The organism is Burkholderia sp. D-99 (genome assembly GCF_011605345.1).
Classification (GTDB): Bacteria; Pseudomonadota; Gammaproteobacteria; order Burkholderiales; family Burkholderiaceae; genus Burkholderia.
On the sequence record NZ_JAAOXM010000003.1, the window covers coordinates 229,669 to 285,962 of the forward strand.

Consider the following 56,294-nt stretch of genomic DNA (forward strand, 5'->3'; position numbering starts at 1 on the left):
GCGTCGTCGGCAAGGTGTGCCGCGAGGTGACGTGCGACGATCCGACGGTGGCGTTGCTCGGATTCGTCGAAAGCCTGGACACCGAATATGCGGAAGCCGAAGTGGTCGTGAATCCTTGCCGCGTCGGGACCGGCCTGAAGATCAAGACGATCGAGGCGCTCGCGTGGGGCAAGGCGCACGTCGCGTGGCCCTCGGCTGCGGACGGCCTGCGCGAACTCGGCGATGTGCCGGCCGTGATCGCGACCGACGTCGTGACGTTCTCCAATGCGATTGCCGACATTCTTCGCTCGCACGAGCGGCGTCTGGCCATGCAGGCGTCGTCGCATGCATTTATTTACGAACACTTCCGTGCCGAGCGCGTGTATGGCGACCTGTGCGCCGCCATCGAAGCGCGTCGGCCCGTTGGCATCCGGGAGGTGCAGAATGGATAACAGAATCGCGATCATTGTTACGCCGGAGGCCGGCATTCATGCGGGAGCGGAGCAACTGGCCGCATGGCGCGCGCATGCGAGCCATGTCGTCGTGTTCGCGCATGCGGGTGCGCAGGCTGCGCTGGACGCGGCTGCGGCCGCGGACTGCGACGGCATTGCGGTCGACACCGCCGCGGGCTTTTACGCCGCGCTGAATCGCGCGTTGTATCCGTTGATCGAAGCGGACACCGACGTGCTGTTCGTCGGGCCGGCCTACCGCTTCGATGCGCAGGCGCTGGAAGCGCTGTGCGCGGGCGTCGCCGCCGATCCGTTGTACGGCTTTGCGCTGCCGCGTACGAACGTGGGCGGGTCCGCGTCCGTGCCGCGCACGCCGGGCGAACCGGCCCTCGAGCATCCGGAAGCATTCGAGCGTTTTCTCGCAGCGCTGCCCGAGCGTCTCGGTGGTGGCATCGTCCAGGCTGCGCCGGTGCTCGTGCGCGCCAATGTGCTGTACAACTTCGGTCGCCTTGACGGCTCGACCTTCGATCTGTCCGATGCGCTGGCCGCGCTCTTCATCCGCGCCAATCGCCGCGGCTATAGCGCGGTCGTCTGCAATCGTGCGATGTTCCTTGCGCGCGAGTCGGGCGATTTTGCGGTCGCCACCGCGGCGCCCGTCATCGATCGAGCATCCGATTTCTACCGTGCGCTCGAGCGTCAGAGCGAATTTCCGGAGCAGCGGCTTCAGAAGATGCTGTGGCATGCGCTCAGACCGAAAGCTGTACGCCGTGTGCTGTTCGATATCCGCAACCTGGCGCCGGGCTATAACGGCACCGCGCAGCATATCCTGTCGCTGATGCGGCCGATCTGCGCGCTGGCGGCCGAGTATCACATCGAGCCGTGTTTCTGGGTGCTCCCACAGTCGGCCGACTTCCACGGATTGCGGGACATGCCGGACTGCACGCTGGTTTTCGAACTCGGCGAACACGACCTGTTCGATGCAAGCGTGCGCCTGTCGCAGCCGTGGAGCTTCAGCGAACTGCGCGACCAGGCCTGGCGATCGATGGTCAACCTGTATCTGATCATGGACGCGATCGCGTGGGACTGCCACTACATCCGGATGCCGCACATCGACGGTGTATGGCGTACCGCTGCCGATCACTCGGACGGCTTCATTTATATCAGCCGCTATACGCGCCGTGCGTTCGAGGAGCGCTTCCCCGCCGCGCGCGACGTGCCGTCCGTGGTGTCGTATTGCTCGCTCGATCCGGCCGAATATTTCAAGGAGGCCCCCGGCGATGCGCCGGCCGTGGCGGAGCCCTATGTTCTCGTGGTCGGTAACCAGTACTACCACAAGGGCCTGGCCGAAGCGGTCCGCGTGCTGGCTGCCGGTTTTCCCGAGACGCGCATCAAGGTGCTCGGCGAGACCGGCGAGCAGTTTCCGAACGTCGAACAACTGCCGTCCGGGAGGCTGTCGCACGAAGATGTCGACCGCCTGTTCCGCGATTGCGCGTGCCTCGTGTTCCCGTCCTACTACGAAGGCTTTGGCTTGCCGGTGCTCCACGCGCTGGCGTACGGCAAACAGATCATTGCCCGCGACAGTGCGTTGATCGAGGAAATCCGCGAGCGCGTGAGCCCGGTCGACGGCATCGTGCCGTTCAACCGCAGGACCGAACTGCTGCGTGCGGTTCGCACCGTGCTTGATGATGCGGGCGCGCTCAGCGCGACGCGCACGCAGGTGCGACGGCCGCGGGAGATTCTCGGCTGGACCGAGGCCGCTCGCGAAGTCCTGGCGCTTGCCGCCGAGCGTATCGATGCGGCGAGCGTCGAGCGCAGTCTCGGGCGACTGGAGTTTTTCTACCGTGCAGGCCAGTTCGACGTTGAACGGGCCGGCTGGACGAACGCCGACCAGAACAAGGTCATATTCGAGGTGGAGCTGGAGGAATGAAGTTACTGACCCTTTTCGTGCGCTACGGCGACGCGGATTATCAGGGCGCATTCAAGCGTTTGTGTCAGATGTACCAGCGTGTCGGCGGCCTCGACTACGATGCGCTGCTGATCGACACCGCGCTGCCGCCTGGCGTGCATGCGAGGCTGGGTTCGCAGGCGGTGCTGATCGGCGGCGACAACACGCGCCGTGAGTTCAGCGGCTGGGATACGGCGCTCGCCTATCTCGGGCCCACCCTCGATCGCTACGATCTCGTTCATGTCGTGACGTCGGCGTTCGAGAACGAATACAACGGCTTCTATCCGTACATCAATTACGGGATGTTCGAGTTCGCGGCGAAGAATCGCCACGTCGTCCTCGCGCATGTCGACGCCTATCCGGCGCCCGCGCGCCTGCTGGGCCGCAGTTTCCAGACCTGGGGCTGTTCGAAGTTCCTGATTGCGGTGCCCGAGCGCATCCGTGCGTTGGGGACGTTCGCGGGCCAGTTCCCGTCGGACCTGTTTTTCACGTCGTCGCGAACGGCGCCGTTCCGGCAGGATGCGCCGTTGTCGGAGAACTACCGCCAGTACCTGGTCGACTGGTTGACCGGCGAAGGGTTGCCGCATGGCCAATGGCACTCGGTGTTCGAACTGTCCGACGAGAATCTGCAGCGTTTTCGTGCGAAGGCAATGTCGATCATCGACGAACACAGCCTGTCGATGCGACTGCGCGAAAGCGGGGCGCAGATCGTCGACTACACGTGGCTGCATTCCCGCGGGCTCAGTCGCGACGGGACGAAGATTCCGGACGAATGTACCCAGGTCGTCGAGCGGAACCTGTATCTGTTCGGCAATCCGATCGTCGAACCCGGCATCGACCTGACGAATCATCGCGGAACCAACGGATTCCAGCGGATGTTTCATCTCCCGGGGGATCAGCCGTTCGGCCGGACCAGCGTGATCGATGCGCTGTGGTTGGGCAACGCCGTGTTGCGCCAGTACCTGGATCCTGCCCGGCCGCTGCACTGTGCGGCCATTCATCTGAATCAGGGCGTCGCGATCGACGACGAGCAGCGCGCGTGGCTCGCGAAACCCGATGACGACCTGCCGCAGGACAGTGTGTTGCCGCTGACGCGCGGGCTGCATGCGGCATACCTCGCCCGTGACGATCTGCGCGAAGCGTTCGATCTGAACGACGCTGACGGACGACGCAATCTGATTCGCTGGTGGAGCAACGACGGCAGGTTGAACCCGGACTACCGGGACTTCATTGCGTCTTCCGTCTACCTGCAACCGGACGAGTCGGTCGAGCAGGACATGCCGATTCCGCTGACGCGTGGCCTGTGCGCGCTTTGCGACGCACGTGATGACTTGCGCAGTGAGATTGACCTGTCGACCCGGGAAGGGCGTCGCATGCTTGTCGCATGGTGGATCGGCGAAGGGCGGCGCGATGCGCGTTATCGCGGATTCATGCCGGTGAAAATCTATGCCGAATCCGCACCCGATGTCGTGCAGGATGCGTCGCTGCCGATTACGCGTGGTCTGCTGACCCTGCACGTCGCCCGCGAGGATCTGGCGCGCATCGATTTGTCCACGCCGCCGGGCCGCGAGGCACTCATTTCATGGTGGATGAACGATGGCCGCCTCGACCACGCACTCAACAATTTCATGTCGGCATCCGCCTATGTGGAGCCGTCCGATGCGGTCGAGCAGGATACTCCGCTGCCCGTCACGCGCGGGCTGCTGGCGTTCGCGCGCGCGCGCTCCGACCTTGCCGGTCTCGATCTGGCGACGCCGGCAGGGCGGACCCGCCTGATTTCATGGTGGATGCACGAGGGTCGCAAGCGGCCCGCAATCGCAAAGCTGATTCCCGCCGACCTCTTCGACGAGGTCGATCGGGCCGTGCCACAGGACACGAGCCTGCCGATCACGCGCGGAATGCGCGCCTTCCATCATTCGCGCGATGACCTGTTGCAATCGATGGATCTCGGCACGGTGGCCGGCCGGCGCGCGCTGGTTGGCTGGTGGATCACCGAAGCGCTGCAGGATCCGGCGCTGAGCGGCTTCATGAATCGCGACGTCTGCGTCGCACCGGCACCCGACGTCGTTCAGGATACCTGCCTGCCGATCACGCAGGGGTTGCGTGCGCTGCATGTGGCCCGTGCCGATCTCGCGGCGATCGCCGACCTCGGCACGCCGGAGGGCCGTGCGGCGTTCGTCGAATGGTGGATCGCGTTCGGCATGCACGACCGGCGATTCGCGCCGCTCGTTCCGGCGAGCGCCTATGTCGAGATCGATCCGACTGTCGAACAGGATGCGCCGATGCCGATCACCCGGCTCATGCGCCAGCTGTGCGCGCGCGACGGCGACATCGACGTTGCGCAGTCGGCAGGACGCCGCGCACTCACGCTGTGGTGGGCGCGCGCGTTCATCGGCGGCCGCCTGCAGTTGCCGTTCGCGTTGACGCGCGAAATGCTCGGCATTGGCGACGACGCCGATCCGGCCGCGTGGCGCGATGTGCATCCGCTTGCCCAGGCCTTGCACGAGGCGCGCGACGATTTGCGCGCTGCGTTCGACATCGAGACGTCGGAGGCACGTGCGGGGCTCAACCAGTGGCTGATGGATTTCGGACGCTTCGAGATCGGCCTGCCGCCGCCGGCGCAGGATGCGCCCGTCATCCACGGCAGCCGGCAGATCCCGTGGGAAGGCGCGTGGCGCAATGGCGGTGTCAACATCGTCGGCTTCGGGCGTGGCGAACTCGGTATCGGCGAGGATGTCCGGATGGCGTCGCGTGCACTCGCGGAGGTCGATTGCGATCAATGCGTGCCGCGCGTGCCGCTCCCGATCGGCGCCCGCCAGGGCGATCGGACGCTCGAATACTTCGAGGTGGACCAGCCGCTGTACCGGACGAACCTGATTTTCCTGCCGCACTACGAGACGATCCGGCTGCTGGGTGCCACCGGCAACGCGATACTCGGCGGGCGCTATAACATCGGCTGCTGGCAATGGGAATTGCCGCGCTATCCGGCCGGTCTGGAAGCGGCGCTCGACGTCGTGGACGAGGTATGGTCCAGCACGAAATTCACGGCCGACGCGATGCGAGGTGCGACCGACAAGCCGGTCTACGTGATGCCGATGGCCGTGTCGTTGCCGCCGTTGACGCGCTCGTACGCACGCGACATGTTCGGCGTGCCGCAACGCGCGTTCGCATTCCTGCATATCCTCGACGGCAACTCGAGCGTCTATCGCAAGAATCCGCTGGCGGTCGTGCGCGCGTTCCTGCGGGCATTTCCGGGCAATGTGTCCGGGGTGCATCTCGTGCTCAAGACCATGAACATGGGGAGGTCGTCGCCTCAGTGGGACGCGGTGCTCGAGCTCGTGCGCAACGATCCGCGTGTCACGATCATTTCGGAAGCGTTCGAGCGGGAGCGCGTGATCGGTCTGCAGTCGGTATGCGATTGCTTCGTGTCGCTGCACCGCGCGGAAGGCTTCGGGCGCAACATCGCGGAAGCGATGCTGCTCGGCAAGCCGGTCATCGCTTCGGATTTTTCGGGCAATCGTGATTTCACGACCGATGCGACTGCCTTTCCGGTGGGCGGTGAGGTGGTGCCCGTGCTTCCCGGCGAGTACAGTTTCGGCGACGGGCAGTTCTGGTGGGACGCTGACGTCGACGCCGCCGCGGAGTGCATGCTGCGTTGCGTCGAAGATGCCGCGGAGCGCGATCGCCGTGCCGCCAATGGCAAGGCCTACATCATCGAACATTATGCGCCGGCGGCTGTCGGGCGCAACTACGTCGGGCGTTTGCGGACGCTCGGCCTGCTGGAATAAGGAATCGTCATGCGTCTTTTCATCGCGGCCCCCGACATTTTCCCCGGCGATGCGGTAGGCAATCACTGTTTCGGCGTCGCGCGCGTCGCGCGCCGGCTCGGCTACGACGTCAGCCTGCATGCGCAGCACTACGCAGGCGATGTCGCGCCGATGGAAGCCCTGTTCGATACGATCACCGACGACGACACGCTGTGGGTCAGTTACTCGATCCACGATCCGCTGTTCGAGCGCGTGCTGGCGCTGCCGGGGAAGAAGCTCTGCTATTTCCACGGCGTGACGTCGCCCGAGCTGTTGCGCGAATTCGAGCCGGTGACGGCCGATCTTTGCGCGAAGTCGATCGAGCAGTTCCCGCTTCTCGCCCGATTCGGCTCGCTGCTCGCGAATTCGCGTTTCACCGCCGGTTCGCTCGCGCCGCATGTCGCGCCCGAAGACGTGCGGATCCTGCCGCCGGTCGCGGCCGACATGGCGGTGTTTCGTCATGTCTCGCCACCGCGTGCCGAGCGTGCGGCCGGCGCGCCGTTCGTGCTGCTGGTTGTCGGTCGCGTCGTGCCGCACAAACGGATCGAGGATGCGATCGATATCGTCGCCGGCGTTCGCCAGCGCGGTGTCGATGCGCGGCTGCAGGTGATCGGTACGGCACCCAATGGCCAGTACGCGGGCTTCCTGGTCGAACGCGCGCAGGCGCTTGGCGTGGCACCGTTCGTGGAGTTCGCGGGGATGGTCGACGACGAGAACCTGTTCGACCGCTTCGATCGCGCCGATGCGTTGCTGTCCGTGAGCAGGCATGAAGGTTTTTGTGTCCCCGTCCTGGAAGCGATGCATCTCGGCCTTCCGTCGTTCGTGCGCGACGGAACGGCGGCGAGCGAGGTGGGGGCGGGTGCTGCCTTCATCTTCGATTCACCGTCGGCGGCGATCGATGCAATCGCCGCGGTGGCGTCCGACCCGGCGCGTGCCATGCAAGCGGCGGCGTCAGGCAGGCGCCGCGCCGCTGCGCTGCTGGACGAGACCAGCGACGAGGTTTTCCGTGCCATTCTGGGTTCGGCACGCTAATATTGCCGGCTATTTTCGTTGGATATCAAAGTGTTGGATCCTCGCGTACTAATTACGACCTACCATCAGGCATTCCTCGTGCGTGGCGGTGGCGAGTACGAGATCTTCTCCGTTGCGGATAGCCTGAAGCAGCGCGGGATGATCGTCGATATCTACGGGCCCTATGCGCGCTCGATCGACGATTACGACGTCGTGCTGCATTTCTCGGTGCATGGAGGCGGTCTCGAATTGCTGGAGGCGGTCAAGGCTCGCGGCAAGCCGGTCGCGCTGTGGCCGAACCTGTGGGTGCGCGATTCCGCCGAGACGCCGGAGGCGCTCGTCAACCGTCACGTCAGCCTTGCCGACGCGGTCATCTTCAAGTCGGCCGCCGAACAACAGCACTTCGCGCAACGTTTCGGTTTGCCCGCCGACAAGGCGTGCCGGATCACCGTGGGCGCCGATGCGGCGTATCGACGCCCTGCGCCGCAGGGGCTCTTCAAGAGCCTCTATGGCGTCGATCGCTACGCGATCTGGTTCGGCGTGATCGAGCCGAACAAGAACCAGCTTGCCGCCGTGCGCGTGCTGCGCGAGAAGGGTATTCCGCTCGTGCTCGTCGGTCGCAGCCGCGACGAGGCGTACTACCAGGCATGCCGCGCGGCCGGCCGCGACAACGTGCTGTTCATCAAGGGGCTGCCGCAGAAGTCGGAAATTGTGCGTGCCGCGCTGCAAGAGTCGCTGTTCTACGTCGAGCTGTCGCATGAGCCGCCTGGCCTGTCGGCGATCGAGGCGGGCCTCGCCGGTTGCCGGTTGTTGTTGAGCGGCTCCGACTGGTCGCGCGAACATTTCGGCGACGCGGCGATCTATGCGGATCCGGCCGACGAGGCCGATATCGCGCGGGGCGTCGACGCGGTGCTCGCGATGCCGTCCGAGAATCCGTCGCTGGTCGACGAACTCACGCGATTCTGCCTGCCGGACGCAATCGATCCGCTGATCGACATCCTGCGAGGCATCGCGAAATGATGCTCTACCTAGTCAGGCATGGCCGCTCGCGCGCGAACGAAGCCGGTCTCGTGACCGGGACGCCGGCGGACGTGCTGAGTGACGAGGGACTGGTACAAGGCGCACGCATGGCGGCATGGCTGGCAGAGACCGGTATCGTCGCGGACCGCCATGTCGTCAGTCAGTGGAATCGTGCGCGCCAGACGGCCGACCTGCTGCTTCCGCATGCGCGATGGGAAGTCGATGCGCGTGTGGGCGAAACCGACGCCGGCGATGTGGCCGACTGGACGCTTGCGCGTTTTCTCGCTGCCGAGCCGCACTTTCACGATCATCCCGCCAATCGCTATCCGGGCGGCGAATCGCATCTGGAGTTGAACGAGCGCGTGCTGGGCTGGTTGCGCGCGCAACTCGAGCAGCGCTGCGAGCGCATGATGGTCGTCGCGCACTCCGGGCCGATCTCGTGCGTGCTGCAGCAGGTGACCGGAATCGGCATGGCGCGCTTCCCCGCGTTCCTGCCCGGTCATGCGAGCCTTTCGGTCGTCGATGTGCGGCTGCACGACGGAGAGCCGACGGGCCGCCTGCTCGGCTTTTCGCTCGGACCTGCATCGAATTTGCCGGCCGCCATGCGTGGCGCGGGCGGGCGGCAAGCATCATGACGAAAATCCTGGCTTTGCAGCGAGAGTCGCACGTAGCGTTCGGCGTTCCGTCGCTGTCGGTGGCGGCGCGCATCACCGAAGTGCTCGAATTCATGGAGGCGCGCGGCGAGCTGTCATTCACGGCGATTTCGGAAAACGACGAATGTGCGCGGGCAGGCGTCGACTGGTGCGACGTGCTGATCCTGAGCAAGCACAGTTCGCGGCAGGCCGTCGAACTGGTCAAGCGTGCACGCGAACGTGGCGTGCGCGTCGTCTATGATGTCGACGACTGGATCTTCTCGTTTCCGCGCTACAGCGGCGGTCAGGGCAACAACACGAAGCTCGGCCTGATCCATGAACTGATCGGCCTGTCCGATGCTGTGACGGTCGCGAACACCACGCTCCTGCGCAAGATCCAGCCGATCGTGCCGCACGCGATACTCGTTCCGAACGGCATGTGGGTCGAGAAATACGTGACGCCCGCCTGTGCTGCCGGCGAGGAAGCGTCGCCGCCGCGCATCGTGTTCACCAATGCCGATTTCCTGAAACTGCAGGCCGCGAAGGACATGCTGCTGACGGCGCTGCAGGTGTTCTTCCTGCGTCACCCGGAGTACGTGCTCGACTTCTACGGCGACCCGTTCCCGGAGATGTTCTCGTTGCCGTTCCTGCATTTCACGAACCGGATGCCGTACGCGGACTATATGCACGCGCTCGTCTCCGGGCGCTACCAGTTTGCGATTACGCCGCTCGGCAGCAGCGAGGACGCGGAGGCGGCCGAGTTCAACGCGTGCAAGAACCCGTTCAAGTATCTGAATTACGGTGCGGCGCAGGTGCCGGGGATCTACTCGCGCGCACCGATCTACGTCGACAGCGTGTCGGACGGCATGACCGGCCTGCTCGTCAGCAACGACTTCGACGGGTGGGTCGACGCATTCGAACGGCTCGCCGGCGATCGCGCGTTGCGTACCGGCATCCGGATGGCGGCATTCGAAGACGTGATGCGCAACCACCACGTGAGCGCGAGCGCCGATGTGTTATCCGAAGTGATTTCGGGCAGCCGGCGGTAACGGCTCCATTTCGAGCGATGGCGGACGACGCATGATTGCAGTGACGGGAGCGAACGGATTCGTCGGCCATGCCGTGCTGAGGCGGCTGGCCGAATACGGTTATGGCGCGGCGGGAATCGTCAGGCGTGCGCAGCCGGAACCGATAGCGCGGGAATGGGTATTCGACGCCGCCGATTTCGCCGGTATCGAGGCCGCGTGGCCGGACTGGCTGCATTGCGAGGCCGTGATTCATCTGGCCGCGCGCGTACACGTGATGGACGACCTCGACGCGGACCCGCTGGCGGCCTATCGTCGGACGAATGTCGACGGCGCATTGCGTGTCGCGAAAGCCGCCCGGCGCGCGGGCGCGCGGCGTTTCGTCTATGCCAGCAGCATCAAGGCGGTCGGCGAGAGCAGCAGCGGGCGGGCGCCGCTGGGCGAGGGCGACGAACCGCACCCGGACGACCCATACGGACGCTCGAAGCTCGAGGCGGAGCAGGCGCTGCGCGAGTTCGGCGCTCGCAGCGGCATGGAAATCGTGATCGTGCGGCCGCCGCTGGTCTATGGGCCCGGCGTGCGTGCGAATTTCCTGCGGCTGATGGACGTCGTGTCGAAGGGGGTGCCGCTACCGCTCGGCGCAGTCGACGCACGTCGCAGCCTGGTCTTTGTCGACAATCTTGCCGACGCGCTCGTACGGTGTGCCGTCGATGCGGCGGCAGCGGGCGAGACCTTTCATGTTGCCGACGATCGCGATCCCGGCGTCGCGGAACTGGCCCGGTTGATGGCGGCCGCGCTTCATGTCCGTGCGCGTCTGATTCCGGTGCCCGCAGCGTGGCTGCGCGCGGCCGGGCGGCTGACGGGGCGTTCCGCGCAAATCGATCGGCTCGCGGGCGAGTTGCGGCTCGACACGCGGCACATCCGGGAGGTGCTCGGCTGGCACCCGCCGTTCACGCTCGAGGACGGGTTGCGCGAGACGGCCCGGTGGTATCGCGCCACACACTGAGCCTATGCAGATCGACACCTTTCTCTCCAATGCGGCGACGCATGCGATCGTCGGTACGGTCGTCTCGGCCTGCCTGAGTGCGGGCATCCTGTGGATCCTGCTGCGCTCGGGGCTGGCATGGTCGCTCGCGACCGACGTGCCGAACGATCGCTCGCTTCACACGCGCCCGACACCGCGGGTGGGCGGCTGGGGCATCGTGCCGGTCGTGTGCGTACTGGTGGGGTTCTTCTCGCCGTCGCTGCGGGTCGTCGTGCTCGCAGCGGCCGCGCTGGCGCTGCTGTCGCAGATCGACGATCGGCGTGGGCTGCCGGCCCGCGTGCGATTCGCCGGCCACGTCGCCGCAGTCGCCGCGTTTCTGTTGGCTTATCCGGCCGGACTGCCGTGGTGGATGCTCGTCGGGATCGGCTTCCTGATGGTCTGGCTGGTCAATCTCTACAATTTCATGGATGGCGCGGACGGGCTCGCGGGCGGCATGGCGGTGTTCGGCTTTGGCGGCTATGCGCTCGTCGCGCTGGCCGGGCCGCATCCGTCGGCCGATCTCGCATGGTGCGCTGCCGTGGTCGCTGGCGCCGCCGCCGGTTTCCTCGTGCTCAATTTCCATCCGGCCCGGATTTTTCTTGGCGATGCCGGATCGATTTCGCTCGGTTTTCTAGCGGGCGCATTCGGTTTCTATGGATGGCGCAGCGGTGTCTGGCCGATCTGGTTGCCCGCTCAATTGTTCGCGCCGTTCATCGCGGATGCATCGGTTACATTGCTGAAACGTTTGTTGCGCGGCGAAAAGTTCTGGCAGGCGCATCGTGAGCATTACTATCAGCGGATGGTGCGCTCCGGGATCGGACATGCACGCACGGCATGCTGCTGGTATGCGGTGATGGGAGCAGGCATAATCGCCGCTACGTGGGCGCTTTGCCTGCCTGCACATCTGCAATGGGTTGCCGTACTGGCGTGGTATGGCGTGCTGGCGATGCTGGGGTACGTCGTTGATGTGCGCTGGCGCAAATTTCAAACAACCGTTTCAAAGTAAATCGAGGTGTGACGCCGATGTTTCGCCGTAAAGCGTCATGGCTGTCGTTCAGTGCATTCCTGTTCGACCTGCTGGCTGTCGTGGCCTCGTGGCTGGTCGCCTACCTGGTCCGTTTCAACGGCGTCGTTCCGGACGATTTCCTGCACGGTGCACTCAGTGCCCTGGGCTGGGTGCTGCCCGTCTACGCGTTGATGTTTCACGCTTTCGGCCTGTATCGCGGCCTCTGGGTGTTCGCGAGCCTTCCCGACCTGATGCGCATTTCGAAGGCGGTCGTGGTCGGCAGCCTCGTCGTCATGGTCGGGGCCGTGATGTTCCAGCCGCACCCGATCATTCCGCGTTCGGTGCTGCTGCTCTCGCCGATCCTGCTGTTCCTCATCATGGGCGGTGCCCGCGCGCTCTACCGTGCGACGAAGGAGTTCTACCTTTACGGCGGCCTCGTCGGGCAGGGCAAGCCGGTGCTGGTGCTTGGAGCCGGCACCGCCGGCGCCAGTCTGGCGCGCGAACTGTCGCGCTCGGGCGAGTGGCGGCTCGTCGGCCTGCTGGATGACGACACCACGAAGCAGGGGCGCGAGATCTATGGCTACAAGGTTCTCGGCTCGATCAACGATCTCGCACACTGGACCGATTCGATGAAGGTCGAGTACGCGATCATCGCGATTCCGTCGGCCTCCGTCGAAATGCAGCGTCGCGTTGCGACGCTGTGCGTGCGCGCCGGCGTGAAGGCAATGGTGCTGCCGTCGCTGACCGCGCTGATGCCGGGGCAGGGCTTCCTGTCGCAGGTGCGGAACATCGATCTCGAGGATCTGCTCGGCCGGGATGCCGTCACGATCGACACGCCGCACGTCGAGGCGCTATTGCGCGGCCGCGTCGTGATGGTGACGGGTGCGGGTGGCTCGATCGGCTCCGAGCTGTGCCGGCAGATCCTGCGTTTCGCGCCGGCGCAACTGGTTGCATTCGACCTGTCCGAATACGCGATGTACCGGCTGACCGAGGAACTGCGCGAGCGCTTCCCCGACCTGCCGGTCCTGCCGCTCATCGGCGATGCGAAGGATTCGCTGCTGCTCGACCAGGTGATGTCGCGCCATGCGCCGTACATCGTGTTCCATGCGGCCGCCTACAAGCACGTGCCGCTGATGGAGGAGCACAACGCATGGCAGGCGCTGCGCAACAACGTGCTCGGCACGTACCGCGTGGCCCGTGCGGCGATCCGCCACGACGTGCGTCACTTCGTGCTGATCTCGACCGACAAGGCCGTCAATCCGACCAACGTGATGGGCGCGAGCAAGCGCCTTGCGGAAATGGCCTGCCAGGCGTTGCAGCAGACGAGCGGGCGCACCCAATTCGAAACCGTGCGTTTCGGCAACGTGCTAGGCAGCGCGGGCAGCGTGATTCCGAAGTTCCAGCAGCAGATCGCGAAGGGCGGCCCGGTGACGGTCACGCACCCGGAGATCACACGCTTCTTCATGACGATCCCGGAAGCATCGCAACTCGTGCTGCAGGCGTCGAGCATGGGGCACGGCGGCGAGATCTTCATTCTCGACATGGGCGAGCCGGTGAAGATCGTCGATCTCGCATGCGACCTGATCCGACTGTACGGCTTCTCGGAGGAGCAGATCCGGATCGAGTTCACCGGGCTGCGGCCCGGCGAGAAGCTCTACGAGGAGCTGCTCGCGGACGACGAGGCGACGACGCGTACCCCGCACCCGAAGCTGCGGATCGCACGTGCGCGGGAGGTGCCGGACAATTTCCTCGACGAGCTGCTGCCGTGGCTGATGCAGCATCGCGTACTACCCGATGACGAAGTGCGGCGCGACCTGCGGCGCTGGGTGCCTGAATATCAGACGACCGTTACCCCGACGCTGCAGAGCGTGCCGTCGGTGCGTGTCGTATCGAACGGGTGACCCGGCCGGGCAAGGGGCCGAACCGCACGACAACGGCAATTAAAAAGCGCCCCGCAGGGCGCTTTTTTCTGTCCGGAAGCCGGCGGGCCGTTCAGTGGCTGCGCCGCTCTTTCCTCACGACCATCCACCTCGGCGCCCTGAACCGCACGATGCTGATGTACAGCCACACGTAGGTCAGCGCGAACAGCACGACGAACACGAACAGGTGCACCGTGTGCCGCCAGAACAGCGTCGCGGGTATTACCGCGACGAGGCACAGCAACCACAGGTACGGTGACGTCAGCGAATTGCGGCGCGTGAGGTCGTGCGCGTGCTTCGTGCCGACGGCCCAGCGCATCAGCCGCTTGTACACGAGCATGTGCAGGTGCACGCCGTCCGGGATGCCGGGCGACATGCCGCGGATGAATTTCTTCCGGTAGATCGAGAAGCAGGTTTCGAAGATCGGATACATGAACAGCAGCACCGGGTACCACGCGGATACCTCGCGGTTGCGCATCACGAGCATGATCGCGAGTTCCGCGAGCATGAAGCCGATGAAATACGCGCCGCCGTCGCCGAGGAAGATCAGCCCGGCCGGGAAATTCCACAGGAAGAAGCCGAGCACGGCGCCCATCATGATGATCGACGCGGACATGACGACCGGGTCGCCGACCTGGAATGCCACGTATGCGAGCGACGCGAACATCATGAAACTGACCATCGACGCGAGCCCGTTGAAGCCGTCGATGATGTTGACCGCGTTCGCGAGCGCCGCGACCGCGAGCACGGTGATGAACGCCGAAATGGCCGCGTAGTGGAGCAGGAAATCGAGCGGCGGCACGCTGATGCGCGTGACCGCGATGTTCATCAGCCAGAACGCGAGCGCGGCCGCGCCCATCGTGCAGAGCAGCCGCGCGCGCGGCGACACGCGCTTGGTCAGGTCCTCGACGAGGCCGGACAGGAACGCCGGCATTCCGCAGGCGGTGATGCCCAGGATGCTGCCGGCGATCGTCGGATAGCGCTCGAGCAAGATCAGGGCGGATGCGACGACGCCCGCGAGGATCCCGATGCCCCCGACCCGCGGCACGGGCCGCACGTGGAATTTCTGCACGCCGGCCAGGTCACTGTCGACCGAGAATTTCTCGTGAAGGTGCGCGTAGCGCACGATGAACAGCGTGACGAGCAGGGAGACGATGAAGCCGGACGCGAAGCTGAGCATGGGATCGCTCGAAAAATGGACAGCGGATTATACAAAACCGCGCGGGTTCCCCTCCTGCCATCGCCAGTGGTCGGCACACATTTCTTCGATGCCGAGCGTCGCGCGCCAGCCGATGATGTCGGCCGCGGCCTGCGGGTTCGCGTAGCACTCGGCGATGTCGCCCGGGCGGCGCGCGACGAGCTCGTACGGCACCGGGCGGCCCGATGCCTTCTCGAACGCGCGCACGACTTCCAGCACGCTGTAGCCCTGGCCCGTGCCGAGGTTCACGACGAAGCTCGCGTCGCGCTTCGCCAGCGCGTCGAGCGCGGCGATGTGCCCCTTCGCGAGATCGACGACGTGGATGTAGTCGCGCACGCCGGTGCCGTCCGGCGTCGGGTAGTCGGAGCCGAACACGCGCAGCCTTTCCAGCTTGCCGACCGCGACCTGCGCGACATACGGCATCAGGTTGTTCGGGATGCCGGCCGGATCCTCGCCGATCAGTCCGCTCGCATGCGCGCCGACCGGGTTGAAGTAGCGCAGCGTCGCGATGCGCCACGACGGGTCGGATACCTCGAGATCGCGCAGGATCTGCTCGGCGATCAGCTTCGACTGGCCGTACGGGTTCGTCGCGGACAGCGGGAACGATTCGTCGATCGGCGAGCGCTCGGGCACGCCGTACACGGTCGCGGACGAGCTGAACACGAACTGCTTCACGTTGCGCTCGCGCATGACCTTGAGCACGGCGAGCAGGCCGCCGATGTTGTTCTGGTAGTACTCGAGGGGCTTCGCGACCGATTCGCCGACGGCCTTGAGCGCCGCGAAATGGATCGTGCCGGTGATCGGATGCGCGTCGAACACCTTGGCGAGTGCGGCTTCGTCGCACACGTCGACCTGATGAAACGCGGGCGTCTTGCCCGTGATCCGCTCGATGCGGCGCACGGATTCTGCCTTGCTGTTGATGAGGTTGTCGACGATCACGACATCGTAGCCGTTGCCGAGCAACTCGACGGCCGTATGCGAGCCGATATAGCCCGCGCCGCCAGTAACGAGGATGGTGCCTTTAGCGGTCATTGCAGATGCGCTCCTTCAGAGTGTGAATCCGGTCAACGAATGGATGGTCTTCCTGTAGCACTCGACGACCTGCTGCTCGTCGAACTCCGCCGCGACCTTGTGCCGGCCGCGTGCGCCCATCGCCGCCCGGCCTTCCGGTCCGAGCGCGATCATGCGAATCATTTGCTCCGCGAGGCTCGCACCGTCGCGCACGCGGCACAGGAAACCCGTTTCGCCGTCGGCGACGACGTCGCGGCAGCCCGGCACGTCGGTCGCGACGATCGGGCGGCCCATCGCCGACGCTTCCATCAGCGTGCGCGGCACGCCTTCGCGGTACGACGGCAGTACGACGCAGTCGGCCGCCGCGATATGCGGGCGCACGTCGTGCGCTTCGCCGAGATACTCGACGACGCCTTCGCCGACCCACGCATCGACATCCGCGCGGCCGATCGCGCTCGGATTGTCGACGCCGAGCGGCCCGAGCAGCTGGAAGCGCGCGTTCGGGAAGCGTTCGCGCACGATGCGCGCGGCCTCCACGTACTCGCGCACGCCCTTGTCCCACAGCAGGCGGCCGATCAGGATGAAGACGGGGGCGTCGCCGGCAGGCAGCGGCACGGGCGCGAACTGTTCGAGGTCGACGCCTTCGCCGTGCAGCAGCCGTGCGCGGTCGGGATGCGCGAGCAACTGCTCGTCGGTGAAGGTGGCGAGATCGTCGCGGTTCAGGAACCAGACTTCACGCGGGAAGCGGAACGCGAACCGGTACAGGCGCTTCGCGACGCTTGCCGCGCGGCTCTTCTGGATGAAGACGTAGCCGAGCCCTGTCGTCACCGCGATCGACGGCACGCGCGCTAGCCACGCGGCGACCGAACCGTAGATGTTCGGCTTGATCGTGTAGTGGAACACGAGATCGGGCTGCAGCGCGCGGTAGTGACGCACCAGCGCGGCAAGCGTGCCGAGATCCTCGCGCGGGCTCGTGCCTTTCGACGCGACGGAGAGCGCCACGTAGCGGCAGCCCATCTGCTCGAGCAAGGGTACCGTGCGGTCGTGCGGCGCAATCACGACGACCTCGGCGCCGCGCGCGACGAGCGCGCGGATCAGCCCGTGGCGATACGTGTAGATCGCCCAGGCCGTGTTGCAGACGAGCGCGATGCGCAGCGGGGAGGTGGCGGACATGAAAAAAGAAAAAAATAAAGCGTCGAAATGGCCGAAAGCGCCGGATCCGCGTCAGGCGGACGGCCGGGCGGCGAACAGTGTCTGCTTGATCCGCTGCAACGTACGGTACGGCGTCACGAAATGCAGCAGGTTCTTGGCGAGGCCGGCCCAGTCGTACGGGTTCAGCGCGTTGAAGTGGCTCAGCAGCAGCGTGAGCGTCGACACCAGCTGACGCCGGCGCTTGGTCGCACTGATCCCGCCCTCGTTCAGTTCGTAATAGAGACCGAGTTCCGGCAGGTTCGCGCAATCGTAACGTTGCATTAACCGTAAAAAAAGATCGAGATCCTCGGCCGCACGGTATTTGGCGCGATAGTTCCCCACTTCGCGCACGGCGTCGATGCGCAGCATGACCGACGGGTGCACGAGCGGCGAGCGCAGAAAGCGCGTGCGGCGCAGCGTGCGCGGATCGGCGGGCGGCGTCAGCATGAAGCGGGGTTCGCCGGCGCGCGACACGACCTGCGTCCACATGCCGACGCAGGCCACGCGCGGGTGGGCGCCGAGATACGCGCGCTCCTTCGCGAGGCGCTGCGGCGCGGCGAGATCGCCCGCGTCGATGCGCGCCGCAAAGCGGAAGCCGCGCGCGGCGAGCGCGTCGATGCCGGCCGCGAGCGCGCGCTCGATGCCGCCGTTCTGCGGCATGCGCAGCACGTCGATCGTGAGGCCGGGCAGGTCGGGCGCGACAATCGGCGGCGTGCTGCCGTCATCGACGATCAGCACGTGCACGGGCGTGTCCTCGCGAAACGAGGCGAGGGTCCGAACGACGTCGTCGTGCCCGTTGTAGGCCGGCATCAGCACGGCCACGTCGTCGAGCGGGGGCGGGCAATCAGGGGACGTCATGGTCGCAGCTTGAAACGGATGTAATAAAAATTGACGGCGGTGGCGGCCAGATAGCCGGCCGCCAGCCCGACGAGCGCGCCGTACAGGCCGAGGCGCGGGATCGCGAACAGGTTGACGAGCGCGGCGATCGCAAGCGCGAGCAGCCATTTCGCCAGCAATACGAATTTTGCTTGATATTTGAGAACGATAAGATTGCCTATCGCCTCGATGCCGGCCGGCACCGACAGCCAGACCGCCCAGCGGAAGATGTCGACCGAGGCCTCGTAGCCGTGGCCGAACACCTTGCCGACGATCAGCGGGGCGGCGGCGTCGAGCACGAGCGCGCCGGCCGTCATCAGGCCGGCCGTCATCGCGATCAGCCGGACGATGTTGCGGCGCAGCCGCGCGACGTCCTGCACGCGGTAGACGAAGGCGGGCGCGATCGTCTGCGCGAGCATCAGCGCGAGTGTGATCCAGTTCTCGTTGAGCTGCTGCGCGGCCGAGTAACGGCCGAGATCGGCGAACGACACGTGACGCTCGAGCATCAGGCGGTCGAGCTTCAGGAACAGGTACATGCAGATGAGGCCGAGCCAGAACACGGTGCCGGCCGTCGCAAAGTGCCTGAACAGCGGTTTGTCGAACGTCCAGCCGAGTGCGCCGCCGTTACGATGCCGGTAGTACAGCAGCAGCGCGAAGCCGATGGCGGCGGCCTCGAGCGCCCACAGCCACGCGAAGCGGGCGGGGCCCGCGGCCGCGCGGACCAGCAGCCAGACGAGCAGCGCCTTCGCCAGCGCGGTGACCATGCTGGCGACGAGCTGCGGCTTGCTGTAGGTCATGCTCTGCAGCCACGCGTTGATGACGCCGACGAACGGCTCGCGGAACACCATCGTGACCGCCAGGCCCGCGAGCATCGCGCCGACCAGCGGATCGAAGGCGCCCGCGGCGATCGCGATCCAGGTCGCGACGAGCGCGGCGGCGGAGACGGCGATGCGCAGCGCGAACGCGCTGCCGAGTACCGCGCCGAGCTGGGCGGGCGGGCGCTGGACGATGGTCGGGACGAGAATTTCCGCGCCGCACACCCAGGTGAGCGGCGCCAGTACCAGGAGGAGCGTATTCGCATACTGCCATTTGCCGAACACATCTGGCCCGAAATAACGGGCCAGCAGGCCGCTGATCGCGATCGCGACGCCGATCTGCGTGAGCCGTTCGAGCCCCAGCCAGACCAGATTCGCGACGGCCTTCGCGACGTCCGGGTTGCCGAAGCGCTTCAGCATGCGCTGTGGCGGCGCGCGCGCAGGGCGGCCGGCAGGGCGCCCGGAGGCTGCAGGTTGGCGGCGGCGGGACGGCTAGGCATTAAAATGGGCGGCATGCGCGTCATCAAAACCCGCGATTATAAGTGGGATCGGGGTCGCTCCCGCCGTTGCGCGCCAGCGGTTGCGCTCCGCGCCGGGCCAGCATGTATCATGCGCGGCACCGGCGAGCGGCGGCCAGGCAAGCCAGACAATTTTCCATGCACGCAACTGAGAGAAGAGAATCGATGATCTCCCAATCCATCTTCAAGGCATATGACATCCGTGGCGTGGTCGGCAAGACGCTCGACGTCGACACGGCGCGCGGGATCGGCCGGGCATTCGGCAGCGAAGTGCGTGCGCAGGGCGGCGATGCGGTCGTCGTCGCGCGCGACGGCCGCCTGTCCGGGCCGGAGCTCGTCGGCGCGCTTGCCGACGGCCTGCGTGCGGCGGGCGTCGACGTCGTCGACGTCGGCATGGTGCCGACGCCGGTCGGCTATTTCGCGGCGAACGTCCCGCTCGCGCTGAAGGGCGGCGAGCGCCGCGTCGATTCGTGCATCGTCGTCACGGGCAGCCACAACCCGCCCGACTACAACGGCTTCAAGATGGTGCTGCGCGGCGGCGCGATCTACGGCGAGCAGATCCAGGCGCTGTACCGCCGCATCGTCGACGAGCGTTTCGAGACGGGCAACGGCTCGTACGAACAGTTCGACGTGGCCGACCAATACATCGCGCGCATCGTCGGCGACATCAAGCCGGCCCGCCCGATGAAGCTCGTCGTCGACGCCGGCAACGGCGTGGCCGGCCCGCTCGCGACGCGCCTGTTCAAGGCGCTCGGCTGCGAACTCGTCGAGCGCTTCACCGACATCGACGGCACGTTCCCGAACCACCACCCCGATCCCGCCCACCCGGAAAACCTGCAGGACGTGATCCAGGCGCTGAAGGACACCGACGCCGAAATCGGTTTCGCGTTCGACGGCGACGGCGACCGCCTCGGCGTCGTCACGAAGGACGGCCAGATCATCTATCCGGACCGCCAGCTGATGCTGTTCGCGGAAGAAGTGCTGTCGCGCAACCCGGGCGCGCAGATCATCTACGACGTGAAGTGCACGCGTCACCTCGCGCAGTGGATCAAGTCGAAGGGCGGCGAACCGCTGATGTGGAAGACGGGCCACTCGCTCGTGAAGGCGAAGCTGCGCGAGACGGGTGCGCCGCTCGCCGGTGAAATGAGCGGCCACGTGTTCTTCAAGGATCGCTGGTACGGCTTCGACGACGGTCTCTACACGGGCGCGCGCCTGCTCGAGATCCTCACGAAGACGGCCGACCCGAGCGCGCTGCTGAACGGGCTGCCGGACGCGATGAGCACGCCCGAACTGCAGCTCTGGCTCGACGAAGGCGAGAACTTCCGCCTGATCGACAAGCTGCAGAAAGAAGCGAAGTTCGACGGCGCCGAGGAAGTCGTGACGATCGACGGCCTGCGTGTCGAGTACCCGGACGGCTTCGGCCTCGCGCGTTCGTCGAACACGACGCCGGTCGTCGTGATGCGTTTCGAAGCCGAGACGCAGGAAGGGCTCGAGCGCATCCAGGAGGACTTCCGCCGCGTGCTGACGGCCGCGAAGCCGGACGTCAAGCTGCCGTTCTGAGTGTCGGCGGCCGGCGGGCCGCCAACGGCGCGAGGGTGGGTCCAATCGTCGCGCCATCCCCGAAAAGCGGCGCACGCCAAAGGCGTGCGGCCGCTTTTTGTCTGTCTGGCCCCCCGGGCGCGATAAAATCCCCCCTTTATGCTTGTCGCCGGCTGCCTGCCGGCGTTTTTTCAGCGTGCAAAAGATCCTGATCGTGCGCGTGTCGTCGCTGGGCGACGTCGTGCACAACATGCCGGTGATCGCCGATATCCGGCGCCGCCACCCCGATGCGCAGATCGACTGGCTCGTCGAGGAAAGCTTCGTCGACCTCGTGAAGCTCGTCGACGGCGTGCGCGACGTGCTGCCGTTCTCGCTGCGCCGCTGGCGCAAGAAGCCGTTCTCGGGCGCCACGTGGCGCGAGATCCGCGCCTTCCGCCAGCGCCTCGCGGCCGAGCAGTACGACCTCGTGATCGACTGCCAGGGCCTGATCAAGACGGCCTGGGTCGCGAGCTGGGCGCGCGGCCCGCTCGTCGGGCTCGGCAACCGTACCGACGGCGCCGGCTACGAATGGCCCGTGCGTTTCTTCTACCGCAAGCGCGTGCCGATCGCACCGCGCACGCACGTCGTCGAGCGCTCGCGGCAACTCGTCGCGGCCGCGCTGGGCGACCCGGCGCCGACGCCGGCCGATCCGGTCGACTTCGGCCTCGACACGCGTGCGGCGGCGCTCGCGGTGGCCGCGCTCGGCCTGAACCTGCCGGTGCCGTACGTGGTGTTCGTCCATGCGACGTCGCGCGCCGACAAGCAGTGGCCGGACGCCGCGTGGATCGAGCTCGGCCAGTCGCTCGTGCGGCGCGGCGCGTCGCTCGTGCTGCCGTGGGGCAACGACGCGGAGCGCGCGACCAGCGAGCGGCTCGCGAAGGAGTTCGGCGCGGCGGCGATCGTGCCGCCGCGGCTGTCGCTGCCAGCCGTGGTTGGCCTGATCGACGGCGCGGCCGCCACCGTCGGGGTTGATACAGGTCTGGTTCACATCGCGGCGGCGCTGAAGCGTCCGACGGTCGAACTGTACAATTTCGCGACGGCCTGGCGGACCGGCGGCTACTGGTCGCCGAACGTCATCAATCTCGGCACGGCGGGGCAGCCCCCGTCGATCGCGCAGGTGAAGTCGGCGCTCGCGGGCTTCGGCCTCCTGTAACGCTGTCACACGCACGAACCCGCGCGAACCCACGCGAACCGATCATGAGCGAATCCCAGATCATCGAAGTCCCGTCCGCCGACTGGAGCGGACACAACCTGTCGGCGCCGCGCGAGCAACTGCTGGCCGCCGTCGAGGAAGGCAAGGTGCTGTATTTCCCGCACCTGCGCTTCGCGATCGAAGGCGGCGAGGAAGCGCTGCTCGATCCGGCGCTCGCCGACCCGAAACGCAAGAACATCAGCCTCGCGCCGAACGGCGGCGCGCTCGCCGGCGTGCTCGGCGACAGCGTCACGCAGTCGGCGGTGCGCGCGCTCGTCGCGCGCTTCCAGCAACAGGCCGGCACGCTCGTCGACGGCCTGTTTCCCGAATACCGCGGCAAGCTGCGCGTCGCGCCGACGAGCCTGCGGCTGATGCAGGTCGAGACGCGCCAGACGTCATGGCGCAAGGACGACAGCCGGCTGCACGTCGACGCGTTCCCGTCGCGGCCCAACTACGGCGAGCGCATCCTGCGCGTGTTCACGAACGTGAACCCGGCCGGCGTGCCGCGCGTGTGGCGCGTCGGCGAGCCGTTCGAGGACGTCGCGAAGCGCTTCCTGCCGTCGATCAAGCCGCAACTGCCGGGCGCTGCGTGGCTGCTGAACCTGCTGCACGTGACGAAGTCGCCGCGCAGCGCGTACGACCACCTGATGCTGAACCTGCACGACAGCATGAAGGCCGATCTCGACTACCAGAAGACGAGCCCGCAGGAGACGATGCCGTTTCCGCCGGGCTGCGTGTGGATATGTTTCTCGGATCAGACTTCGCACGCTGTGATGTCCGGCCAGTTCATGCTCGAGCAGACCTTCTTCCTGCCGGTCGACGCGATGGTTCGCCGCGAATGCGCGCCGCTCGGCATTCTCGAACGCCTGCAGGGCAGGGCGCTGGTTTGAGCGCACACCTGCTTCGATTCAATACGAGGGCTGCCGCATGCTGAGGGCGATCTATCGCGCGCTGTGGTGGCTCGTCGCTCCTGTCGCTGTCATCCGGCTCTACGTGCGTTCGCGCAAGGAGCGCGGCTACCGCGAGCACATCGGCGAACGTTTCGGCTACGTGACGGGCCGCTCGCGTGACGAACGCGCGCCGCTGATCTGGGTGCATGCGGTATCGGTCGGCGAGACGCGCGCGGCGCAGCCGCTAATCGATGCGCTGATGCGCGTGCGCCCCGATGCACGCATCCTGCTCACGCACATGACGCCGAGCGGCCGTGCGACCGGCGAACAGATCTTCGGTGATCGCGTGCTGCGCTGCTACCTGCCGTACGACATGCCCGGTGCGGTGCGGCGTTTCCTGCACGCATGGCGGCCGACGCTCGGCCTCGTGATGGAAACCGAGGTGTGGCCCACGCTGATCGACGAATGCCGCCGCGCGGACGTACCGCTGGTGCTGACCAATGCGCGCATGTCCGCGCGTTCGTTCCGGCGCGCGGGGAAGTTCGGCGCGGCGACGCACGACGTGTTCGGCGGCTTCTCGCGTGTGCTCGCGCAGAGCCCGGCCGATGCGGAGCGGCTGACGTCGCTCGGCGCGCGCAACGTGACCGTGCTCGGCAACCTGAAGTTCGACATGACGACGCCGCCGGAACTCGCGGCACGCGGCCATGCGTGGCGCGACGCGATCGGCGCGCGGCCCGTGTGGGTCGCCGCGAGCACGCGCGAGAACGAGGAGGCGCTGGTGCTGCAGGCGTTCGCCGCGATGCGTACGCCCGGCGCGCTGCTGGTGCTCGTGCCGCGTCATCCGCAGCGCTTCGCCGAGGTCGAGGCGCTCGTCGAGCGCAACGGGCTCAAGTGCGTGCGACGCTCCGCATGGGCGGCCGACGCGGCGGCGCTCGCGGCCGGCCGGCCGGCCGCCGAACCGCTGCCGGACGACGTGACGGTGCTGCTCGGCGATTCGATGGGCGAGCTCGGTGCGTATTACGCGGCCGCCGACGTCGCGTTCATCGGCGGCAGCCTGCTGCCGCTCGGCGGCCAGAACCTGATCGAAGCGTGCGCGGTCGGCGTGCCGGTGCTGATCGGGAAGCACGTATTCAACTTCACGCAGGCGACCGCCGACGCGGTCGCGGCCGGCGCCGCGCTGCAGGTCGAGGATCCGCTCGATCTCGCGCACGTGCTCGACGCGCTGTTTGCCGACAAGGCGCGGCGCATCGCGATGGGGGCGGCCGGCGCGGCCTTCGCGGCGCGTCACCGCGGCGCGACCGCGCGCACGGTCGATGTGCTCGCGGCACTGTTGCCGCCCGCCGAACGCGGCACACGCGCGCTGCAGGACGCGCAGGACACGTCCGACGACTAGACGAAGGCGGTGCAATGCCGCCGGGCGCATGCGTGGCGGCACCGTGTGGCGCCGCCGCGCCGCTCAGACCGTCAGCAAGCCCTTCTTCTCGATGAATGCGATCACGTCCGCGACGCCTTCGAGCGCCTTCAGGTTCGTCATCACGTAAGGCCGCTCGCCGCGCATTTTCTTCGTGTCGGACGCCATCACGTCGAGGTTCGCGCCGACCAGCGGCGCGAGATCGGTCTTGTTGATCACGAGCAGGTCGGACTTCGTGATGCCGGGGCCGCCCTTGCGCGGAATCTTCTCGCCGCCCGCGACGTCGATCACGTAGATCGTCAGGTCCGACAGCTCGGGGCTGAAGGTTGCCGCGAGATTGTCGCCGCCCGATTCGATGAACACGATGTCGGCGTCGGGAAAGCGCGACAGCATCCGGTCGACGGCCTCGAGGTTGATCGACGCATCCTCGCGGATCGCCGTGTGCGGGCAGCCGCCCGTCTCGACGCCCATGATGCGCTCCTCGGGCAGCGCGCCCGCGACCGTCAGCAGCCGCTGGTCTTCCTTCGTATAGATGTCGTTGGTGATCGCGACGAGGTCGTAGCGCTCGCGCATCGCCTTGCACAGCATTTCGAGCAGCGTGGTCTTGCCGGAGCCGACGGGGCCGCCGATGCCGACGCGCAGCGGCGGCAGTTTCTTCGTGCGGCGGGCGGAGGAGGGAGCGGGTGCGTTCATGGCGTGTGTCGTGTTCAGGAGCGGAACAACCGCGAATACTGGGTTTCGTGCCGCGCGGACAGGATGCCGAGCTGCGGCGCGAACGTGTTGACGGCGTCGGGCGGCGTCGCGAGCGCGCGGCGTACGGCCGCGTCGACCGCGCCGCGCAGCGCGACGATGATGCGTTGCCCGGCGAGCTGGCCGAGCGGCACGGCCTTCAGCGCGGCGGACGTCTGGTTCTCGACCCAGCTGAATGCGTACGCGGCAAGTACGGCGTCGGCGCTCGCGTCGTGCGCGGCGGCTGCGTATGCGAACGCGGTCGGTAGCGCGATCGGCGAAATCGACGCGAGCGTCGCGCGGCGTGCGGCATCGCCCCATTCGAGCGACGCGCACAATTGCGCGAGCGACCAGCCCATCTGTTCGGTCTCGCGGCGCAGTTCCGCCGATTCGCGGCTCGCGATGAACCACGCGTTTTCGGAGACGAGCGCCGCCGCGTCGTGCGCATGCCAGCGCGCGAGCTGGTGTGCGAGGAACGGCAGCTCGCCGTGCGCGAGCACGTCGGTCAGGCCGCTCGCAATCCAGTCGCGCGCGGTATCCGCGTCGTGGATCAGGTTTGCGTCGAGCGCCGCTTCAAGCCCCTGCGAATAGCTGAACGCGCCGATCGGCAGTGCCGGCGACGCGAGGTGCAGCAGCGTGACGAGTTCAGTGGTGGTCATGGCCGTGGCCGTGCGTGCATCCGGGACCATGCTGATGATCGTGATCGTGATCGTGCGAATGCGAGTGGCCGTGATGCTCGCCGAACACCTGCTGCGCAAGCGCGTAGTCCTCGGCGAACGTCGCGTCGTGCCCGTGCTTGTGGCCGCCGCCGTACGCGCCGGCTTCCGGCTGGAACGGCGCGAGGGTCTCCTCGACCTGCGTGCCGAGCCGGCGCAGCATGTCGGCGAGTACCGGGTCGGCTTCGAGCTTCAAGTAACCGTCGCCGATCTCGACCGGCGTGTGACGGTTGCCGAGGTGGTAGGCGGCGCGCATCAGCGTGAGCGGGTCGGCCGCGCGCACGCGCAGCACGGTTTCGGCCGCCGCGGCGATGCGCACGAGCGCGCCGTCGTCGGCGACGAGCACGTCACCGTCGCGCAGGATCGTGCCGCGCGGCAGCAGGACGGCGACGTCCTCGCCGGTGTCGAGCGTCGCCGCGAGGCGGCTCTTGCAGCGGGCGTCATAGGCGAGCGTGAGCGTCGGCGCGCGCGCGACGAGCGACGCGGCGAGTTTCACGTTCGGGGCAATGCGTTTGTCGAGGGTGCGCATGAAACGGGGAACCGGAAATCAGAACAGGAAATAGCGCTGCGCCATCGGCAGCACCGTCGCCGGCTCGCAGGTGAGCAACTGGCCGTCGGCGATCACGTCGTAGGTTTCGGGATCGACGCTGATCGACGGGCGCCACGCGTTGTGGATCATGTCGGCCTTCGTCACGTTGCGGCAGTTGCGCACGGGCACGATCCGCTTCGCGAGGCCGTAGCGTTCCGCGATGCCCGCATCGGCCGCCATCTGCGACACGAAGGTCAGCGACGTGCGGGCGAGTGCACCGCCGCGCGTCGCGAACATCTCGCGATAGTGGACCGGCTGCGGCGTCGGGATCGACGCATTCGGGTCACCCATCTGCGCCATCGCGATCATCCCGCCCTTCAGGATCATCGACGGCTTGATCCCGAAGAACGCGGGCTCCCACAGCACGAGGTCGGCCCACTTGCCGGGTTCGATCGAGCCGACTTCGTGCGCGATGCCGTGCGTGAGCGCCGGGTTGATCGTGTACTTCGCGACGTAGCGCTTCGCGCGGAAATTATCGTTGCGTGTGGTGTCTTCCGGCAGCGCGCCGCGCTGCACCTTCATCTTGTGCGCGGTCTGCCACGTGCGGATGATCACTTCGCCGACGCGGCCCATCGCCTGCGAATCGGACGACAGCATCGACAGCGCGCCGAGATCGTGCAGGATGTCCTCGGCCGCGATCGTCTCGCGGCGGATCCGCGATTCGGCGAACGCGAGATCCTCGGCGATCGACGGGTCGAGGTGATGGCACACCATCAGCATGTCGAGATGCTCGTCGAGCGTGTTGATCGTGTACGGGCGTGTCGGGTTGGTCGACGACGGCAGCACGTTCGCTTCGCCGCACACCTTCAGGATGTCGGGCGCATGGCCGCCACCCGCGCCTTCGGTGTGGTACGTGTGGATCGTGCGGCCCTTGAACGCGGCGACCGTCGATTCGACGAAGCCGCCTTCGTTCAGTGTGTCGGTATGGATCGCGACCTGCGTGTCGGTGTCGTCGGCGACCGACAGGCAGTTGTCGATCGCGGCGGGCGTCGTGCCCCAGTCCTCGTGCAGCTTCAGCCCGATTGCGCCGGCCGCGATCTGCTCGACGAGCGGTTCCGGCAAGCTCGCGTTGCCCTTGCCGAGGAAGCCGAGGTTGATCGGCCAGCCGTCGGCGGCCTGCAGCATCCGCTCCATGTGCCACGGGCCGGGCGTGCAGGTCGTCGCGTTGGTGCCGGTGGCCGGCCCCGTGCCGCCGCCGAGCATCGTCGTGACGCCCGACGCGAGCGCCTCGTCGATCTGCTGCGGGCTGATGAAGTGGATGTGCGTGTCGATGCCGCCGGCCGTCACGATCAACCCTTCGCCGGCGATCACTTCGGTCGCCGCGCCGATCGCGATCGTCACGCCCGGCTGGATGTCGGGATTGCCGGCCTTGCCGATCGCGGCGATGCGGCCGTGCTTGATCGCGATGTCGGCTTTCACGATGCCCCAGTGATCGAGGATCACCGCGTTCGTGATGATCGTGTCGGGCACGTCGGCGGCCACGCGCTGCGACTGGCCCATGCCGTCGCGGATCACCTTCCCGCCGCCGAATTTCACTTCCTCGCCGTAGGTCGTGTAATCGCGTTCGATCTCGATCAGCAGTTCGGTATCGGCGAGCCGGACGCGGTCGCCCGTCGTCGGCCCGAACATTTCCGCGTACGCGCGGCGGCTCAAGCGTAGTGTCATGTCGTGCTGTTCCTGAAGAGCGGGGCGCGGCTTACAGCGGCCCCATCACCTTGCCCTGAAAACCGTAGACGGCGCGATCGCCCGCGAGTGCGACCAGCTCGACGGTACGCGTCTGGCCCGGCTCGAAGCGCACGGCGGTGCCGGCCGCGATGTTCAGGCGAAAGCCGCGTGCGGTCGCGCGATCGAACGACAGCGCGTCGTTGACTTCGAAGAAGTGATAGTGCGAGCCGACCTGCACCGGGCGGTCGCCGGTGTTCGCGACGACGAGCGTGAGCGTTTCGCGGCCCACGTTCAGTTCGTGGTCGCCGTCGTCGGTGAGGATTTCGCCGGGGATCATGCGGGGCCTCACGGAATCGGGTGATGGACGGTCACGAGCTTCGTGCCGTCGGGGAAGGTCGCCTCGACCTGGATGTCGGGGATCATCTCCGGCACGCCGTCCATCACGTCGTCGCGCGTGAGCAGCGTCGTGCCGTAGTGCATCACCTCGGCGACCGTCTTGCCGTCGCGCGCGGCTTCCATCAGCGCGGCGGTGATGAAGGCGACCGCCTCCGGATAGTTGAGCTTCAGGCCGCGTGCGCGACGGCGCTCGGCCAGCAGCGCCGCCGTGAAGATCAGCAGCTTGTCCTTCTCTCGGGGAGTCAGTTTCATGAAGGCAAACGTTCAGGAAAACGTAATTTTTATGGGTGCGCATGCAACCAGGCAGACGCGCGGGTCATCGTAGCACCGCGCTGTTTTGCGTGCGTTGCGTATCGGTTATGTAAGGAGCAAGGCGCGTGCCATGCCTGTCGCATGGTGCGCGATGCGCGTTCGTGGTGCGTCGTGCATGGGTAACGTGCAGCGCCTGATGCGGCGTTGCGCTGAAACGGTGCGCGACGCGAACGCGCTCAGGTTTGCCAGAGGCGCAGCGGCCGAGCGTCGACGCCGTGCACGATCGGCCGCAGATGCAGCCAGCAGTCGGTGAAGTGGCGTTGCAGCGCTTCCATCGATGTCGACAGCGCGCGGACCAGCACGACGCCCGGTGTCACGCAGGTCGCGCCCGCGCGCAGCGTGGTATCGAACGGCATCCGGGCTGCGAGCGATTCGGCCAGCGCGGCGTCGCACGCGGCGCCGACGGCCCACAGCGTGCCGTATGCGGGAAAACCGGCGAGGCCCTGCAGTGCGCCGCGCAGCGGATCGCGTGCGTCGAGCAGCGCGCGTTCGGTCCACAGCGGCCGGCCGTCGGCATCGACGAGCGCCGAGGTCGACGCGATGCGTCCTGCCGACCAGGTTTCGCCGGCCGCCTGCCGGCCGAGCTGCGTCGCGTCCCAGCCGATCGCGCTCGCGCCCGTGCCGAGCGTCACCGTGAAATCGAGCGACGCATGCGCTGCGTCGAAGAACAGGTTGTTCTGCGGCAGCCAGTCGAGCTTCGCGTCACGGCCGACCGTGATGCCGATGCGCTGCGTCGCGTCAAGGCCGTTCGACTTGTACCACTTGGTCGCGCCGGGCGTCGTCAAAACCGCATGCGTGCTGTCGCCGAGCGCGATGTCGATGTCGAGCCGGTCGCCGCCCGCGACGCCGCCCGGCGGATGGACGATCACCGCATGGCAGATCGCGTCGCCTTCCGGGTACAGCGGCCGCTGTACACGCAGCGGGCCGTCGTGCAGCCGGTGCGCGAGCGTCGTGCGCGCGCCGTGCCGCTCGAAGCCGAGTTCGAGGCGGCCGCGCCACGACTTGGCGACGGCGGGGCGGGACAGCGGGGCGTGCGAATCGGGGGCGGACATCGGCAGCGAACGGGAAACGAAGGAAACGGGCGCGAAGAACGTGGATGCTACCGGAACAATAATGCAGATGCCGCGTTCGTTGAAAGCGCCGCGTGCGGGCGCGTCGCGAACCGGCCGCCGGTACCCGTTGCCGTGCCTGCCGCCGTGCCGCGCGTCACACCGCGATCAGCTCGCGCACGCCGTTCGCTTCCATGTCCCGCGCGTCGCCGCCCGCGACGATCTCGCCGCGGCTCATCACCCAGTAGCTGTCCGCGATCGATTGCGCGAAGTCGTAATACTGTTCGACGAGCAGCACGGTCATCCTCGAGTCGTCGACGAGCTGGCGCAGCGTGCGGCCGATGTCCTGGATGATCGACGGCTGGATGCCTTCGGTCGGCTCGTCGAGGATCAGCAACTGCGGCTCGCTCATCAGCGCGCGGCCGATCGCGAGCTGCTGCTGCTGGCCGCCCGACAGGTCGCCGCCGCGCCGCGCGCGCATGTCCTTCAGCACCGGGAACAGGTGGTAGATGCGGTCGGGCACCTTCGACGGCGCTTTCCGGCTTGCCGCGCCGACCAGCAGGTTTTCCTCGACGGTCAGCCGCGGAAAGATGTCGCGGCCCTGCGGCACGTACGCGAGCCCGGCGGCGACGCGCGCATACGGCGGCAGTGCACCGAGCGCCCTGCCACGCCACGACACGCTGCCGCTTTTCGCGGCGACGACACCCATCAGGCAGCGCAGCAACGTGCTCTTGCCGACGCCGTTGCGGCCCAGCAGCACGGTGAGCTTGCCGTCGTCGGCGGCGAGGCTCACGTTGCGCAGGATATGGCTGCCGCCGTAGTACTGGTTCAGTGCATCGATCTTCAGCATCGCATCATCGTCCGAGGTAAGACTCGATCACCGCGTCGTCGCGCTTGACCTGGTCGAGCGTGCCCTGCGCGAGCACCGCGCCTTCGGCCATCACCGTCACGCGGCCCGTGTCGCCCGCGAGTGCCGCGACGAATTCCATGTCGTGCTCGACGACCATCATCGAGCAGGTGCCGCGCAGCGTGTTCAGCAGTTCGGCGAGTTCCATCGTCTCGTGATCGGTCATCCCGGCCGCCGGCTCGTCGAGCAGCAAGAGGGCAGGGCGCTGCATCAGCAGCATGCCGATCTCGAGCCGCTGCTTCTGCCCGTGCGACAGCTCGCCCGCCGCGCGATACGCGTCGCTTTCGAGGCCGATCAGCGCGAGCGTCTCCTCGATCTTCGCCTGCGCGGTGCGGTCGAGCCGCGCGCGCAGCGACGCGAGCCAGCCCTTGTCGGTCTGCATCGCGAGCTCGAGGTTCTCCCACACCGGATGCTGTTCGAACACGGTCGGCTTCTGGAACTTGCGACCGATCCCCGCGCGCGCGATTTCCGGCTCGTTCATGCGCGCGAGGTCGATGGTCTGGCCGAGAAACACCTTGCCCGCATCGGGGCGCGTCTTGCCGGTGATCACGTCCATCATCGTCGTCTTGCCCGCACCGTTCGGGCCAATCACGCAGCGCAGCTCGCCCGCGTCGATCGCGAGCGACAGCTTCTTCAGTGCGCGGAAACCGTCGAAGCTCACCTCGATATCCTCGAGGTAGAGGATCGTTCCGTGCGACGTGTCGATGCCGGGCGGCACCACGCGCCCCATCGACGCGGTGCCGCTGACGGCCAGCAGTTCGTCCTCGGGCGGTGGCGTGAATTGATAGAGGGCCGTTCCGTTCATGCGCGTTTTCCTTTTGCGAGCACGGCTTCGACGAGGCCCATGATCCCGCGCGGCAGCAGCAGCGGCACGAGCACGAAGATCAGGCCGAGGAAGAACAGCCAGTATTCGGCGAAGTAAGCGGTAAAGAAGCTCTTCGCGCCGTTCACCGCGAACGCGCCAATGATCGGCCCGATCAGCGTGCCGCGCCCGCCTACCGCGACCCAGATCGCCATCTCGATCGAGTTGCCGGGCGACATCTCGCCGGGGTTGATGATGCCGACCTGCGGCACGTACAACGCACCCGCGATGCCGCACAGCACGGCGGACACGGTCCACACGAACAGCTTGTACGCGAGCGGGCTGTAGCCGAGGAACATCAGCCGCGTCTCGCCGTCGCGCACCGCGGTGACGACGCGCCCGAGCTTGCTCGTGACGATCGCGCGCGCGGCGATGAACGCGAGCACGAGTGTCGCGAACGTGAGCAGCAACAGCACCGTGCGCGTGCCGGGCGACGTGACCGCGAAGCCCGCGATGCGCTTGAAGTCGGTGAAGCCGTTGTTGCCGCCGAAGCCGGTTTCGTTGCGATAGAACAGCAGCATCGCGGCGAACGTCAGCGCCTGCGTGATGATCGACAGGTACACGCCTTTCACGCGCGAGCGGAACGTGAAGAAGCCGAACACCCAGGCGAGCACGGCCGGCACGAGCACGACGAGCGCGAGCGCCCACGCGAGGTGCTGCGTGCCGCTCCAGTACCACGGCAACTGGTGCCAGTCGAGAAACACCATGAAATCGGGCAGGTCGCTGCCGTACTTGCCGTCACGGCCGATCTCGCGCATCAGGTACATGCCGATCGCATAGCCGCCGAGCGCGAAGAAGAGGCCGTGGCCGAGGCTCAGGATGCCGCAGTAGCCCCACACGAGATCGAGCGCGAGCGCGGCGATCGCGTAGCACATCAGCTTGCCGGCGAGCGTCATCGCGTAGGCGGACAGATGGAGCGCGCTCGACTCGGGCACGACGAGCGAGGCGAGCGGCACGCAGATGCCGATCGCGATGCACAGCGCGATCAGCGCGAGCCACGCGCGTCGCGACAGCAGCGCGGGGCGGGGCGGCAGGCCGAGCGCGAAACCGTCTGCCGCGCTTGCGGCGGCAGCCGGCTGCGGCGCATCGGCGACCGGGTTGGACAGCGAATGGGTGAATGAAGTCACGTCAAGCCTCCGCACTGCGGCCCTTCGGGGCGAACATGCCCTGCGGACGTTTCTGGATGAACAGCACGATCATCACGAGCACCGCGATCTTCGCGAGCACGGCGCCCCAGAACGGCTCGATCGCCTTGCTCGCGAGGCCGAGCCCGAAGCCGCCGAGCACGGTGCCGGCGATCTGCCCGACACCGCCGAGCACGACCGCCATGAACGAATCGATGATGTAGTTCTGGCCGAGGTCGGGGCCCACGTTGCCGATCTGCGACAGCGCGCAGCCGCCGAGGCCCGCGATGCCCGCGCCGAACGCGAATGCGTACGCGTCGACACGCGCGGTCTTCACGCCGACGCACGCGGCCATCCGGCGGTTCTGCGTGACCGCGCGCACGAACAGGCCGAGCCGTGTCTTCGTCAGCACGGCCCACGCAACGAATACCACCGCGAGCGCGAACGCGAGGATCGCGAGCCGGTTGTACGGCAGGATCAGGTTCTGCATCACGCTCACGCCGCCGCTCATCCACGACGGGTTCACGACCTGCACGTTCTGCGCGCCGAACAGCATGCGCGTCGCCTGGATCAGGATCAGGCTCACGCCGAAGGTGGCGAGCAGCGTCTCCAGCGGGCGGCCGTACAGGTGCCGCAGCACGAGCCGTTCGAGCACGATGCCGACGAGCGCGGCCGTCACGAACGACACCGGCACGGCGGCGAGCGGATACCAGTCGAACGCGCCGGGCGCGTAGCGCTGGATCAGCGTCTGCACGACATAGGTTGCGTACGCACCGATCATCAGGAATTCGCCGTGCGCCATGTTGATCACGCCGATCAGCCCGTACGTGATCGCGAGGCCGAGTGCGGCGAGCAGCAGCACGCTGCCGAGCGACAGGCCGGCGAACAGCGTGCCGACGATCTCGCCGCGGCGCTGCAGCGAATGCAGTGCGTCGAGCCCCTGCTGCGCGGCGTCACGCACGCGCGCATCGGGCTCCGTGTAGCTGCCGTCCGCGTTCTTCGCGACGAGCGGGCGCAACTGTTCGATCATGTCGAGATCGTGGCGCGCGGCCACCACCTGCACGGCTTCGAGACGCTTCGCCGGGTCGGCGTCGTGCAGCGCGGCAATCGCCCACAATGCATCGAGGCGGCGCTTCAGCGCGGGATCGGTTTCCTTTGCACGGGCGCGGTCGATCATCGGCTTGAGCGCCGGGTCGGGCGATTTCAGCAACGCATCGATCGCGTCGCGTCGCGCGGTGACATCGGGCGACGCGAGCGCGAGCCCCGACAGCGCGCCCGTGATCTTCGTGCGCAGCAGGTTGTTCAGCATCACGGGCTGCGCGTCGCCGGCCGGCGTCGCGGCCTGCGTGAGCGCGTCGTGCGTGGTGTCGCCGGTCTGGATCAGCAGGCGGCCGTCGCCGGTCGCGAGCGCGTCACCGGTCGACAGCGCATTGAGCAGCGCGACGGCGCGTGGATCGGGATCGGCGGCGAGCCGTTCGATTGCGGCCGTCTTCGCGTCGAAGTCGTCGCCGGCGAGCGCGGCGGTATCGGTGGCCGTCAGCGCGAACGCGGCGCGCGGCAGCCCGCCCGCGAGGGCGGCGCACGCGACGATCGCGACGGCGGCTCGGCGAAAGCGTGTAGGCATCGGGAAATCCTGTCGGGCGTGAGGAAGCGGATGCAGGCGGCGATGTGCGGGCGCTTGCGGTGCGTCACGGCAAGCGCGCCCGGACCATCGGTACCTGCGGGAGAGCGGAGCATCGCGCCGGAGCGCGACGCCCCGCGTCGCGTCAGGCGAGCGCCGCGCGCTGCCGGCGCAGGAACGCCGGGATCGACGTGACGATGTCCGGCTTGCCCTGGTTGCCCGCGATGAACGGGCTCCACGGTTGCGCGCGCACTGCGGTCTTGGTCTTCCACACGACGTTGAACTGCCCGTCGCCGCGAATCTCGCCGATCATCACCGGCTTGTGCAGGTGATGGTTGCCGTCCATGGCGAGCGTGAAGCCCGACGGCGCGGCCACCGTCTGGCCGATCATCGCGACGCGTACCTTGTCGACGTCGGTGCTCTTCGCCTTTTCGACGGCCTGCTTCCACATGTGGATGCCGACGTAGGTCGCCTCCATCGGGTCGTTGGTTACGCGCTTCGCGCCGCCCGGCAGGTTGTTCGCCTTCACCCACGCGGCGAACTGGTCCTTGAACTTCGTGTTGGTCGGGTTCTTCACCGACATGAAGTAATTCCACGCCGCGAGGTGGCCGACGAGCGGCTTGGTGTCGATCCCGCGCAGTTCTTCCTCGCCGACCGAGAACGCGACGACCGGCACGTCGGTCGCCTTGATCCCCTGGTTGCCGAGCTCCTTGTAGAACGGCACGTTCGAGTCGCCGTTGATCGTCGAGATCACGGTCGTCTTGCCGCCTTGCGAGAAGTTCTTGATGTTCGCGACGATGGTCTGGTAATCGCTGTGGCCGAACGGCGTGTAGACCTCCTGAATGTCGGCGTCCTTCACGCCCTTCGATTTCAGGAACGCACGCAGGATCTTGTTGGTCGTGCGCGGATACACGTAGTCGGTACCGAGCAGGAAGAAGCGCTTCGCGCCGCCGCCTTCCGCGCCCATCAGGTACTCGACGGCCGGGATCGCCTGCTGATTCGGCGCTGCGCCCGTATAGAACACGTTGCGCGACATTTCCTCGCCTTCGTACTGAACCGGGTAGTAGAGCAGCCCGTTCAGCTCTTCGAACACCGGCAGCACCGACTTGCGCGACACCGATGTCCAGCAGCCGAACACGCAGGCGACCTTGTCCTGCGTGAGCAGCTGGCGCGCCTTCTCGGCGAACAGCGGCCAGTTCGACGCGGGATCGACCACCACGGGCTCGAGCTTGCGACCCATCACGCCGCCGCTCTTGTTGATGTCGGCGATCGTCATCAGCGCGGTGTCCTTCAGCGACGTCTCCGAGATCGCCATCGTGCCCGACAGCGAATGCAGGATGCCGACCTTGATCGGGCCGGTGCCCGCATCGGCCGCGTGCGCGAACGGGCTCTTGCCCGCGAGCGCGAGTGCGCCGGCCATCGAACCGAACTTCAACAGACTGCGACGTTTCATCGGGTTCCCCTTGACGTGTTGGATATGCGTGCAAGGGGTAACGCAAGGCATGTGCCAGTCGTGCGGATGCACGTCCGGCGTGCCTGCGCGGGGCGGTGCGTGGCGTCGGGACGGTGCGCATGACGCGTCGTGCAGCATGTGCGGTCCGTCGCGGTGCAGGTTCGCGGGCGCAAATGGTGCACGGTCGGGGTTCCCTGTTCCGGTGCCTGCACGCGGTGCGGGAACGGCCGTGCGCCATGACTTCGCACCACGCGCGCACGGCGCGGACGCAGCGCGGTGCCGCCGCAGATCAGACGACGCTGAAACAAACCGGAGCGGGAAAGAGAAACGGGCGCGCCATGCGCGCCCGTTCGGCGGATCGGTATGACCGGCGGCAAGGTGCCGGCCGGTGCGGCGGCGCGTGATGCGCCACCGGCAGGATCAGTAGCGCGGCACGGACGGATCGACGTCGCGCGACCACGCGTCGATCCCGCCTTGCAGGTTGTACAGCTTCGTGAAGCCGCGCGATTCGAGGAACATCGCGACCTGCGCGCTGCGCATCCCGTGATGGCATACGCAGACGATTTCCGCTTCGTCGTCGAGCTCTTCGCTGCGCGCGGGAATCTGCTGCATCGGAATCGACACGCTGCCGGCAATGTGCGCGGTCGCGATTTCCCACGGTTCGCGCACGTCGAGCACGACCGGCGCGGGGCGCGCCTTGTCGCCGAGCCATGCCGCGAGCATCGCGGCGGTCAGGATCTGCATGGAGGCTCCGCCGCTCAGAACTTGAAGCGCGACGGCTCGATCGCGTTGACGAGGTGGTCGATGTACGTTTCGAACACGTCGGCGACGCGGTACTGCTTGTCGTCGATGCGCGTGATGATCTGCGCCTTCATCACCGGACGGCCGCCGACGAATGCCGCGAGGCGGCCGCCGACCTTCAGCTGTTCGAGCATTTCCTGCGGCACGACGGGCAGGCCGCCCGCGACGCAGATCACGTCATACGGCGCCTTGCCGGCCCAGCCGCGCGAACCGTCGCCGAGGACGACTTCCGCGTTGGTCACGCCGTCGTTGCGCAGGTTGTCTTCCGCGAATTTCGCGTTGGTCGGATCGATCTCGACGGCCGTCACGTGCTGTGCACGGTGCGCGAACAGTGCGGCGAGGTAGCCCGAGCCGGCGCCGATGATGAGCACGTTCTCGTGCTTCTTGACCGTCAGCTCCTGCAGCACGCGCGCTTCGACGCGCGGGAACAGCATCTTGCTGTTCCCGCCGGGCAGCGGCAGTTCGAGGTCGGCGAACGCGAGATCGCGGTATGCGGCCGGAACGTAGTTTTCACGCTTGACGATCGACAGCAGGCCCAGGACGTCGAGATCCAGCACGTCCCACGGCCGGATCTGTTGTTCGATCATGTTGAAACGCGCGTTTTCGATATTCATGGTGTGGTCACGCAGCCTGGTCGGCCATCAGCGGGGATAGAGAAACTTCGTGATTGTACCAAACGGGGCGGCCGCGAAGCCTTCAGGCAGCCTGCAACAGACCTTTACCCCTTGCTCTTCTTGATCTGCGCCTCGAATGCAAGGTCGAGCTTGCTCGCCTTGCGCGGCTTTTGGGGGCCGAATTCGTCGACGAACTTGACGAACTCGTCGAGCGGCAGCGGCTCGCAGCGCTTCTCGGCGGTGCCGCCCGAGCGGTCGACGAGATAGAACAGGCCGCCCGCCATCGCGACGGCCGCGAATTGGGGGTTGCCGGAGCGGGTCTTCAGGCGTTCGACCGCGTGGGTCGCTTTGGTGGTGCGCATCGTGCGGATTCTGGCGGGGCGTAAGCCCCACACTGTATCAAACCGGCCGCCCGCGTGCGGCCGGGGCCCGTCCGGCCCTACACCGTGCGCGAATAGCGCTGCTGCTGCGTCTGGCCGAGATACGCGTCGAATGCCATCGCGATGTTGCGCACGACCATCCGGCCGGCCGGATGGATCGTCAGGCGGTCGCTCGCGATCGTCAGCAGCCCGTCGCGCTCGAACGGGCGCAGCGCGTCGAGCTCGCGCGCGAAATGATCGGCGAAGCGGATGCCGTGCGCGGCCTCGACATGCGAGAACGGCAGGTCGAGGTTGCACATCAGTTGCGTGATCACGTCGCGGCGCAGCCGGTCGTCGGGCGTGAGCCGCACGCCGCGCGCGATCGGCAGGCGGCCCGCGTCGAGCGCGGCGCCGTAGGCGGGCAGGTCCTTCGCGTTCTGCGCGTAGACGTCGCCGACCTTGCCGATCGACGACACGCCGAAGCCGACGAGGTCGGTATCCGCGCGCGTGCTGTAGCCCTGGAAATTGCGCTGCAGCGTGCCGTTGCGCTGCGCGCGCACGAGCTCGTCGGACGGCCGCGCGAAGTGGTCCATGCCGATGTACACGTAGCCGGCGGACGTCAGCATGTCGATCGCGAGGCCGAGCAGCGCGATGCGCGTTTCCGGCGGCGGCAGCGTCGCATCGTCGATCTGCCGCTGCATCTTGAACAGGTGCGGCATGTGCGCGTAGCCGAACACCGACAGCCGGTCGGGCGCGAGTTCGATGATCGTTTCCAGCGTGCGCGCGAAGACGGAAACGGTCTGGTGCGGCAGCCCGTAGATCAGGTCGACGCTCACCGAATGAAACCCCGTCGTGCGCGCGGCGGAGAGCAGGTCGGCCGTCATCGCAAGCGGCTGGATGCGGTTGATCGCCTGCTGCACGACCGGATCGAAGTCCTGCACGCCAAGGCTCAGCCGGTTGAAGCCGATCGTGCGCAGGTGGACGAGCGTGGCGGGCGTGACCGTGCGCGGGTCGATCTCGATCGAGAATTCGGCGTCGGCATCCGGCGCGAGCGCGAAGTGCTCGCGGGTGGCCGCCATCAGCTCGGCCGTTTCGTCGTCGGACAGGAAGGTGGGCGTGCCGCCACCCCAGTGCAGCTGCGTGACCGGGCGCGCGGGATCGAACAAGGCGGCCTGCAGCGTCATCTCGCGCTTGAGCTGGTCGAGATACGGGCGTGCCCGGCGGTGGTTGTTGGTCGCGATCTTGTTGCAGCCGCAGTAGAAGCACGCGGTGTTGCAGAACGGGATGTGGAAGTACAGCGACAGCTCGCTCGACGAGGCGCCCGGGTCGCTCGCCGCGCGCACGTAGTTGGCCGGGTCGAAATCGTCGCGGAACTGCAGCGCGGTGGGGTACGACGTATAGCGCGGCCCGTTCGCGCCGTATTTCGCGAGCAAATCGGGACGGAACACTGTGTCGGCAGAACCGGAACGCATGATGATCTCGCGCTTTTTAGATGCTTTCGAGTATATAAACGCGCGATTGAGCTGCATTGTGTAATAACGTCGCAGCCGGCGATGGCACAATGCGGGGTGCGGCTGCCGGCACCGCGTCCGGTTGCCGCACCGTTTTTTGTTGTTCGTTCGAGAGAGCCGAGTGTCCGTCGAAATGCCTGTCCGCCCGGCGCCTGCCGATGTCCCGCCGCCGCATGCGTGTCGCGAAGGCTGCGGCGCGTGCTGCATCGCGCCGTCGATTTCCAGCCCGATTCCGGGCATGCCCGACGGCAAGCCGGCCGGCGTGCGCTGCGTGCAGCTCGGCGACGATCTTCGATGCAGGATCTTCGGCCGGCCCGAGCGCCCCGCGTGCTGTTCCGGGTTGCAGCCGTCCGCGGAGATGTGCGGCGCATCGCGCGACGACGCGCTCGCGTGGCTCACGCGCCTGGAAGTCGCGACGCAGCCGTCGCCGCGGCGCGGCGCACGGCGATAGCGGGCTGCCCGCGGCGCTCGATGCGCAGACCGCGCATGGAACCCGCCGCACGCGTGAACGCACTAACCCCGATCGATTGCCCGGCATGGGCCGGCGCCGCCGTGCCCGATACAGGAGATTGTTCAGCATGACCGCAACCCGCGCGCCCGGCCGGCGCAGTTTTCTCGCCGCATGCGTCGGCGCCGTCGGCGTGATCGTGTCGCTCGCCGCGTGCGCGTCGACGTTCCCGTTCATCCCCGATCACTACACGTTCTCGCGCGGCGACGTGCAGAAAGCCGTCGCGCGCAAGTTCCCGTACCAGAAGACGGTCGCGCAGGTCGTCGACGTGTCGCTCGCGAACCCGGCCGTCAACCTGCTGCCCGACCAGAACCGCGTCGCCGTGCAGCTCGACGCGCATTTCACGAGCCCGTTCCTGCGCGCGCCCGTCAGCGGCAAGTTCACCGTGTCGGGCCAGCTTGCTTACGACGCGCCGAGCCGCTCGGTCGTGCTGAAGTCGCCGGCGGTCGACAGCCTCGCGCTCGACGGCGACGCGCAGATGTATGCGCAACAGGTCGGCGCGGCCGCGGGCCTGCTCGCGACGCAGTTGCTGACCAACTATCCGATCTACACGTTCAAGCCCGAACAACTGCAATTTGCCGGGGTGAACTACGAACCCGGTACAATTACGATTCTTACAAACGGCATACGCGTGGCGATCGTCGAAAAATGACGACGTACCGCGCTCGGCCGGAGGGGGGCCGCGCGTGGAAGAGTGGCCCATTCATTCGACCATTTCGGAGTTGGGCCACGGATGGACTGGATCCTGATCTGCAAGGCTTTGATCCTCGGCGTCGTCGAGGGGCTGACGGAATTCCTGCCGGTGTCGAGTACCGGGCACCTGATCGTCGCGGGCAGCTTCCTGAATTTCAACGATTCGCATGCGAAGACCTTCGACGTCGTGATCCAGTTCGGTGCGATCCTCGCGGTCTGCTGGGAATACCGGCAGCGGATCGCGTCCATCGTGTCCGGGCTGCCGAGCCGGCCTGAAGCGCGGCGCTTCACGTTGAACGTCGTGATCGCGACCATTCCTGCGGTTGCGCTCGGCCTCCTGTTCGAGAAGAAGATCAAGGCCGTGCTGTTCTCGCCGGTGCCCGTCGCGTTCGCGCTCGTCGTGGGCGGTGCGATCATCCTGTGGGCCGAGGCGCGGCAGCGCGAGCGCCGCGAGCCGCCGCGCGTGGTGTCGGTCGATGCGCTGACGCCGCTCGACGCGCTGAAGGTCGGGATCGCGCAGTGCTTCGCGCTGGTGCCCGGCATGTCGCGCTCGGGCTCGACGATCATCGGCGGGATGCTGTTCGGTCTCGACCGGCGCGTGGCCACCGAATTCTCGTTCTTCCTCGCGATTCCGATCATCTTCGGCGCGACGCTCTATGAAACCGTCAAGGACTGGCAGGCGTTCACCGTCGATTCGCTCGGCCTGTTCGCGCTCGGCCTCGTCGCGGCGTTCGTCAGTGCGTTCGTGTGCGTGCGCTGGCTGCTGCGCTACGTCGCGACGCACGATTTCACGGTGTTCGCGTGGTACCGGATCGCGTTCGGGCTGTTCGTGCTGCTGGTCGGGTACAGCGGCTGGCTGAACTGGGCGTGATGCCGATACGGCGGCCGATGCGCCACCGATAAAAAAGGCCCGATCGGCAGATGCCGGTCGGGCCTTTTTCCATTCGGGGCAGGGGGAGTCGTTCAGCCTGCGCGCTTGCGGAACACCAGGTCCCATACGCCGTGGCCGAGCCGCAGCCCGCGCCGTTCGAACTTTGTCACCGGGCGGTAGTCGGGGCGCGGCGCGTAGTCGGCGGCCGTGTTTTCGAGCGTCGGTTCCGCGCCGAGCACTTCCAGCATCTGTTCCGCGTAGTTCTGCCAGTCGGTCGCGCAGTGAATGTATGCGCCGGGCTTCAGGCGCGATGCGAGATGCGCGACGAGCGGCGGCTGGATCAGCCGGCGCTTGTGGTGGCGCGCCTTGTGCCACGGGTCGGGGAAGAAGATGTGCACGCCGTCGAGACTTTCCGGCGCGAGCATGTGTTCGAGCACCTCGACCGCGTCGTGCTGGATGATGCGGATGTTCGGCAGATCCTGCTCGCCGATCAGTTTCAGCAGCGCGCCGACGCCCGGCTCGTGCACTTCGACGCCGAGGAAGTCGTCGCCGGGGCGGTGCGCGGCGATTTCCGCGGTCGACGCGCCCATCCCGAAGCCGATCTCGAGGATGCGCGGCGCGCTGCGGCCGAACACCGCGTTCCAGTCGGGCAGCTCCGGCGCATACGGCACCACGAAGCGCGGGCCGAATTCGTCGAGCGCACGGCGCTGGCCGGTCGACACGCGGCCGGCACGTGTCACGAAGCTGCGGATACGGCGGTGGTGCAGCGGATTGACTGCGTCGGCGCCTTCGGTGGCTTCGTCGGGAATGGCGTCGTCGTGCGGCGGCAGGCCGGCTTCGTTCGGATCGTCGTGCATCATCGGTACAGAGAAAGGCTCGGTTGCGGGCGAGGGCCCGTTGCGCGCAGCAGTGCGCCGGGTGAACCGACACATGGTACAAAAAAGCCGCCTTCGACGAGGCGGCTTTTGCGCAGGCTGCGATGCAGCCGGAAAGTGGAGCGGGCGATGGGAATCGAAGGCTCCTCTACGCGCATCCGCAACACTTTGATTTAAAAGGAACACGGAGCGGGCAGCACCGCCCCATGTCGGATACTTCTGTAGGAGCGGATTGTAACAGAGTGACGTCGCGTGTCCAACGTTCGCGCGCGCCACCTAGACCAGGAGCAGTGAAGCGGCCTGCGTGCTTAAGGGTTCACAAGCTCAGCTACGTCGTAACCTTCTCGCGTCAAGCGGAACATCTCTCTTTTCGGGCTTACGGCCCTAATCAGATTGCTGTGCTCAAGCTCCTCTAAAGCTCCTTCCCAAATGGCTCGAAGTCGTGGATCACTGCCTTCGAGATATTGTTTGTTGTTCGTCCCCATAGTCACTCCACCCAAGTGGCGAAGAAACATAATCTGGCCGTATGGGTCACTTGCTGCGTCTTTAAGCAAGGTTGCGGCTTCCTTTGATAAAGCAGGGGTATTGCTGAGATTGCTCTGAACGATGGCCGATGTATTGCCGGTTTTTGAGGCTTCGGAATATTGATCCTCGTTCATTTTTAACTGAATCTGGCGATAGAATTTGTTCCTGAAATCCGAGGCATCGCTGTATGACTCAAACAATCCCCTCGTCTTGCAAGACTCTTTGAATTCTTTCAGTTTTTTATACTGTTCTGGGTCTACACTGTCCGGCATGACGGGCGCCGAGGAAAAGTAGAGCATCGCAGGCTTTCCGGCTTGAATATGCTCCTCAATTTCCTCAATTGTTCCGCTCATATACTGCTCTGTCGGAGTTCCGGCGCGGGTCCAGAATACTCCAATCAAGATATCGCTCCCGTTGAGAATCTGCTTATTGATTACAGATTGGGGGGTGCCTCCCATTTCCGGGGAAGAGTGAGTCTCCCAGCCAACAGGGAGTAGCACGATTTTCATTTTCTCCGAATGAACTGTGTTCCATTCATTGAGAATTTCTCGAATGATATTTCTTTCAGCGGCGACATCGCCGGGAGAGGCAATCATCACTTTATAGACGGTGGCTTGGTAGCTCATGCGTGGCGCAATCTAAGGTGTTGATCTCTAAAAGTCAGGATCGTGAAGAGGAACATGATCATGCGCAATTCCTCCTCGCGGTCCGAACACTCTTGGTTGTGGGCACGGTCGGTTCCCGTCTCTGAAGTGTATCTCGGGACGAGTCGTTGGGTATGAGGGCATTCACGCACGATCGATTTCCAGCTTGCTGTCGCCAAGGGTTCGGCAACGTGACAGAAATTATCGTGCTTTAATGCCTCAAATGCCGTATGCCGCCCTGTAAGGATTTGCGATCCGCGACACCGATTGAAGGACGCGATACCTTAGGCTGGTCGCGGATTCCCTAGGACCTCCTACCGTTTCGCGTGCCCGACTTGTGCGCTCGTCGGCGTTTCGCAGGCGGACAGGGTTGACACAAGTTCGTGTGTCGGCGATTCAGACAGAGGGAGTGGAATGAATCCGGGATATAACTTTTCTCTAGTTACTCCCTTTGTTTTGTATTCGTTGTTTAAGCCCTTCCCGTGGGAGAGCCAATACTCTCCCTAGGCTTCTCACAAATGAGAAACCTAGTTGGAGGCATCGGCGCTCCCATATTCTTCCCTATGGGCAATCCCGCGCTTTGGTCATGACGCATTATGTCAGGAGGGGTTGATCCAAAGCTGAGCCAACCAAACCGCTCCCCATCGTCCCGGCTGCGTCTTCCTCTTGTGAGGCAACTCTACCGGTGAGCATTACGACGATCCCATCTATGCTCCGCTGCATATCTCTCTCGCAGCTTTACGACCTTGCCCGACCGTTCTATCGCCGAAAAGCAAGGAAGCGCAAACCCGGTCTCTTGGGGTTGCGACGAGCAATTTAGCATAAACCGGTATGAATTTCACCATATGAGTAAAAATATTCGATGTCCGCGGGGCTTTGATGTTTTTTCTCACGATTTTTTCAACGATTTCGCTACATCTTTCTTTCGTCGGTGCTGGGAATTGAGAATCGTTTCTGTTCTTTCATGTTGCATGGAAGGAGCAATCTGGGCTGGCGAAAGGCAGTGGTTATCGAACGCTTAACGCCGCGATCTATGCGTTTTTTTGCTTGCTCAGCAAGGCAAGACCAGCCTGATAGACTCCCTCCTGAACTACACGACGGGGTGGAGAAAATGTGGGGACTAGAAACAAAAGACTGGGTGATAGTTGGGGCCACGATTGCCGGGCCGATCCTCGCTGTGCAAGCGCAGAAGTGGGTCGAACGAGCCCGGGCAACTGCGCAACGTCGAGATTGGATCTTCACAACTCTGATGGGAACGCGGCAAGCGCGGGTTTCGTTCGATCACGTGCGCGCATTAAACATGATCGACCTCGCTTATTACGGCACCCGAATCCCCTTCATCGGTTGGGTTTGGCGCAATGGGCGCGAGAAAGCCGTCCTCACGGCATGGCATGACTACCATGCGCATCTATCGCTTCCGGGGCAGGCGGGGCGTCCTCAGACCGAGCCGGAGCAGCGAGACTGGAACGGCCGTAGCGACGAATTGTTCACGAACCTTTTGGACAAGCTCGCGGTGGCAAACAATTTTCGGTTCGAACGGGCTCAGCTTAAGGGTGGTAGCTACTCCCCAGAAGCGCACGGCACGGCCGAGCTACAGCAGCAAGCAATTCGGCATTTGGCAATCGAAGTGCTTGCTGGCAACAAACCTCTCTCGATGGACGTAAAGACTTGGCCAGTTGACGCTGCTGCGGCCGAGCAACAGCTCACCACACAGGCGGAGTTAGTCCAGAACCAAAGGGAAATCATGGGCGACTTTAAGCAGATACTGGATAGGCTTACCGAGCATGCTATTGGTCCAGGCGCGGTAGCGAGAGCGGGCAACGAACCATCCCCCGTCGAGAGAGCGTAGCTGAACACGGTTGCCAGTCATCTTTGTATTTGCCTCCTCTTTGTCGAAAATCAATTTGCGCGGTTTTATAAAAATGAAAGAACATCCACTTACTTCAGATGAGCTTGGTGAAAAGGGGGAAAGTCGCTTCAAGGAGATGTGCGCGGATGCAAAGTTAATCTGCAACAAATCTGATCGCGATCGAGCCGGTTGGGATTTTTTGGTTGAATTTCCCTTTGCGAGCCAGGCGCCACTTTCATTGGATAACAGAATTGCGCCGCCATCCTGCCATATCCAGGTTAAAACAGTATACGGCTCGACCAGTAGGGTATCGACGTGTTGCAGACTGTGCGGCATCTGGGTGAGCGTGGCATCAGGGTCGTCGTGCTCCAACTCGGCACGACCGATCTGACCTCGACGGCTGGGAAGCTGTTGCTGTCGATGTTGGCCGCAGTCGCAGAAATGGAGCGAGACCTTCTTGTCGAGAGAACACAAGCGGGGCTTGCTCGGGCGAAGTCGGAGGGGAAAAAGCTCGGCAGACCGTCTAAAACGACTCCAGAGCAGCGTGCCGAAATTATGCGTAGGTTGGGCGCGGGCGAGTCGGTCAGCGCGCTGGCGAGGTTCTATTCGATCTCGCGAGCCAACGTCAATAGCATCAGAGCGAATGTGGCTGGATAGATCATGTGCGAAAAATCGGCGAAGGAGCAGCGTGAGTGGCTGAATGTCTCTTGCAACGGGGTGTTGTGCTTGTATTTTAAGGGGATCTAATGTCGTTTACCGATCAGCAAATCGTTGCCGCATATGCAGCGGCTCGGCGTGTGCATGATGGTCTTCAAATTCGAGCTAGAGCCTTAGACGATCTAGTGCGCATAGGCGTAAAGAAAAGCAATGCGGGATTTTGCATTGATAATTGCCGGAAGATGTTGCGTGGTAAGCGTTATAAAAGAACTCTCACCGAGGCAATAGCGGAAACTTTTCTGACATCAATTCACCGGGACGATGGTTCTGTAGGGTTGAAAACGGCCCTTTCCGCGTTGGAGGCTCATTTCCTTTATCTGGAGACTAAGCGGGTGTCTCCTGCTCATCAAGAAAGAAACCTACACGCCCGTTTTTCTGCGTTGCTTGCCGCCGATGACTCGATCAACGTGGATGAGGATGAGGAACACTTGGAAGCGATCCGGGGACGAACTGACATCGGTGCGACGACGAAGGAGCAACTCGTTAAGTCTCGTCGTGGTCAAGGACTTTTCAAAGCCAACGTCCGGCTTAATGAAAGGCGATGCCGCGTAACCAAGATAGAAGATCCGGCGCATCTTCGGGCCAGCCATATCAAACCTTGGAGAGACAGCAGTGACGAAGAGAAGCTTAACGGCTGCAACGGACTACTGCTTGCGCCGCATGTCGATCACCTTTTCGACAAAGGGGCGATCTCGTTTGCCGACAACGGCGACCTACTGGTGTCCCCTTTGCTGGACTCATCTGTCCTTATCGCTTGGGGCATTCCGGCAGTCTTAAACGTGGGGCCGTTCAATCCCGAGCAAGCGAAATTTCTTCTCTATCACCGAGAGAAGTATCACTTCGCTTGAACTTTTCACACGGGACATAAGCCCCGGTTTTGGGAGCGCGCCGCCGTCGCCGTTGCCGTCTATCGCGTGTTCAGTTGGCTTTTGCTGGCGATCCTAACCATCTTCCCGTCCCGATCGAACAGGATGGCGATGTTCGAAGACGTGCCGCCGAGCACCGATGCTTGCGAATACACCCATTGTTGAAGCGTGGAGCCATTCGGCATTGTGTTCGTTGCCGTCGGTGTGCCTAGCTTCTCTTGGGCTTGCTGAATCGTCGTCACGCCCGGAACGAATTGGTCCGCGTCATGAAGGTCGAACTTGTTCCCCGTCGTCATGCAGGCGGTCAGGCTCAAAGCCAGAGCGCACGCCGCGAATGTCTTTCTCATTGGTCAGCTCTCTTTCTCGTGGTGGGCAGCAACAAACGCAACAAGACGCGCCCTGAGTCTGTTGCTCTACGGCAGCGTTACGTTTCAGTAAGTCGAGGCGCAAACCTTGTAGACGGCGCGCTGCAACTGATCGGGCGTGGCGTCGGGCTGACGTTTGTAGACCAGATCGAGTGCGCCCATATAGAGTCCGCGGAAGTCCCGCTTCCAGTTGGGCGGAATCGCTTTTAGGTTTGACTCGAACTTTGCTTGCTCAGTCGAATAGGACACTCCGTCGTCCCTGTCTCGGGCCATCTCCAGCGCCATGCGGCTGATCTGAAAACAGATGCCCTCGCTGCCAGCCCAGGCGTGGCCGGTCGCTAGCGGTCCACACATCAGAGTCAGCAGCAGTGACGCGGCGATGTGCCTCGCGGACCAGTGGTTCGCTTGTGGTTTCGTCATTTATAGGGTGGCCACTATTGGGGTGGCCATTTTTAGGGTGTGTCGCGATTATACGTGCCCGCCAACAATGCCGTGCATGACGGCAAACACATCACTCAGGAATCGCTTCGGGGCGAGGGTTCGAGAACTGCGGAAAGCTACGACCGGGTTGAGCCAAGAGGCTTTCGCCGACAAGTGCGGCTTCGTGCGCAGCTACATGGGGAAGATTGAGACCGGCAAGGCGAATCCATCCTTGGACTCAATTCAGACGATCGCCGACGCTCTCGGCGTGCCGGTTAAGACACTGTTTGAGGAAGACGGTGCGGAGGGCGCACCGTCGGTTCAGGACTAGAGAGGGTTAGCTAGCGTTCGCGCCGCTCGATCTACGACGCACGCTATCCTTTTGACGTTCGGCGCATCGAATGGCCCGGATGCCGTCGGACGCAATGAACGGCGCGATACCGTCTGCTTCAGGGAAGGCCAGCCCATCGACGACTCCGGCCAACTGGTCCGCATCCCGGTCCTTCGCATAGCGGTTCCAGCTTTCAGTGTCTCCTCGCTGATGTCCTGCTATTTGCGCCATCACCCGTTCCGGAGTGCCTAGACGCTCGGTTGCGGTCAGGAACGTGTGTCGGAACGAGTGAAACGTCTTCATTCCGTTTCGTTCGATGCCGAGCGTTCGCCCCAAGAATCGTTCATTGAACCAAGAACTAGCTGGCTTCCCATAGCCTTTGACCGCATCCCGTTTGAGTTCCGGGAAAAGACGGGTGTAGCCTGCTTTGCGAAGTGCGTGAACGTATTCCGGCAGCCCGAGTTGGACGAGCCTGTCATGTAGTGGAACGACACGTAACGCGTTGATCGTCTTCAGGGATTTGTCGCTCTCGTCAACTTTGTCGGACCCCATGAGGTTGAAATCGAGATACCACGCGCCGCCTTCCGTCTGGTGGATGTCCGATAGGTATAACTGGCAGAGTTCGTTGATTCGTCCGCCAGTGAATAAACCTAGCAGGGGCAGCCAATAGTAGTGCGGTCGCCAGGTTGTCCAGCCGGTTGCGTTGAATGACCCGGTGCCGGTAGTGAACCAGTCTTGGGCGAAGATCAACGACAACTCCTGCGACGTAAATGCATGTCGTTCGTCTTGCGCGCGCGGCACGTTGAAACGCCCGTCTCCACGCTTATAGTCGGAGGCCGGGTTGAACCTCAACATATGCTTCCGCTCCCCGAACGCGAGGATTTCACTCAGGCGGCCAATATGCCCCTTGATCGTCGCTTCTCTCTTGCGTTCAAGTCCTTCGCGTTCCGCAATGCGGATCAACTCGTCCAGTGAATCGGTTCCGAACCGGCGCTTGGCCAGATAGATGTCGGAGGGCAGTTGCGCCAAGCTGCTGGCGTATTGGTCGATAGTTTCCAGTTCAATTTCGCCGAGTTCGGGGTCTCCCATCAGGTCGCGAAACAGACCGGCTTCTGTCGTCATGCGCCGGGTTTGATCTTCGCCCCATGTGCGACTTCGCGCGTAAAGCTCGAAGAGGCCCCAGAACCGCTTCTTGCCGTGCTTTGCGGTAATTGGATCGAATACGACCGGCGTTGGCTCAATGCTTGTCGGGGAACCGGCTGGGACAGGGCCAGCGGTCGATGAGGGGCTTGGGACAGACAGTGCAGGTATTGTCGCGCGCGAAATGATCGACGGCGCTGGCAGGGCGACCGTGGGGGCAGGGCTGAGTGACGCAACGAGCCGGCCACGAACCTTTGTGACGGCCGTTTTGAGAACGATGCAACGCGCGAGGTCCACGGAGATCGGTTCCTCAAGGAAGATGCCCGCTGACTTGCCGTCGCGGAACACACCTTCTTGGGTCACCCCGGCGGTGACGACGTGTTGCAGCGTGGCCCGAGGATCGAGGAAGCGCACCAGTCCAGTGTGGAGTGTCTGTTCGCGATAGGCTTCGACTTCATTCCAGATGAATTCGCCGCCGAAGTCCCGATCAAGGTCATTGAGAACAGGCACTCGCCAGCAGGGCTGCCTGTGGAAATGCATGAAGACTTGCGCGCCATCGTTGAGCAGTTCATTCGCCAATAGTTGCGGCGGCATACCAATGGTCCGCGCAGCGTCCACAACGGGGATCATGCCCGCGCCGTCGATCAGCGGGTTTTCCGCCCTCAGTTTTTCGATGTCCAACGTCATGAAGTGCTCGCGCCAGTGCGACAGAATTCGATGGGCGACGAGTTTAGCGGCTTCCCAATCCCGGAGTCGGGTGGACGCATGAATTTCGGTCTTGCCGATTGCTACGCGCAACCGATGCGGGACGACGAGACGAACGACGTAGATGCCGCTGGGGCGACGATAGAGGCAGGAGGTTTGAGCCACCGTAGGAGACCACTGTAGTAGTGGTGCGGCGAAGCTCGTGAGACACGCACATAACCCAGTGGAATCAAGGGGCTATACGGTGTGTGGAGCGGGCGATGGGAATCGAACCCACGTCATCAGCTTGGGAAGCTGAGGTAATGGCCATTATACGACGCCCGCAGAGCCTGCGATTCTACAGGGGTTTGGGTGGGGATGGCAAGCGGGCGGTTTTGGGCGGTGGCGGCGAAACTGGCATGGCTGGATCGTGGGGCGGTGGCGTCGCTGGCTTTGGTCCGATGTTCTCTTTCGGCCGTGCGAGCGTTTACAATAAGTGCCACGCGATGCGTCACAGCCTCGGAACATGTTCCATTGCGGTCGGGGCACGCAACATGACACTCACACCGCGCAAATTGGGGTCGCATAGAAAATGTCAAGCCAAGTTATTGTCGAACAGGTCATCGCGATATTGGGTAAACCAGTATGTAGCGGAGAGAAGTTCGCAATCTTTCATGCGGACTGCATGGAAGCGATGAAGGCACTACCCGCAGAGCTAGTCGATTTGACTGTCACCTCACCTCCTTACAATATCGGCAAGGCTTATGAAAACACGATGCCATTGGACGAGTATGTTCAATGGTGCGGCGATTGGATGAGGGAGGTGTATCGACTAACTAAATCGAACGGTGCTTTCTGGCTTAATGTGGGTTACATACCAGTCGAAGGACGAGCCAAGGCTCTGCCGTTACCTTATCTGCTTTGGGACAAAGTTCCATTCTTCCTTATTCAGGAGCTCGTTTGGAACTATGGAGCAGGAGTCGCTGCACGGAAATTCCTGTCTCCTCGCAACGAGAAATTCATTTGGTATGTTAAGGATCAAGAAAATTATACGTTCAATCTTGACGAAATCCGCGATCCAGACGTCAAATATCCAAATCAGAAGAAGAACGGCAAGCTTCGCTGCAATACCGCCGGAAAAAATCCATCTGATGTCTGGCAAATTGCCAAGGTGACGTCCGGTGCGCAGCGCTCCTCAGCAGAGCGAGCACCGCATCCGGCACAGTTTCCCATGGACCTTATTGATAGGCTAGTCAAGGGTTTTTCAAACGTTCAAGATCTGGTGATGGATCCTTTCATGGGATCTGGAACGACGGCTGAGTGTGCAGTTCGCAATGGACGCTTCGTTATCGGATTTGAGAAGGAACGAGCGTATTGCGATTACATCGCTCAGCGGTTGAAGTGGGCCGAAAACCAGAGCACTTCTCTCTTTCAGCTTGAATATACTGACGCGTAGGCCATGGCGGCATCCCTTGCCTTTAAAAGGCGGGGATGCAGCGCGCCATTGTAGTGAAGCAAATCTCGTACTGTAAGCACGCGTAGAGCGTTCGCTATTTCTACGGTCATGGGTCCCATGTGGGGCAAAATTCCAACAGGTGCGTTTAGTGTGTATTCGCCCCGAATCGGGATTAGCTTGCTTGCGTAGACTTCATCTGGAAGTCCTGCCATCTGTCCAGTTGGCGATTTTTGGGGCTGCCAGTCGCTTCCGTCGATCCAGCCGAATCGAATAAGATTTAGCGTTTCACGATAAAAGTTGACGGTGATGTAGTATCCAGATTTATCTTTCTTCGAAGCCCCGCCATTGACGAGTTCTTGTCCATAGCTTCGATTGCCATAGACCTTTAGGCCAAGTTGCCCAGACGTCTTCACCTCAATTGAAAAGCGCGAATCGGGGATGTAGTGAATGTCCTTTTCCGCAGCAGACGCAGATCCTCGCCATAGAGCTGGATATCTGCGCGCAAGCTCATGGGAAAACAGCTTTTCGAAGAAGTAGCCGATGACCGTTGCGGGAGGAAGAACGTTCTTTAGCGGCAGATGGTTCAGATCAGTCCCGATGCGCGTCGACCAGACTGCTTGCCACGCGGACAACGCTATGTCCCTGATTTCCTCGAGTCCCAACGGATGTTGTTGCACGAGAGACTCGGTGATCTGAGGCCATTTACTGATTGGGGCGTTCTGGTAGGGCATTCCGATCAATTCCACGATGCAGCGGTCCGGTTGCGATTGGAAACACTGATTGTTTCACATCGCGCCCTTTTTCGAAATACCTTGTGTGTGCGTCGCAAGACTCTGCAGCCCGGCACCGTTGTCGGCCCGTGCCTAGCATTGGATAGTCGTCTTATGGACGACATCAAACACCCCAACGATTTTCCGCCGCTGAGCATCGAGCAGATTCGCGATCTGGCTAAAGCCATGCGTGAAGATTTCGGCGGAATTCTCTCTCGGGCAGATTTCACCGAAAGCCTGCTGATGCTGCTTGAAGACATTCCCGGATTCGAATTTGGCGAGGCGGACACGACGCCCATCGAATCCGCGTGGGCCGAATATAACTCCCGTCACCTCGACTCCTGAGCCTCTACTCGCGTTGTTTGCTCTTGATCGGGTGTTTCGCCTTGAGCATGTGGGTGAACTGCTGAACGAAATTCACGACCAGCGTTCGCTCATCGCTGTCCAGTTCATCAAGTGCGTCCGCGATCATCGCTAGTTGGTCGTCTGGCCGCCTCGATCCGCGCCGCAATAGTTGGTCCACCGAGCAATCCAGCGCATCGCTGAGTTGTTGGAGGCGATGCAATGTCGGCATCCTCGTGCCGCGCTCCCACCGGCTGATCGCTTCCTGTTCCAGATCGATCATCTCCGCGAGCTTGGCCTGAGTCAGACCGCGGGCGCGTCGTTGTTCGGCAATAGCGGTCCCAACGCGGGCGGCAAGCAGTGCGTCTTGGTTGTCGTCGGTGGGCAGAGTAGTGTGGGTAGTCATAGGACGATATGGTCGTATTCATTCCGATTAAGTTGAGCAACCATATTGGAATTCAATATTCCAATATGGTTGAATAAATTCTGGCTTTGCAGTATGTGCGGAGGACGTCTGAGCGGTCGGGGAAGTGCGCAAATACCGACGGGCAGGTGGCTGCTGTAGGGCGGTGGCCTTGATGGTTTCAGAAAAACTAACGAACTATGACCGCGAACGATTCACTTTCCCGATTCCATTCCTTCATGGCGGTCTATGAGGGCTGCCGTGCTTCGGCGTTGGGTAACGCGTTGCAGATGACACCGATGGCAGCACGGGCGCTCAGTTTGATTTGTGCGTTTCCCGGCATGACCCTGCATGAGCTGAGTTGTATTCTCGGCGGTAGTCCGGGGCAGGTGATTGGGGCTGCATTCGATCTTCAGCATCTCGGGTACGCTGAGATGAGCGAGGAGCGAAACGACGACCGTCGCCGGGTTCTGAGACCGATTCGAGAAAGAATGTTTGGCTTCGATGGCTACCAGCGGCTCGTCGGTAATCTTGCGACAGACGCGGGAATCACTGGGCAATTGGAGGCGCTGCTGCCGTTGCTCCAGGACGTGCTGACGAAGGAACTGGAGGAGTTGCAGGGCGACGCACAGAATGTCCAGTATCAGGCGCAACGTCGGATTCTGGCGCGCGTCGCGTAATTATGGCTGCCGGTACGAACTCAGCCAGCAGCGTTGCGGCACACTACCTGCGACGCTGCGATTTCCCATGGCCGGAGTCGAATGCCAGCATGTCACTCGGGGCCACGCCCAACGTCTCGGCCAGTACGCAGATATTGTAGAGCGCGATATTCCGCTGGCCCCGTTCGATTCCACCGACGTATGACCGTGCCAAACCCGATTCGAGCGCGAGCTTTTCCTGCGACCAGCCTCGTGCCTTGCGCAGTTCCACCAGTCGTTTTCCGAATAGTTCCAGCGGATCGTAATCCATCGTTGGACGTCCATGAACATCCGACCGAGGGTATGGATTTGACCTTTATGAAGTCACTCTCTATGGTGACACGCACTATGAGTGACATTTGATGCTGGTGGCCGCGGATGTGCCACTGGAGGTCAGCAGGAAATCACAGAGGACCAAACGGGGATGCAGAGATGATCAGGATGGGAATGGACCATACGGGGGCGAGGCAAGCCATCGCCGCAGCTATTGCGGTAATCACGCTGAATGCAGGCGCTTGTTGGGCCGATGAACTCGGCCCGAGTTGTAGGCAATATCTTCAACTGAAGCACCAATGCTTGTTGGCGAGGGCGAGCACGATTGAAGCGAATGGTAATGCGCAATCCGCACAGGAGATGCGACGTAGCATGGCGATCTGGTCGGCGTTCGGGAGCGATTGTCTTCTGTTGGTGGCCGCGTCAGCATGCTGAGTAGATTTCATGCAGCGGAGGGTGCTGCGCTTGCGAAGTGCCTCGCGTAGATTAGACGGGCGTTGGATCTGTTGCCCGTGATCTCCAAGACATCTGCAGCGATGTCGCAAATGAGTCACTCGGATTTTAACGGTACAGTTCCGTGGTGATATCGGCGCGGCAGAAGTAGAGCGTCGCTTTTAACGAATCCAATGATTAAGTGGACAGACGAAGATTTGCTGCGGCTCGATAGGCACTACGCGGAGGTAGGGGTTGCATTTCATGCGCGTCCAATGCGGGCTGCTATGAATCTACTGGGAAGTGGGGCTGTTCTGGATGTGCTAGGGAGCCCGGATTTTCAGGAGATTGAATCTGCATATCAGAGGCTCATCCCCGAGGTGAATACAACTTGGCCCGGAATGGGGATTGGGCTTGCGACGTCTCTCGATAGGGTGCGCAAGGTTGTTGTTGCGATTGTTTATGGACAAAACACGTTCTCGCTTGAGGAGGGTTTGGGATTTTCCTCTTGAGAGAAGTGGTTGAGCTGGTGTCGCAACGACAGTTCAATTGCTGCCGGTAGCGCTTTTGTGCTGGCTGATCTATTCGATCTGACGTATGGCCTCGACGAGCTGCACCAGTCAAATGCAGCGACCAAATACTGGCAGATGGCGTTGTCTAATCTTGAAGATGTCACCAATATCTTGGCAAGTGGGTTTAGTGTCGCCTCAGTGCTGCAGCCGGTCTGCATGACGGCGGAGCTAGCGATAAAAGGGGCCTTGATATATCTCGGGGATGATCCCAAAACGCTCGGTCGTCGAGATATTGGCCATCGACATGTCGTTTTGGCCGAGAGGCTGGCGAGGATGCGTTGATTGCCTCGATTGTTTCGCAGTTGCCAGATTACGTGAGTAGTCGGTATGACGGCACGCACTTGACCCGCCTTGATGTTGTGAGGCTGGCGCTTGGTGTCCAATTCATTGCGGCGTCTTCTGTCCGACGCGTTACTAATCGTGACCTCGCACTTGAGTTGGAGCGCGATCAGTGGCCCGGACCGCGTGAGCCGTATTTCAACTTCGAACTGCGCGGAGGGTGAGCAGGAGGGGCCTAGCTCGATGCATCGCAACGTAGAATCAGTCGAAGAATGCGACTGCAGATCCATCAATGCATCTATTGGCTAGGGAGACTTCGCGATGCAAGATCATCAGCTTCTTGACGTCGGTGCTGGCGTGAAAACTGGCATCGCCGTGAAGCCCACGTGAACTGTGGTTCTTCGTCGAGCTGGGAGAAGGTGTGGCGTGAGAACGCGCGTGATTAGTGGTTCTGATTAACGCGCTGGAGCTTGGGAAGCTGAGGTAATGGCCATTATACGACGCCCGCAGAACGCGTGACTCTACAGGGATTTGCCGGGATGTGACAAGCGGGCGGTTTCGAGAACGGCAAAACCGGCGTCGTCGGATGAGGAAGCGGTGGTTTTGCTTTCGACGCGGGATCGTTTCCTTCCTGCCGCGCGCATCGAGTTCGCGATCAATTCGCGGCAAGACGCTTGCAAATCAGCTGTTCGACCATCGGACGCACCGCCTGCGCAACCCGGCCATATCCGGCAGGCGTCAGGTGTTGCCCGTCGGGCTGGTGTTCGTCCGGCGGAACCAGATGGTTCCATTCGTCGATCATCGGCACGTCGAGTTGCGCCAGCGCCTCCCGCTTCTCCTCGCCCGCGCTCAGCACGACACCGATCTTGCGGGCTTGCAGCCGCTGAACGATTCCGCCGATGTTCTTCTCCGTCTCCTCGGGGCTCAGCGCGAAGTGACGGCGTGTCGAATTCGCATCGTTGCCGCCCGGCTGGAAAATGACGATATCGGTGCCGTTCGGAACCGCACTGTCCAGCTTGTCCAGTTCCTCGCGTGTCGTGATGCCGTTTACGCCTTCGTTCTTCACGGTCACCGTATAACCATCGGCAATGAGCAATTTTTCGAGCTGTGCCGGATAGGCATCGCTGCGCGCCAGGTTCTTGCCGTAGGTGTTGCTTCCGCCGAATGCGACGATGCGGACGGGATGCCCGACTGCCGCCGCGCAGGGCTGACCGCCCTCTACGGTCCGGGATGCGGCATCCTGCCCCCAGGCCGTGGTGGCCGACAGGCAGAGCACGGTTATCGCGGCCGCGAAGATAGGTGGTCTCATGGAACTCAACCCCGTCGATTGTCGTTCAGACGATTCTAGTCGCAGGAACGGCGGTTTTCCGCGATTTC

Annotated in this window: 55 protein-coding genes and 1 tRNA gene (1 of these 56 running past the window's edge); 25 read left to right on the forward strand and 31 right to left on the reverse strand. The window is 64.1% G+C overall.

Annotation, left to right across the window (positions count from 1 at the left end; translation table 11 throughout):
• The 10 genes in view from HAV18_RS14980 to HAV18_RS15025 are tightly spaced (at most 31 nt apart) and all read left to right on the forward strand, a layout consistent with a single transcriptional unit that may run on beyond the window.
• Positions 1-431, forward strand: the 3' portion of a protein-coding gene (locus tag HAV18_RS14980; protein WP_243771650.1) for a glycosyltransferase family 4 protein. 979 nt of this gene lie to the left of the window's left edge; 431 of the gene's 1,410 nt are visible here — the last part of the coding sequence; the start codon falls outside the window, past its left edge; the stop codon is at positions 429-431.
• The gene (locus HAV18_RS14985; protein ID WP_166957131.1) at positions 424-2,355 is read left to right on the forward strand and encodes a glycosyltransferase; all 1,932 of its coding nucleotides are present in this window, start codon (positions 424-426) and stop codon (positions 2,353-2,355) included. Before HAV18_RS14980 ends, HAV18_RS14985 begins: the two co-directional genes overlap by 8 nt.
• Positions 2,352-6,161 (forward strand): glycosyltransferase family 4 protein, encoded by a 3,810-nt coding sequence (locus HAV18_RS14990; RefSeq protein ID WP_166957133.1) that lies wholly within the window; start codon positions 2,352-2,354, stop codon positions 6,159-6,161. The genes HAV18_RS14985 and HAV18_RS14990 overlap by 4 nt, the downstream gene beginning before the upstream one ends.
• 9 nt (positions 6,162-6,170) lie before the next feature.
• The gene (locus tag HAV18_RS14995; RefSeq protein WP_166957135.1) at positions 6,171-7,211 is read left to right on the forward strand and encodes a glycosyltransferase; all 1,041 of its coding nucleotides are present in this window, start codon (positions 6,171-6,173) and stop codon (positions 7,209-7,211) included.
• Between the two features lie 30 nt (positions 7,212-7,241).
• Positions 7,242-8,210 carry a glycosyltransferase gene (locus HAV18_RS15000; protein ID WP_347814757.1) on the forward strand — a complete coding sequence of 323 codons (969 nt, stop codon included), beginning with the start codon at positions 7,242-7,244 and terminating at the stop codon, positions 8,208-8,210.
• Complete coding sequence (locus HAV18_RS15005) at positions 8,207-8,845, forward strand: histidine phosphatase family protein (protein ID WP_166957137.1); 639 nt, start codon at positions 8,207-8,209, stop codon at positions 8,843-8,845. Before HAV18_RS15000 ends, HAV18_RS15005 begins: the two co-directional genes overlap by 4 nt.
• The gene (locus HAV18_RS15010; RefSeq protein ID WP_166957139.1) at positions 8,842-9,891 is read left to right on the forward strand and encodes a glycosyltransferase; all 1,050 of its coding nucleotides are present in this window, start codon (positions 8,842-8,844) and stop codon (positions 9,889-9,891) included. The genes HAV18_RS15005 and HAV18_RS15010 overlap by 4 nt, the downstream gene beginning before the upstream one ends.
• Before the next feature lie 31 nt (positions 9,892-9,922).
• On the forward strand, positions 9,923-10,873 hold the full coding sequence (locus tag HAV18_RS15015) for an NAD-dependent epimerase/dehydratase family protein (protein WP_166957141.1): 951 nt from the start codon (positions 9,923-9,925) through the stop codon (positions 10,871-10,873).
• A 4-nt stretch (positions 10,874-10,877) separates the two neighbouring features.
• A complete protein-coding gene (locus tag HAV18_RS15020; RefSeq protein ID WP_166957144.1) occupies positions 10,878-11,897 on the forward strand; it encodes a glycosyltransferase family 4 protein in 1,020 nt (339 codons plus the stop codon).
• 17 nt (positions 11,898-11,914) lie between these two features.
• Entirely contained in the window at positions 11,915-13,798 is a 1,884-nt protein-coding gene (locus tag HAV18_RS15025) for a nucleoside-diphosphate sugar epimerase/dehydratase (protein WP_166957146.1), read from the forward strand.
• Between the two features lie 91 nt (positions 13,799-13,889).
• Here the strand turns inward: HAV18_RS15025 and HAV18_RS15030 are convergent, their stop codons facing one another.
• The 5 genes from HAV18_RS15030 to HAV18_RS15050 are packed head-to-tail and all read right to left on the reverse strand — an operon-like array spanning position 13,890 to position 19,327.
• Positions 13,890-14,996 (reverse strand): glycosyltransferase, encoded by a 1,107-nt coding sequence (locus HAV18_RS15030; RefSeq protein WP_166957148.1) that lies wholly within the window; start codon positions 14,994-14,996, stop codon positions 13,890-13,892.
• A 27-nt stretch (positions 14,997-15,023) separates the two neighbouring features.
• The gene (gene galE, locus HAV18_RS15035; protein WP_166957150.1) at positions 15,024-16,046 is read right to left on the reverse strand and encodes a UDP-glucose 4-epimerase GalE; all 1,023 of its coding nucleotides are present in this window, start codon (positions 16,044-16,046) and stop codon (positions 15,024-15,026) included.
• A 15-nt stretch (positions 16,047-16,061) separates the two neighbouring features.
• A complete protein-coding gene (locus HAV18_RS15040) occupies positions 16,062-17,198 on the reverse strand; it encodes a glycosyltransferase family 4 protein (RefSeq protein WP_166957152.1) in 1,137 nt (378 codons plus the stop codon).
• 51 nt (positions 17,199-17,249) lie between these two features.
• Positions 17,250-18,074, reverse strand: coding sequence for a glycosyltransferase (locus HAV18_RS15045; protein ID WP_166957154.1), 825 nt, complete (start codon positions 18,072-18,074; stop codon positions 17,250-17,252).
• A complete protein-coding gene (locus HAV18_RS15050; RefSeq protein ID WP_166957156.1) occupies positions 18,071-19,327 on the reverse strand; it encodes a lipopolysaccharide biosynthesis protein in 1,257 nt (418 codons plus the stop codon). The genes HAV18_RS15045 and HAV18_RS15050 overlap by 4 nt, the downstream gene beginning before the upstream one ends.
• A 263-nt stretch (positions 19,328-19,590) precedes the next feature.
• Here HAV18_RS15050 and HAV18_RS15055 point away from each other — a divergent pair, with 263 nt between their 5' ends.
• The 4 genes from HAV18_RS15055 to waaA all read left to right on the forward strand — a co-directional run bounded on the left by HAV18_RS15055 (position 19,591) and on the right by waaA (position 24,478).
• Positions 19,591-20,985: a phosphomannomutase/phosphoglucomutase gene (locus HAV18_RS15055; RefSeq protein ID WP_166957158.1), complete on the forward strand. Its 1,395-nt coding sequence runs from the start codon at positions 19,591-19,593 to the stop codon at positions 20,983-20,985.
• 175 nt (positions 20,986-21,160) lie between these two features.
• Positions 21,161-22,156: a lipopolysaccharide heptosyltransferase I gene (gene waaC / locus HAV18_RS15060; RefSeq protein WP_166957160.1), complete on the forward strand. Its 996-nt coding sequence runs from the start codon at positions 21,161-21,163 to the stop codon at positions 22,154-22,156.
• Between the two features lie 44 nt (positions 22,157-22,200).
• On the forward strand, positions 22,201-23,085 hold the full coding sequence (locus tag HAV18_RS15065; protein WP_166957162.1) for a Kdo hydroxylase family protein: 885 nt from the start codon (positions 22,201-22,203) through the stop codon (positions 23,083-23,085).
• 37 nt (positions 23,086-23,122) lie between these two features.
• On the forward strand, positions 23,123-24,478 hold the full coding sequence (waaA, locus tag HAV18_RS15070; protein WP_166957164.1) for a lipid IV(A) 3-deoxy-D-manno-octulosonic acid transferase: 1,356 nt from the start codon (positions 23,123-23,125) through the stop codon (positions 24,476-24,478).
• Positions 24,479-24,541: 63 nt separating this feature from the next.
• Here waaA and ureG read toward each other — a convergent pair whose 3' ends face one another.
• From ureG to hemN, 16 genes are all read right to left on the reverse strand, one after another.
• The gene (gene ureG, locus HAV18_RS15075) at positions 24,542-25,189 is read right to left on the reverse strand and encodes an urease accessory protein UreG (RefSeq protein ID WP_069746001.1); all 648 of its coding nucleotides are present in this window, start codon (positions 25,187-25,189) and stop codon (positions 24,542-24,544) included.
• A gap of 14 nt (positions 25,190-25,203) precedes the next feature.
• Positions 25,204-25,884 carry an urease accessory protein UreF gene (locus tag HAV18_RS15080; protein ID WP_166957166.1) on the reverse strand — a complete coding sequence of 227 codons (681 nt, stop codon included), beginning with the start codon at positions 25,882-25,884 and terminating at the stop codon, positions 25,204-25,206.
• Positions 25,871-26,470, reverse strand: a complete 600-nt coding sequence (gene ureE / locus HAV18_RS15085) for an urease accessory protein UreE (RefSeq protein WP_166957168.1) — start codon at positions 26,468-26,470, stop codon at positions 25,871-25,873. Before ureE ends, HAV18_RS15080 begins: the two co-directional genes overlap by 14 nt.
• An 18-nt stretch (positions 26,471-26,488) precedes the next feature.
• Positions 26,489-28,195: an urease subunit alpha gene (gene ureC, locus HAV18_RS15090; protein ID WP_166957170.1), complete on the reverse strand. Its 1,707-nt coding sequence runs from the start codon at positions 28,193-28,195 to the stop codon at positions 26,489-26,491.
• A gap of 31 nt (positions 28,196-28,226) precedes the next feature.
• Positions 28,227-28,532, reverse strand: a complete 306-nt coding sequence (locus tag HAV18_RS15095; protein ID WP_166957178.1) for an urease subunit beta — start codon at positions 28,530-28,532, stop codon at positions 28,227-28,229.
• Between the two features lie 8 nt (positions 28,533-28,540).
• Positions 28,541-28,843, reverse strand: a complete 303-nt coding sequence (gene ureA / locus HAV18_RS15100; RefSeq protein WP_006406310.1) for an urease subunit gamma — start codon at positions 28,841-28,843, stop codon at positions 28,541-28,543.
• Between the two features lie 236 nt (positions 28,844-29,079).
• Entirely contained in the window at positions 29,080-29,955 is an 876-nt protein-coding gene (locus tag HAV18_RS15105; protein WP_166957180.1) for an urease accessory protein UreD, read from the reverse strand.
• Positions 29,956-30,109: 154 nt separating this feature from the next.
• Positions 30,110-30,802, reverse strand: a complete 693-nt coding sequence (gene urtE / locus HAV18_RS15110; protein ID WP_166957182.1) for an urea ABC transporter ATP-binding subunit UrtE — start codon at positions 30,800-30,802, stop codon at positions 30,110-30,112.
• A 4-nt stretch (positions 30,803-30,806) separates the two neighbouring features.
• The gene (gene urtD / locus HAV18_RS15115) at positions 30,807-31,664 is read right to left on the reverse strand and encodes an urea ABC transporter ATP-binding protein UrtD (RefSeq protein WP_027788161.1); all 858 of its coding nucleotides are present in this window, start codon (positions 31,662-31,664) and stop codon (positions 30,807-30,809) included.
• Positions 31,661-32,848, reverse strand: coding sequence for an urea ABC transporter permease subunit UrtC (gene urtC, locus HAV18_RS15120; RefSeq protein WP_166957184.1), 1,188 nt, complete (start codon positions 32,846-32,848; stop codon positions 31,661-31,663). The genes urtD and urtC overlap by 4 nt, the downstream gene beginning before the upstream one ends.
• Position 32,849: 1 nt before the next feature.
• The gene (gene urtB / locus HAV18_RS15125; protein WP_166957186.1) at positions 32,850-34,469 is read right to left on the reverse strand and encodes an urea ABC transporter permease subunit UrtB; all 1,620 of its coding nucleotides are present in this window, start codon (positions 34,467-34,469) and stop codon (positions 32,850-32,852) included.
• A gap of 142 nt (positions 34,470-34,611) precedes the next feature.
• Entirely contained in the window at positions 34,612-35,919 is a 1,308-nt protein-coding gene (urtA, locus tag HAV18_RS15130) for an urea ABC transporter substrate-binding protein (RefSeq protein ID WP_166957188.1), read from the reverse strand.
• Between the two features lie 420 nt (positions 35,920-36,339).
• Entirely contained in the window at positions 36,340-36,663 is a 324-nt protein-coding gene (locus tag HAV18_RS15135) for a rhodanese-like domain-containing protein (protein WP_166957190.1), read from the reverse strand.
• A 14-nt stretch (positions 36,664-36,677) separates the two neighbouring features.
• The gene (locus tag HAV18_RS15140; protein ID WP_166957192.1) at positions 36,678-37,334 is read right to left on the reverse strand and encodes a protein-L-isoaspartate O-methyltransferase; all 657 of its coding nucleotides are present in this window, start codon (positions 37,332-37,334) and stop codon (positions 36,678-36,680) included.
• Between the two features lie 104 nt (positions 37,335-37,438).
• Positions 37,439-37,696, reverse strand: coding sequence for a hypothetical protein (locus HAV18_RS15145; protein ID WP_049033582.1), 258 nt, complete (start codon positions 37,694-37,696; stop codon positions 37,439-37,441).
• 77 nt (positions 37,697-37,773) lie between these two features.
• On the reverse strand, positions 37,774-39,165 hold the full coding sequence (hemN, locus tag HAV18_RS15150) for an oxygen-independent coproporphyrinogen III oxidase (protein ID WP_166957194.1): 1,392 nt from the start codon (positions 39,163-39,165) through the stop codon (positions 37,774-37,776).
• 172 nt (positions 39,166-39,337) lie between these two features.
• Between hemN and HAV18_RS15155 the strand changes: the two genes are divergently transcribed.
• From HAV18_RS15155 to HAV18_RS15165, 3 genes are all read left to right on the forward strand, one after another.
• Positions 39,338-39,655: a YkgJ family cysteine cluster protein gene (locus HAV18_RS15155; RefSeq protein WP_166957196.1), complete on the forward strand. Its 318-nt coding sequence runs from the start codon at positions 39,338-39,340 to the stop codon at positions 39,653-39,655.
• A 127-nt stretch (positions 39,656-39,782) separates the two neighbouring features.
• Positions 39,783-40,364: a DUF1439 domain-containing protein gene (locus HAV18_RS15160; RefSeq protein WP_166957198.1), complete on the forward strand. Its 582-nt coding sequence runs from the start codon at positions 39,783-39,785 to the stop codon at positions 40,362-40,364.
• Positions 40,365-40,445: 81 nt separating this feature from the next.
• Positions 40,446-41,276 (forward strand): undecaprenyl-diphosphate phosphatase, encoded by an 831-nt coding sequence (locus tag HAV18_RS15165; protein ID WP_166957200.1) that lies wholly within the window; start codon positions 40,446-40,448, stop codon positions 41,274-41,276.
• Between the two features lie 92 nt (positions 41,277-41,368).
• On the opposite strand, the gene trmB is transcribed toward HAV18_RS15165, so the two are convergent.
• Positions 41,369-42,136: a tRNA (guanosine(46)-N7)-methyltransferase TrmB gene (gene trmB / locus HAV18_RS15170; protein WP_166957202.1), complete on the reverse strand. Its 768-nt coding sequence runs from the start codon at positions 42,134-42,136 to the stop codon at positions 41,369-41,371.
• A gap of 323 nt (positions 42,137-42,459) precedes the next feature.
• On the reverse strand, positions 42,460-43,302 hold the full coding sequence (locus HAV18_RS15175; RefSeq protein ID WP_166957204.1) for a DUF4062 domain-containing protein: 843 nt from the start codon (positions 43,300-43,302) through the stop codon (positions 42,460-42,462).
• Positions 43,303-44,431: 1,129 nt separating this feature from the next.
• Here HAV18_RS15175 and HAV18_RS15180 point away from each other — a divergent pair.
• The 3 genes from HAV18_RS15180 (at position 44,432) to HAV18_RS15190 (ending at position 46,734) form a co-directional block, all read left to right on the forward strand.
• Positions 44,432-45,169, forward strand: coding sequence for a DUF6680 family protein (locus HAV18_RS15180; protein WP_347814758.1), 738 nt, complete (start codon positions 44,432-44,434; stop codon positions 45,167-45,169).
• A gap of 315 nt (positions 45,170-45,484) precedes the next feature.
• Entirely contained in the window at positions 45,485-45,826 is a 342-nt protein-coding gene (locus HAV18_RS15185) for a recombinase family protein (protein WP_347814759.1), read from the forward strand.
• Between the two features lie 89 nt (positions 45,827-45,915).
• A complete protein-coding gene (locus tag HAV18_RS15190) occupies positions 45,916-46,734 on the forward strand; it encodes an HNH endonuclease (protein WP_208101963.1) in 819 nt (272 codons plus the stop codon).
• 59 nt (positions 46,735-46,793) lie between these two features.
• Here HAV18_RS15190 and HAV18_RS15195 read toward each other — a convergent pair whose 3' ends face one another.
• Both HAV18_RS15195 and HAV18_RS15200 read right to left on the reverse strand, forming a co-directional pair.
• Positions 46,794-47,099 carry a hypothetical protein gene (locus tag HAV18_RS15195; protein ID WP_243771652.1) on the reverse strand — a complete coding sequence of 102 codons (306 nt, stop codon included), beginning with the start codon at positions 47,097-47,099 and terminating at the stop codon, positions 46,794-46,796.
• 84 nt (positions 47,100-47,183) lie between these two features.
• Positions 47,184-47,537 carry a hypothetical protein gene (locus HAV18_RS15200; RefSeq protein ID WP_166957206.1) on the reverse strand — a complete coding sequence of 118 codons (354 nt, stop codon included), beginning with the start codon at positions 47,535-47,537 and terminating at the stop codon, positions 47,184-47,186.
• Positions 47,538-47,613: 76 nt separating this feature from the next.
• Here HAV18_RS15200 and HAV18_RS15205 point away from each other — a divergent pair, with 76 nt between their 5' ends.
• Positions 47,614-47,868 carry a helix-turn-helix domain-containing protein gene (locus HAV18_RS15205; protein WP_076605870.1) on the forward strand — a complete coding sequence of 85 codons (255 nt, stop codon included), beginning with the start codon at positions 47,614-47,616 and terminating at the stop codon, positions 47,866-47,868.
• 6 nt (positions 47,869-47,874) lie between these two features.
• On the opposite strand, the gene HAV18_RS40275 is transcribed toward HAV18_RS15205, so the two are convergent.
• Positions 47,875-49,878 carry a tyrosine-type recombinase/integrase gene (locus tag HAV18_RS40275; RefSeq protein WP_166957208.1) on the reverse strand — a complete coding sequence of 668 codons (2,004 nt, stop codon included), beginning with the start codon at positions 49,876-49,878 and terminating at the stop codon, positions 47,875-47,877.
• Positions 49,879-49,962: 84 nt separating this feature from the next.
• Positions 49,963-50,037: transfer RNA gene (locus HAV18_RS15215), tRNA-Gly, on the reverse strand.
• A 247-nt stretch (positions 50,038-50,284) separates the two neighbouring features.
• Between HAV18_RS15215 and HAV18_RS15220 the strand changes: the two genes are divergently transcribed.
• The gene (locus tag HAV18_RS15220; protein ID WP_166957210.1) at positions 50,285-51,148 is read left to right on the forward strand and encodes a site-specific DNA-methyltransferase; all 864 of its coding nucleotides are present in this window, start codon (positions 50,285-50,287) and stop codon (positions 51,146-51,148) included.
• On the opposite strand, the gene HAV18_RS15225 is transcribed toward HAV18_RS15220, so the two are convergent.
• A complete protein-coding gene (locus HAV18_RS15225; RefSeq protein WP_166957212.1) occupies positions 51,124-51,879 on the reverse strand; it encodes a ScaI family restriction endonuclease in 756 nt (251 codons plus the stop codon). The genes HAV18_RS15220 and HAV18_RS15225 overlap by 25 nt on opposite strands.
• Positions 51,880-52,032: 153 nt before the next feature.
• On the opposite strand from HAV18_RS15225, the gene HAV18_RS15230 reads away from it, so the two are divergent.
• Positions 52,033-52,263, forward strand: coding sequence for a hypothetical protein (locus HAV18_RS15230; protein ID WP_166957214.1), 231 nt, complete (start codon positions 52,033-52,035; stop codon positions 52,261-52,263).
• Between the two features lie 4 nt (positions 52,264-52,267).
• Here the strand turns inward: HAV18_RS15230 and HAV18_RS15235 are convergent, their stop codons facing one another.
• Positions 52,268-52,666 (reverse strand): helix-turn-helix domain-containing protein, encoded by a 399-nt coding sequence (locus HAV18_RS15235; protein WP_166957216.1) that lies wholly within the window; start codon positions 52,664-52,666, stop codon positions 52,268-52,270.
• Between the two features lie 197 nt (positions 52,667-52,863).
• Between HAV18_RS15235 and HAV18_RS15240 the strand changes: the two genes are divergently transcribed.
• Positions 52,864-53,343 carry a MarR family transcriptional regulator gene (locus HAV18_RS15240; RefSeq protein ID WP_166957218.1) on the forward strand — a complete coding sequence of 160 codons (480 nt, stop codon included), beginning with the start codon at positions 52,864-52,866 and terminating at the stop codon, positions 53,341-53,343.
• A gap of 43 nt (positions 53,344-53,386) precedes the next feature.
• On the opposite strand, the gene HAV18_RS15245 is transcribed toward HAV18_RS15240, so the two are convergent.
• Positions 53,387-53,632 carry a helix-turn-helix domain-containing protein gene (locus tag HAV18_RS15245; protein ID WP_166957220.1) on the reverse strand — a complete coding sequence of 82 codons (246 nt, stop codon included), beginning with the start codon at positions 53,630-53,632 and terminating at the stop codon, positions 53,387-53,389.
• Between the two features lie 955 nt (positions 53,633-54,587).
• On the opposite strand from HAV18_RS15245, the gene HAV18_RS39650 reads away from it, so the two are divergent.
• Positions 54,588-54,920: a hypothetical protein gene (locus HAV18_RS39650; RefSeq protein WP_208101964.1), complete on the forward strand. Its 333-nt coding sequence runs from the start codon at positions 54,588-54,590 to the stop codon at positions 54,918-54,920.
• A gap of 652 nt (positions 54,921-55,572) precedes the next feature.
• On the opposite strand, the gene HAV18_RS15255 is transcribed toward HAV18_RS39650, so the two are convergent.
• Complete coding sequence (locus tag HAV18_RS15255; protein WP_208101965.1) at positions 55,573-56,193, reverse strand: GDSL-type esterase/lipase family protein; 621 nt, start codon at positions 56,191-56,193, stop codon at positions 55,573-55,575.
• Between the last annotated feature and the right edge of the window lie 101 nt (positions 56,194-56,294).

Coding starts and splice junctions, on each gene's coding strand:
- HAV18_RS15080 (WP_166957166.1), bottom strand. CDS start 25,884: ATGACCACCACTGAACTCGTCACGCTGCTGCACCTCGCGTCGCCGGCA.
- HAV18_RS14990 (WP_166957133.1), top strand. CDS start 2,352: ATGAAGTTACTGACCCTTTTCGTGCGCTACGGCGACGCGGATTATCAG.
- HAV18_RS15015 (WP_166957141.1), top strand. CDS start 9,923: ATGATTGCAGTGACGGGAGCGAACGGATTCGTCGGCCATGCCGTGCTG.
- HAV18_RS15190 (WP_208101963.1), top strand. CDS start 45,916: ATGTCGTTTACCGATCAGCAAATCGTTGCCGCATATGCAGCGGCTCGG.
- HAV18_RS15205 (WP_076605870.1), top strand. CDS start 47,614: ATGACGGCAAACACATCACTCAGGAATCGCTTCGGGGCGAGGGTTCGA.
- HAV18_RS15225 (WP_166957212.1), bottom strand. CDS start 51,879: ATGCCCTACCAGAACGCCCCAATCAGTAAATGGCCTCAGATCACCGAG.
- HAV18_RS15165 (WP_166957200.1), top strand. CDS start 40,446: ATGGACTGGATCCTGATCTGCAAGGCTTTGATCCTCGGCGTCGTCGAG.
- HAV18_RS15145 (WP_049033582.1), bottom strand. CDS start 37,696: ATGCGCACCACCAAAGCGACCCACGCGGTCGAACGCCTGAAGACCCGC.
- galE (WP_166957150.1), bottom strand. CDS start 16,046: ATGACCGCTAAAGGCACCATCCTCGTTACTGGCGGCGCGGGCTATATC.
- HAV18_RS15155 (WP_166957196.1), top strand. CDS start 39,338: ATGCCTGTCCGCCCGGCGCCTGCCGATGTCCCGCCGCCGCATGCGTGT.
- HAV18_RS15025 (WP_166957146.1), top strand. CDS start 11,915: ATGTTTCGCCGTAAAGCGTCATGGCTGTCGTTCAGTGCATTCCTGTTC.
- HAV18_RS15245 (WP_166957220.1), bottom strand. CDS start 53,632: ATGGATTACGATCCGCTGGAACTATTCGGAAAACGACTGGTGGAACTG.
- ureE (WP_166957168.1), bottom strand. CDS start 26,470: ATGCGCACCCTCGACAAACGCATTGCCCCGAACGTGAAACTCGCCGCG.
- HAV18_RS15195 (WP_243771652.1), bottom strand. CDS start 47,099: ATGAGAAAGACATTCGCGGCGTGCGCTCTGGCTTTGAGCCTGACCGCC.
- HAV18_RS15135 (WP_166957190.1), bottom strand. CDS start 36,663: ATGCAGATCCTGACCGCCGCGATGCTCGCGGCATGGCTCGGCGACAAG.
- urtD (WP_027788161.1), bottom strand. CDS start 31,664: ATGAACGGAACGGCCCTCTATCAATTCACGCCACCGCCCGAGGACGAA.
- HAV18_RS15010 (WP_166957139.1), top strand. CDS start 8,842: ATGACGAAAATCCTGGCTTTGCAGCGAGAGTCGCACGTAGCGTTCGGC.
- HAV18_RS15105 (WP_166957180.1), bottom strand. CDS start 29,955: ATGTCCGCCCCCGATTCGCACGCCCCGCTGTCCCGCCCCGCCGTCGCC.
- HAV18_RS15160 (WP_166957198.1), top strand. CDS start 39,783: ATGACCGCAACCCGCGCGCCCGGCCGGCGCAGTTTTCTCGCCGCATGC.
- HAV18_RS15050 (WP_166957156.1), bottom strand. CDS start 19,327: ATGCTGAAGCGCTTCGGCAACCCGGACGTCGCGAAGGCCGTCGCGAAT.
- HAV18_RS15235 (WP_166957216.1), bottom strand. CDS start 52,666: ATGACTACCCACACTACTCTGCCCACCGACGACAACCAAGACGCACTG.
- HAV18_RS15040 (WP_166957152.1), bottom strand. CDS start 17,198: ATGTCCGCCACCTCCCCGCTGCGCATCGCGCTCGTCTGCAACACGGCC.
- urtE (WP_166957182.1), bottom strand. CDS start 30,802: ATGCTGAAGATCGATGCACTGAACCAGTACTACGGCGGCAGCCATATC.
- ureG (WP_069746001.1), bottom strand. CDS start 25,189: ATGAACGCACCCGCTCCCTCCTCCGCCCGCCGCACGAAGAAACTGCCG.
- waaA (WP_166957164.1), top strand. CDS start 23,123: ATGCTGAGGGCGATCTATCGCGCGCTGTGGTGGCTCGTCGCTCCTGTC.
- HAV18_RS14995 (WP_166957135.1), top strand. CDS start 6,171: ATGCGTCTTTTCATCGCGGCCCCCGACATTTTCCCCGGCGATGCGGTA.
- HAV18_RS15030 (WP_166957148.1), bottom strand. CDS start 14,996: ATGCTCAGCTTCGCGTCCGGCTTCATCGTCTCCCTGCTCGTCACGCTG.
- HAV18_RS15065 (WP_166957162.1), top strand. CDS start 22,201: ATGAGCGAATCCCAGATCATCGAAGTCCCGTCCGCCGACTGGAGCGGA.
- HAV18_RS15240 (WP_166957218.1), top strand. CDS start 52,864: ATGACCGCGAACGATTCACTTTCCCGATTCCATTCCTTCATGGCGGTC.
- HAV18_RS15005 (WP_166957137.1), top strand. CDS start 8,207: ATGATGCTCTACCTAGTCAGGCATGGCCGCTCGCGCGCGAACGAAGCC.
- urtA (WP_166957188.1), bottom strand. CDS start 35,919: ATGAAACGTCGCAGTCTGTTGAAGTTCGGTTCGATGGCCGGCGCACTC.
- HAV18_RS15220 (WP_166957210.1), top strand. CDS start 50,285: ATGTCAAGCCAAGTTATTGTCGAACAGGTCATCGCGATATTGGGTAAA.
- HAV18_RS15140 (WP_166957192.1), bottom strand. CDS start 37,334: ATGAATATCGAAAACGCGCGTTTCAACATGATCGAACAACAGATCCGG.
- trmB (WP_166957202.1), bottom strand. CDS start 42,136: ATGATGCACGACGATCCGAACGAAGCCGGCCTGCCGCCGCACGACGAC.
- HAV18_RS15055 (WP_166957158.1), top strand. CDS start 19,591: ATGATCTCCCAATCCATCTTCAAGGCATATGACATCCGTGGCGTGGTC.
- ureC (WP_166957170.1), bottom strand. CDS start 28,195: ATGACACTACGCTTGAGCCGCCGCGCGTACGCGGAAATGTTCGGGCCG.
- HAV18_RS14985 (WP_166957131.1), top strand. CDS start 424: ATGGATAACAGAATCGCGATCATTGTTACGCCGGAGGCCGGCATTCAT.
- HAV18_RS15200 (WP_166957206.1), bottom strand. CDS start 47,537: ATGACGAAACCACAAGCGAACCACTGGTCCGCGAGGCACATCGCCGCG.
- hemN (WP_166957194.1), bottom strand. CDS start 39,165: ATGCGTTCCGGTTCTGCCGACACAGTGTTCCGTCCCGATTTGCTCGCG.
- HAV18_RS15180 (WP_347814758.1), top strand. CDS start 44,432: ATGTGGGGACTAGAAACAAAAGACTGGGTGATAGTTGGGGCCACGATT.
- HAV18_RS15095 (WP_166957178.1), bottom strand. CDS start 28,532: ATGATCCCCGGCGAAATCCTCACCGACGACGGCGACCACGAACTGAAC.
- HAV18_RS15175 (WP_166957204.1), bottom strand. CDS start 43,302: ATGAGCTACCAAGCCACCGTCTATAAAGTGATGATTGCCTCTCCCGGC.
- HAV18_RS15020 (WP_166957144.1), top strand. CDS start 10,878: ATGCAGATCGACACCTTTCTCTCCAATGCGGCGACGCATGCGATCGTC.
- HAV18_RS15045 (WP_166957154.1), bottom strand. CDS start 18,074: ATGACGTCCCCTGATTGCCCGCCCCCGCTCGACGACGTGGCCGTGCTG.
- urtB (WP_166957186.1), bottom strand. CDS start 34,469: ATGCCTACACGCTTTCGCCGAGCCGCCGTCGCGATCGTCGCGTGCGCC.
- ureA (WP_006406310.1), bottom strand. CDS start 28,843: ATGAAACTGACTCCCCGAGAGAAGGACAAGCTGCTGATCTTCACGGCG.
- HAV18_RS15230 (WP_166957214.1), top strand. CDS start 52,033: ATGGACGACATCAAACACCCCAACGATTTTCCGCCGCTGAGCATCGAG.